Origin of the sequence: Agrobacterium rubi TR3 = NBRC 13261, assembly GCF_000739935.1 — a bacterium.
Lineage (GTDB): Bacteria > Pseudomonadota > Alphaproteobacteria > Rhizobiales > Rhizobiaceae > Agrobacterium > Agrobacterium rubi.
The window spans coordinates 112,204-164,118 of record NZ_BBJU01000025.1 but is presented as its reverse complement, the minus strand read 5'-3'; the positions used below and the strand labels follow the sequence as shown (position 1 = coordinate 164,118).

The following is a 51,915-nucleotide window of genomic DNA, read 5'->3' as shown; positions in this document are numbered from 1 at the left end:
ATGTGAATTGCTTCCTGTGAACGTGAAGTAGTTTCCCCGGCGAACCGGTTTGGTGTCGCCGTTTAAGGCTTTGCAAGCCAATGCGCAAGACTTAATTGCGAGCGCACCTTTTGCGCTACCAAAAGCGACATGATGGGCTGCATATGGTGCGCAGAACTGAAACAGTCAACGTCATCCTTATATACGGATGCTTGTATGATCGAACACGAACTCTTTACGACGATGTGATTCCTGTCATATTGACATGACGGTCGCGCTGTGGGGACAGGCGACCGGCGGCATTATCGCCGCACGTGCATGTCCGCCCTCAAAGCCGTCTTCTCCCGCGGCACCAATTCTCATCCGCTTCGGGATCTAAAATGGAAATTTTTACGGCCGCCGGTTTTACGGCGTTTCTTCAGGTCATCGCCATCGACCTCGTTCTAGCAGGTGACAACGCCATCGTCATCGGTCTTGCAGCGGCGGGCCTGCCCGCACATATGCGCCGCAAAGCGATCCTCGTCGGCATCATCGCTGCAACGGTTCTGCGCATAGCCTTTGCAGCACTGACGGTACAGCTTCTCGCCATCGTTGGCCTTCAGCTTTTCGGCGGCCTGCTTCTGGCCTGGGTCTGCTGGAAGATGTGGAGCGAACTGCGCGAACAGGGCGACACGTCAGGCGAAGTCGAAAACGACGAGGCTGATCTGACGAAGGGTCACAAGACCTTCTTTCAAGCTGCGACACAGATCGTCATCGCCGACGTCTCCATGTCGCTCGACAATGTTCTTGCCGTCGCCGGTGCGGCGCAAGACCACGTCACGGTGTTGATCATCGGGCTTGTCGTCTCTATCGCGCTAATGGGTCTTGCTGCAAACTTTGTCGCCAAGCTCCTGCACCGCTACCGCTGGATCTCATATGTCGGCCTTCTGGTCATCGTCTATGTGGCGCTCAATATGCTTTACCACGGCGTAGTCGAAGTCTGGCCTTATGTTCAACCCTATTTGGGCTGAGCAACAAAGACATTGGAGAGCCCGGATTTTCGGGCTCTTTTGATTCGAGCATCCGCACTCGATCTGTGCGATTTGCACCAACCAAAGGAACGGCGATCACAAGCCGCAAAAATTGCCCGTGGATTTTTATGGTTGCCGCCAGCTTAAGGCAAGCATAGACAGCCATGACTTTGGACAGAATAATAACGATAAAGGTTGTCTGAACAATGGCTTATGATTGGTCTGGCGGACGTGTCCGCCGCTTTCGCCTCTTGAAGCTTTGCCTTACCGCAGGCGCTGTTGTCGCAGCAATCTTTGTCCTGGGAATGCTTTACGGGGTATAAACTGAATATCCGGCCCAATTCGTCGCACTACACCGCGGCGGTCGGCATGTTTCCGTTGGATGCATCGACATCGGTTGGATATGAACTTTCGAACACGACACCGCTAAACAGCGTCGCGACGCCGTCCACATAACGATAGCATTTCCCGATCTCCGTAATTTTTGCAAAAGCATCGCCGCGTCGGATGCGATAGACCATTTCGAACGGCTCGCCGGACAGAACGGAATTCTTTATACCGCGCACGACGTGTGGCTGATCATCTTCATGGATGAGCGGCATCATCGATTCCACTGGTAGACCGCCGTCCAACTCCTCGGGAACGAAACCCATGATCTTTGCAAAGGTCTCGTCTGCCCAAAACAGGTTTTGCGCGAGATCCCAAACGTAAAATCCACCGAGGTTCATCGAGACATAACGTTGCAAGGGGGCGCTTTCTGTCATCTTCAATCCTTGGTTTATTTTTTAGCAAATATGCATGGTTTTGTGGTATCTGGGAACCACTAATTAAGGCAAAACCATGTTTTTTTAACCAAACAAGGCAAGCGTCAATTGGTTCCGTCCCTCGCCTATTTTTTACAAATTAAAAAACGCCTGGAAGGCATGCTCATGGCATACTGAAAGCTGGAAAAAGACTCATTCCGAGTATTTTTACAATCATCGCGGATTAATAATAATTCTGCAACGCTAAGATGAAAAAATCGGAAGTAACATGTATTAGCGACCAAACGTGCCAATTCTAAGCGAATGAACGGTTATGGGGTATTGAGATGGAGCGGGTAGCGGGAATCGAACCCGCGTATTCAGCTTGGAAGGCTGCTGCTCTACCATTGAGCTATACCCGCGGTGGTGAGTTCGATCCGTGCAGAATGGTGGAGGAAGTTGGATTTGAACCAACGTAGGCTGAGCCAACGGATTTACAGTCCGTCCCCTTTAACCACTCGGGCATTCCTCCAGTATTCTGCGAGGATCAAGCGACCAAGCTTAACCAGATTTCTGGTTCGGCGCATTGCCGTTCCGTCGTCTGTGGCCGCGTATATGACTGCCCTCGCCGCGTCTGTCAACACGATGTGTGACGAAAATTTGCGAAAAATGCGAACAGAGTCATAGGCCTGTGGATTACCGAAGAGTGTCGCATGACGGTGCCCGGCGGATTTGCACCAAGCCTCTGCCGAAACGGCTGAAACTGCGGCGTGATGGACGCGCGAAGCATCGTGAGGGACTGGTGCTTGCGCATTGCTGACGATATAAGACGGCATGAGCAAAGACGATCCCAACGAAAAATCCACCCGCGACACTCACTACGCAACGCTGCGCCGTCAGGTTCGCGATGCCAAGAGAGAGCGTGGCGAAATTCCCACCCCTGCATTTCCAAAGCGCAAGCCGCGCGGCGGCGAAGACTGGAAGGCACCGCAACTGGCGCCCGATCAGGTTCATCTTTATGGCCTGCATACGGTGCGGGCCGCGATTGCCAACAAGGAACGCCAGATCGTCAAACTGTCGGTGACCATGAATGCGCTTGCGCGTCTGGAAATCGGCACGGCGGAAGAACAGTCTTTCCCGGTGGAAATGGTTTCGCCGCAGGATATCGACAAGGTTCTCGGCCCCGATGCCATCCACCAAGGTGTCATGCTGGAGACGAAGCCTCTGCCCGTGCGCAAGCTTTCAGCGCTAAAAGACAGCCCCCTCATTCTGGTGCTGGATCAGGTGACCGATCCCCACAATGTCGGCGCGATCATGCGTTCGGCTGTTGCCTTCAATGCCGGTGCACTGATTACCACCATGCGTCACAGCCCGACCGAGTCAGGCGTATTGGCAAAGTCCGCTTCCGGCGCACTGGAGATGATCCCCTATATCCAGATCACCAACCTGTCCGACGCGCTGGGTGAGTTGCACAAGCTCGGCTTCACATCAATCGGACTGGATTCGGACGGCCCTGCCCCCATCGAGCAGACCTTCAGTGGTGACAAGATCGCGCTGGTTCTGGGTGCCGAGGGCAAGGGCCTGCGTCAGAAGACACGCGAAACCGTATCTGCATTGGCGCGGCTGGATATGCCCGGCGAAATCAAATCGCTCAACGTATCGAATGCAGCCGCGATTGCCCTTTATGCGACCGGCCAGTTTTTGGCCAAGAGATAAACACACCCGACCAACCCTTCTATTGGAGAAACAATGCCAGACATGATCAAACCCACCGGCGAACTCACCCTTCGCACACTTGCCATGCCAGCGGACGCAAATCCGGCAGGCGATATTTTCGGTGGTTGGGTCATGTCGCAGATGGACTTGGCGAGCGGCATTCGTGCCGCCGAACGGGCGCGCTGTCGTGTGGTGACGGCAGCGGTCAAGGAAATGGCATTCGAGCTACCCGTGAAGATTGGCGATACGCTATCCATCTACACGGAAATCGCCCGCGTCGGCCGCACCTCGATCACCCTCACCGTCGAAGCTTGGGCACAGCGGTCGCGCTATGATGCTCTGGAGAAAGTGACGGCCGGTACGTTCATCATGGTGGCGATGGACGAGCACGGAAAGCCAACCCCGATTGCGAAGCTCTAACCGGCTGGATAAAGGCTCAAAGTCTTGTCCGGTCAAACCTTGAGATAGGCGGACGACCTGTCGAAACTGAGGCCCGGAAAGACGCCATTGGTGAGCGCTTCGCTGCCCACATCGAATTGTCGATAGAGCATCGCGGCTGCGAGCTCACGCACATCGCCGGTCGGCATCAGATCGCGGTTGTCTAACAGCTTGCCTTCGGCAAGCCCCGGCCAGTTGCCCAGCACGCGACCGCCATCTATGCCGCCTCCGGCCAGGATGGCCACACCGCCGGTACCATGGTCCGTTCCCTCGGTGCCGTTTTCACGCACTGTGCGTCCGAACTCCGTCATGGCCAGCACCACCGTCTTTTTCCAGACATCTGGTCCCAACGCATCTTTCAGCGTCGTCAGTGCGATGGTGAGGTCCTTGACCGTGCGCGCGAACTGGCCTTTCTGACCCGCATGCGTGTCCCAACCATCGACGGAAAAGGCAGCGATCCGGTAGTCTTCGCGCAGCAGGCCACCGGCAAGCTTGGCAACATCGCGAATGCCCTCCCCGCGCTTCTGATCCTGAAACAATTGCTCGGCGGACATATCCGTGCGCAAGGCTTCCACCAGCACCCGGTTGAAATCCGGATCATTGGCATAGAGACGTTTGAAGAAGGCAACGTCATCCGCTCCCATCGTCATATCGGACGTGGAGGCCCAGACATCGGCTTCGTTTGGCCCTGCAAGAATGAGTTCCATCGAGGTGTTGATGTCGATCGCCTTGCGGTCATTGGAGCGTGGAATGGTGGACAGGGCCCTGTTCAGCCAACCGGTCCGTTCGCCATGCACGTGGTTGGCGCCGCTTTCGAGAATATCCTGCCCATCGAAGTGGCTGCGCTCGTCTCTGTAAGGCGTGGAGACGGCGTGAACAAAGGCAAGCTCCTTGCTTTGCCACAAAGGCATCAAGGGTTGGGCCGCCGGGTTTAACCCGAAATGGCCGTCGAGATCGATAAGCCCCGTGTCCGGCGTCAAAGCCAGCGTCGGACGGAAGCCGGCAAATGCCGCGTCGCCGTAGGGCTGAACAAGATCGAGCCCGTCCATCGCGCCGCGCAGAATGATCGTCACAAAGCGATTGTCGCCGGGCATAGCCGCAAAGCTGACCGGAGAAAAGGCCGGTAGCGCTGCCGCGCAACAGGCGGTCGCCAGAAAACTGCGGCGGCTGATCAACATATCCTGAGACAACGCCATCGTCTTATCTCCTGTTGAATTCTGGCGAAGACAGCGCAAGCGTCATGCCGCTGACGCGGCTCGGTGCCTGGCTTACGACGCGGATGGTATCGTCACGCGCCATGTCGGCCATCGCCACCTCCAGAAGCCGCTTCGGCTCCATGTCTCCACCCAGTGAATCGGAGGCTTTTCGCGCCCATAGAATGCGCTCGCTCATCTGACTGGGGGACAACCAAGATGCGACACCTTCCTCAAACCCGGCCGGACTTGGCGGCTGCCACACGGGCTGCCCCATGCGCCGCAGCGATGCCAGCGTCAGGGTACGGGCCAAGCTCTGCTTGGGTTTCGGCTTCTGCGGCGGCGGCTCTGCGTTTGCCTTCATGCCAGGGTCAGGCGATTGCGCTGTCATTTGATCGCCGCCCGACTTAATGGCGCTCATATCGCCTGTCATCGCTTGCGGCACGGCGTTAGCAGCCAGCACAACGTCTTCGTCACCGACTGGAGACAATCTTTCCTGCCAGTTCTTTTGCGTGATGCCGAAAGCCCGTAGCCCGGAAACGACATAGTCGAAAGGCAGCTTCATTTTGCGTCCTGGATCAGACCATGCGCGGGGGTGGTTGAGCATGGCGGCATAGACTTTAACGAGATTGCCCTTGCTCACCTTCCACTCATCCACCATCGCCGAGAGCACATCGGGTGGGACCTCGTCGGCTATGAAATGCGCGCACAGTTTGCGACAGACATGCACCGCCGTCTCTGGCCGCGTCGCCAGATCGTCCAGCATATCGATACAATCATCCGCCGTACGCTTATCGCCGCCATAGGACATACCAAGGACCTTGATCTGACCGGGTTCTGCCATGTTGGGGCGAAACAGCATCTCGTTGCGGTCATCGACAGTCATGCCGGTCAGAACAAGCGCTGCGGACCGTACATCGGACTGCGTGTAACCGCTACCAGCGCCCATGGTGTGAAGTTCGAGCAATTCCCGACCAAGATTTTCATTGAGGCCGCGCTTGCTCTTGGCAGCCGCAGCCGATTCAGGACCTGTCGAGCGGTTCTGATCCAGATAAATCAACATGGCGGGATGCAGCACCGCTGCCTGCAAGAGATCGCGGAACGGACCCGCTAGATGCGGTCTGATGGCCTCGACCTCGTAAAGCGGGGTGATGAGGCGCATCGGCACCGCCTTGCGGGCATTGACGGAGAAGTGGTCGACCCAAAAGGAAGCAAGCCGCTCGTGGAAGCCATAGGGCGAAAACACGGCCTGCATGACCCGCGCCATGCTGTCGCGCTGAAAACTCTGTTCGGCTTTCTGCTGGATCAGTTTACGGCCGTCACGATCCAACTCACCGCCGTTCTTACCGGCGCTGGTCGCGATAAGCCTGTCTGCGAGTTCGTCTGAACGCTGCCGCGCTTCGAACGCACCGCCAACAGGGAAAAACGGTTCCTTCAACGGCGCATCAGCAAGCTGCACCAACAGGTCGTCCAGATTTCGGTTCAGTACCTGGCCGGGTGAGAGCCCATAGCCATAGCGGATCGCCGCCATCGTTGGAGAAAAAGGAGCCATTTCAGCCACTCCAGCCAACAATAAGATGGCACGAAAAATCCTCCCCAATTCCGGCAAAAAAGCTGCAAAAGAATGGTGTTTTTCCGACATGGACAATTTGTAATTCATCGGCATGCACAGAATGCCGCGGTGACATCGCAAAAGAACTGTGGCAGTGAATTGTGCCATGAAGTTCGTTCGCAAAATCATGCAGGACCGCAGTTCGGCTGGCGCTGTCGCCATGCTGGCGCTTTTGCTGTTTTTGCTGCAAGGGCTTGCGAACGGTGTTGCCAATGGCAGCATGGCTGCGATGGCGCTTTCGGCGGATGAGGTCATCTGTTCCAGCCACACGCCTGCGGGCGCAACCGGCAAACAGGACACCGGCACCAAGCTCGCCGACAATTGCTGCGGCACGCTTTGCCGTCTGGCCTCCGCTTCTGCCGTCGCGCTGCTGGTCACGCCCACGGAAATCACAGCCGGCATCGTCCCGAAGGTGGACGTCGCATTTCTTCACCACGCTGCGCATCTGCCGCCTGCGCCGCCCAATCGCGAATCGCAGCCGCGCGCGCCTCCTCTCGTTCCGCAGTCCTGAGATTACCAAACCGGCTTGAGACACGCACCGCTATGCCGTGCGCCCGCTTCAGCCAGCCATCTCATCGTCTTGCGGAGACATCTCATGTCCGTGACAACCTCTTACCAAGTGGAGCGCGCAACTGCGCAATCCTCTTCCATCGACCTCTACCGTGCCGTCTGGCGCTGGCATTTTTACGCTGGCCTGTTCGTTTTGCCCTTCCTGATATCTCTCGCCATCACCGGCGGGCTTTATCTGTTCAAGGATGAGATCGACAACGTCATCCATGCCGATCTGAAGCGCATCGAAGCGGTGCAAAACGTAAGCCCGGCAAAACCGTCTGCCGTCATTGCGTCGGCACTGGCCTCGGTTCCGGGAACCGCGGTGAAATACACAACGCCCTCCGATCCTCGCGCATCAACGGAAATCACCGTCAATACTTCAGAGGGGAAACGGGCTGTCTACGTCAATACCTATACGGGCCAGACACTCGGCTCGCTGCCGGATCGCGGCACCGTCATGTGGACCATCCGTTATATCCACAGCCTCAAATATTTTGGTACCTTCGCCCGCTACTTCATCGAGATCGCGGCTGGCTGGTCCATCCTTCTCGTGGCGACGGGCATTTATCTCTGGTGGCCCCGCAGGCAGACCGGCGGCGTCATCACCGTGCGCGGCACGCCGAAAAAGCGCGTCTTCTGGCGCGACACACATGCCGTGACGGGCATCTTCGTCGGGGTCTTCATTGTCTTCCTCGCCATCACCGGCATGCCATGGTCCGGCGTGTGGGGCGCCAAGGTCAATGAATGGGCCAATGGCAGCAATTTGGGATATCCGGCGGGTGTGCGTACCGATGTGCCCATGTCCGGGCAGCATCTGAACGACGTGGCCAAAACGTCATGGTCGCTTGAACAGGCGCAAATTCCAGAATCCAGCACCCATGACCACGGCCAGCATATGGACATGGCGAACGATATGGCACCGATGGACGACCAACCGTCCATGCCACCGATCGGCATCGACAAGGCCGTCGCACGCTTCAATGAACTCGGCCTCCAGCCCGGCTACACCATCGCCCTGCCCACCACGCCCACCGGCGTCTATAGCGGCTCCGTCTACCCGGACGATCTCTCGAAACAGCGCGTCGTCCATCTCGATCAATATAGCGGCGAACCGCTGATCGATATGAGCTATGCCGATTACGGCCCACTTGGCAAAGGTCTGGAATGGGGCATCAACGTCCATATGGGCCAGCAATATGGCTTGGCCAACCAGATCATCCTCGCCCTCGCCTGTCTCGGCATCGTCCTCCTCGCCGTCTCCGGCGGCATCATGTGGTGGAAACGCCGCCCGAAGGGTTCGATGGGCGTACCGCCACTGCCACAGGAAAAACGCGTGCTGCGCGCACTGATCGCACTGCTTGCCATTGGCGGCGTGATCTTTCCGTTGGTGGGCGTGAGTTTGCTGGTGATGCTGGTGCTTGATCTGGCGGCGCAAAAAGTGAGTAAGCAGAGAGCAGTTTGAAAACGGAAGCCGGGAGCGATCCCGGCCATTCCAACCATGCGATGTAATGCTCAATCCTGTTCGTAGACGACCCATGCCTTCTCGAAGCGACGGTGTTTCAGATCGTCCTTTTTCATCAGCACATAGATGGCTCCGGGCAACTCGTTTCCTGCGGCTTTATCGCTTCCAATTTGAAGAACCAGTTGCCAGTCGCCTGCGTGTTTGAGGAGGGCCTTGGCGGCATCGCTCGCGTAAGCGTCGGACGTTCCGGCATAGATACCATTCGACGCCAGTTGGCCTTGGGATTGCATGCTGGATTGAATGGCGCGCGGCCAGCCGCCAAGTTGATGATTACCGCCACCATCCTCGGTCGGCCACCCCAGAGAATAAAGCCACTCATGATAGGTTTGTTCGTCATGACCTGTTGCCGGTTGCAGAACGTCCCATTAGGTACTGGCAATCGGAATGGTGCTGACGATCGCCCGGCTCGTCACGGACATGGGACGAAGAGCCGCTATGGCCGGGAAATCGATCAGCGCGGATGGAATATCGACCCGTTTGAGCTTTTCGCGCTGCGTTTCATCGTAAATGATCTGCCATCCGGCCCGAGACTGTGGCTTAAAGCCCGCCGGTATCTGCGGCAGGTCGTAGAAAAACAACAACCTGCCTTGTCCCGGCAGATCGGAATCAAACCCCGGCTTCTGCGCCATGACTTCAAGATCGATCTGCGCGATGAAATATCCTGTTTAGATCGGTCCCTTTCAGATCAACGTCTGCTTCCTTGAAGAGTGCCAAGGTCCGTGCATTCACCTCCGCATTGAATTTCTTCCGCGCGTCGAGAAACGCTTGCCCCTCTTTACCCATCCATGGCGGCACCATACCGGCATCGGCATAAAGATTAGCAGCCTCTGTTTCCAGCTCACCTGCCATCTCCGCACCGTCTTCATACGCAGGTCGCACCGGCCATGGCATAGTGTCCGGCAAGTCGGGCCGCCCACCGAATTTGCTCGCACCATCGCAATTCGGCCCTCATCTTCTGATGTCGTATCCAGAACCCGCGCGTCTCTCGCCAGCGTCAAGATGCTTTTGGTGCCAGTGGCAGAAATCCCTGCCTGCTTCAATCGACTGGCAAGGTCGTCGCGTGATTGCGGAAGCTGGATCGTTTCCATCGTTTTGGCGAAACTTCCATTAATTGGGAGAGCAGTCGCAATGGCACTCAGCAAGATGAGTCCAAACCTCATTGTTCTCCCTCAAAAAACACATATCAAAGCTGTTGAAACGTCAATGGAAACCTAGTTCGATAAGAGCTGTCGGTAAAGTTGTTTCAAGAAGGAGATTGGCTTGTTCTTAGGAGCTGGCATAGGCGGCGTCTTGATTTTGATGCTTATTGGCATGTGGACGCTCCACATCTTACTCGCTGCCCACATCTTCTGGATCGTAAAATTTTCAATGGAGACTTGGAAATCTGACGATGCGACGTGGAACAAGATCGCCCGGATATTCTCTGTCGTCGTCACTCCCGTTGTCGGGTTTTACGCGGTCGAAGCCACACGCCACTATCACACACCACCCTCGGAAAGAGCCGTGGTAAAGAAGAGCAGTTTAATCTTGCCCTCGGTCGTCTCGATTTTGCTCGTCCTTGGCACTGTCATCGCAATGATGCGGCCTGAGATGGAGGGCCATAGGCTCGTCGAAGGTGTAACCGTGTTGCTCACGATATCGGCTTACTATCTGGCCCTTTACCTACCGCATCATATGCTCGCAAAGCTTTTGACAATCAGCACCCATGGCCCAATTGTCAGCCGAGTCCACGTGCTTCCCTTGGCGATGATAGCTGCCCTGATCTTACTACCTTAAATCTGATCGACCCTATAAACCTTACACACTAGACCCTCCGGCGTCCGATACGTCCGAAAGCCCATCGCCTCATAGTAAGCTTGGCCCAGCAGATTATCCGCGCCGATGCTCGCATCGATGTTCTCTAGCCCGGCAGCTTTGGCAGCCGCCAAGGTCGCACGAAACAATGCTGAACCGACGCCCTGGCGGGCAGCAGCCGGGCTGACATGAGTGCCGATGATGCCCCAACCTTCCGCGACGCCGTAAGGATTGCCGGGTCTGGCGTGGGTCAGAGACTGAAAGCCGAGAATTCGGCCTTCAGCGTTTTCGGCGACTGTGCATTCGATGCTGTCTTCGCGCTGGAGATAGACTTTAAGGATTGTCTCTATATCCCGCGGCGTCTTGCGCAGACCGGCCGCGAATATCTCGTTCTGCACCGCGGTCATCGCCGCGGCGTCTTCCAGTGTCGCCGTCCGGATTTTCAACATGGATCAAGACTTGAACAGGAACGACGCGCCGAATGCGATCAGGGCGAAGCCGATCACGTGGTTGATCGTCAGGCTTTCCTTCAGCCAAAACACCGAGAACAGCGCGAAGACCGTCAGCGTAATGACTTCCTGCATCGTCTTCAACTGCGCGGTGGAGTAAACCTCGGAGCCCATGCGGTTGGCTGGAACAGCAAGGCAGTATTCGAAGAAAGCGATCCCCCAACTCGTCATGATCGCGAAGAACAGCACGCTGCCCTTGTGCTTGAGATGTCCATACCATGCGAAGGTCATGAAGACATTCGAGGCAATCAACATAATAACCGGCCAGATGTGCGCAGGGGTTATGGAAAAAGGCATGACAGACCTTTGAAATTGGGAGGGAAAACTGACTGCAAGGGGGAACCAGTTCCGGCTTGCGGCGTATTGCTTAGCGCAGGACGCAGCAAACGGGAACAGGATTTTTGACGCGCGCTTCACCAGATTGTGAGAGCGCGTGAAGAACGCAAAACTTCGCAACAGGTTCCCGAACGTCCAACGTTTCCTGTTTGTACTCATTTTTTCGACCCCGCCCCTTTCCTTTCAATCGGACTCTCTCCATATTCCGACCATGGCCAGATCACCCAAAAAATCTCCCGATAAGACCTCCCGCTCCGATGGCTTCGCAGAAATGCCGCAGGCACCGTTCGAAGGCGCGCCGCTGTCCGGCAGCGTTTCCGATTGGGTGAAGCAGTTGGAGGCAGACGCCGAGGCGTCTTCTGTCGAGACCCAGCGTGAGGTCGCGTCGAAAGCGGGCAAGCACCGCAAGAAGATCGAGATCGAGGCACGCAAACAGGCGATCGATGAGGCCGAGAAGGCCAAGAGCGGCGGGAGCGTCAACAAGAAGGCCACCGCGCAGAAGACATCGCGCGGCGTGTCCATTGGGGCTTCCAACGATCCGAAAACCCGTGCCGCCGCTGGCTTGAACCCTGTCGCGGGCATGGATGTTAGCCTTGAGGACGCCGAAAACCTCGCCACCGGCGCGGTCACTGCCACTGTGGAAGCCTTGTCTGCCCTGATTGAAAGCGGCAATCCGCTGTTCAAGGACGGCAAGATGTGGACGCCGCACCGCCCTGCCCGTCCGGCCAAATCCGAAGGCGGCATCACCATCCGCATGCAGTCGGATTTCGAACCGGCGGGCGATCAGCCCACGGCGATTGCCGATCTTGTCGAGGGCATCAATTCCGGCGAGCGCTCCCAGGTGCTGCTCGGCGTTACCGGCTCCGGCAAGACCTTCACCATGGCCAAAGTCATCGAGGCCACCCAGCGCCCCGCCGTCATTCTCGCGCCCAACAAGACGCTGGCGGCGCAGCTCTATTCGGAATTCAAGAACTTCTTCCCCGACAATGCGGTGGAATATTTCGTCTCCTACTACGATTATTACCAGCCGGAAGCCTATGTGCCGCGCTCGGATACCTTCATCGAAAAAGAATCTTCGATCAACGAACAGATCGACCGCATGCGCCACTCCGCCACCCGCTCGCTGCTGGAGCGGGATGATTGCATCATCGTCGCCTCGGTGTCCTGCATCTACGGTATCGGCTCGGTGGAAACCTATACCGCCATGACCTTCCAGATGGCGATTGGTGACAGGCTGGACCAGCGGCAGTTGCTGGCCGATCTCGTGGCCCAGCAATATAAACGCCGCGATATGGATTTCCAGCGCGGCTCGTTTCGCGTGCGTGGCGATACCATCGAAATCTTCCCCGCCCACTTGGAAGATGCCGCGTGGCGCATCTCCATGTTCGGCGATGAGATCGATAGCATCACTGAATTCGATCCGCTCACCGGCCAGAAGACCGGCGATCTGCAATCGGTCAAGATTTACGCGAACTCGCACTATGTCACGCCACGCCCCACGCTGAACGGCGCCATTCGCTCCATCAAGGAAGAGCTGAAAGGCCGCCTTGCCGAGCTGGAAAAGGCCGGACGCCTGCTGGAAGCGCAGCGGCTGGAACAGCGCACCCGCTACGACATCGAAATGCTGGAGGCCACCGGCTCCTGCGCTGGTATCGAGAACTATTCGCGCTATCTCACCGGCCGCAATCCCGGCGAACCGCCGCCGACTTTGTTCGAATACATCCCCGACAACGCCCTTCTGTTCATCGATGAGAGCCACGTCTCCGTCAGCCAGATCGGCGGCATGTACCGGGGCGACTTCAGGCGCAAGGCGACGCTGGCCGAATATGGCTTCCGCCTGCCGTCCTGCATGGACAACCGCCCGCTGCGCTTCGAGGAGTGGGACGCCATGCGCCCACCGACGGTCGCCGTTTCGGCCACCCCCGGCAATTGGGAAATGGAACAGTCCGGCGGCGTCTTTGCCGAACAGGTCATCCGCCCCACGGGCCTCATTGATCCGCCGGTCGAAATCCGCTCGGCCCGCAGTCAGGTGGATGACGTGCTCGGCGAAATCCGCGAAACCGCGGCCAAGGGATACCGCACCCTCGTCACCGTGCTAACGAAACGCATGGCCGAAGACCTCACCGAATATCTGCATGAACAGGGCGTGCGCGTGCGCTACATGCACTCGGACATCGACACGCTGGAACGCATCGAAATCATCCGTGACCTGCGCCTGGGCGCGTTCGACGTGCTTGTCGGCATCAACCTGCTGCGCGAAGGCCTCGACATTCCCGAATGCGGCTTCGTTGCCATTCTCGATGCCGACAAGGAAGGTTTTCTGCGTTCTGAAACCTCGCTCATCCAGACCATCGGTCGTGCTGCGCGAAACGTCGATGGCAAGGTCATTCTTTATGCGGATAACATCACCGGCTCCATGAAGCGGGCGATGGAAGAAACCAGCCGCCGCCGCGAAAAGCAGGTGGCCTACAACACCGAACACGGCATCACGCCTGAGTCCGTCAAGGCCCGCATTTCAGATATTCTCGACAGCGTTTACGAGCGCGACCACGTCCGTGCCGATATCTCCGGCGCATCCGGCAAGGGCTTTGCCGATGGCGGCCACATGGTCGGCAACAATCTGCAGGCCCACCTCAACGCGCTGGAAAAATCCATGCGCGACGCCGCCGCCGACCTCGACTTCGAAAAAGCCGCCCGACTGCGCGACGAAATCAAACGCCTCAAAGCCGCCGAACTCGCCGCCATGGACGACCCCATCGCCAAGGAAGAGGCGAAGTCGCTGGAGAGTGGCGGCAAGAAGGGCACAAAGAAGGATCCTTCGAGGCTCCGCTCTTCGGGCTCCGCGCCTCAGGATGAGGACCGTGGTGCCGGTAGTCTTTATGGTGAAGACGGCGCAACAATGAGCCCTCATGGTGAGGAGGTCCAAGGGGCCGTCTCGAACCACGAGGGTGGCACCTCCAAATCGCTCTTCGCCAAACCCAGCCTCGACGACATGGGCCCCGGTACCGACACAGCCAAGCCGCTGTTCCGCAAAAACAGCCTCGATGAAATGACCGTTGGCCGCACGGAAAAACCGGTCAAAGGAGCCACACCGGCAAAGCCGAAGAGTGAAGACGGCAAGCGCTTCTCGCCTCTTCTGGAAGGCCAGCCGGAGCGCGCCGCGGGAAGCAAGGACGACCCCCGCCCAATCGCGCGTGGCAAGGTGGGCGTCGGCTCTTACGAAGACCCCGGCGAGCAGAAACGCAAGGGACGCACGAAGGGAAAGACCGGCAGGCCGGGGCGGTAAGTACCCGGCTTGTCGTGGCTGTTTTCAGGTCTGGGCTTCCCGGTGAAACGGCATGGACGCGAACTGAAGGTGAAAGGTAGAGGTGAGCATGCACGCTGTAATGTTGGCATTGTCCGTCATGGCCTTCCTATCTGCAGCCTCTGCCAGCATCGCCGGTACCCTCGCAGATGCCACCTTCCACAGCAAAGCTCTGAACGCCGATCTGCCGGTCAATATTTACCGCCCGGATGGCGATCCGCCGGACAATGGCTGGCCGGTGATCTACGTGCTGCATGGCCATGATGGCGACCAGAACAGTTGGCGTGATCTGGGCAATATCCAGAAGACGCTGGATGGCATGATCGCGTCAGGCACGATCCGTCCCGTTGTCGTCGTCATGCCGGGTGTGAAAAACAGCTGGTATGTGGATTCTGCCGATGTCGGCGGCCCCGGCAATTACGAGACGGCGCTGACCGGCGATCTGCGGGTGCATGTGGAAAAGACCCTGCCGGTGCGCAAGGACAGACAGGGCCGCGCCATCATCGGCCTGTCCATGGGCGGCTTCGGCGCGCTGCATCTGGCCTATGCCCATGAAGACCTTTACGCCGCCGTCGCCAGCCTCTCGGGCGCGATCTGGCAGAACGTGCCCGCGACCGATCTTGACAAGACGCCCGCCGAACTGAAACTCATCCAGGACAGCGCCTTCTTCCACCGCGTCGATCGCACCACCATCACCAGCGGCATCGTGCTTCCCTCCACCGGCGATCACTTCTCCGGCTCCTTCGGCACACCCTTCGATGCCCGACGCTTCAACGAACAAAACATCTTCACGACCGTCGCCCAGCACGTCGTCAAAAAACAAGACCTCCCCGCCACCTACCTCACCGTCGGCGACGACGACGGCTTCTCCCTATGGCGCGGCGCCGTCGCCCTCCACGAAACCCTGCAAGCCGACAACCGCAAATCCGAACTGCGGATCACGGACGGGGATCATGTGTGGGATGTTTGGAAGGTGTCGATTATTGATGCGTTGAAGTTTGTGGATGGGGAGCTTGGTTCAAATTAGCACGGGAATCAAAACAGAAAGTGTGTGCGGCCTGAAAAGCATTCGCCTCTACTCAACATACAACTTCGCTGTGGCCCTCAATCTCTCGGCGTATTCGTAGATCTTATCCAGACTATCGACAATAAGCCGTTCCTCGACCTCGCCGTCGAACAACCCAATATACTTGACAGACCGATTAAACCATAAACGAGCGAGCGGCTTTCGGTTATTGTTATCAATAAGAATACCACAGTAAGATTTCTGATCGCGCATCACCACCCGCTTCGCGCTAATGGTGTCTCTTACAATAGCTTTCACGATCATATACCCTTCCCGCTCCTCTTCTGTCGTAACGACTTCGGGTTCATCTTCGATAGGGTCGTCAATCTTTTCAATAACTTGTTCGGTGTCAGCGAGCGCGCTGGAAAGCCGGTTCTTCACCGTGTCCATGATAACCTCGCGAAAAGCTGTACGAACTATGCCCGTAAACATCTCTTTCACTTGAGAAGTCATCCGCCCCTCATAAACGCCCGATGAAACGATTTTAACAAAGTCTTCGGACGGTTCTTCGATAAGCCTAGCTATAACTTGCTTGACGCCTGATGTGTATTTGAGGCGCTCCGCAGTCGCCAAAATCGCAGTAACATCAAAGGCACCTTTTTCGAACTTCCTCAATTCGGAAAGGATACTCGCATTGAAGTCCGTTACATCGAACACAAAAAAGGGACGGGTATCAAGTTTATTGGTCGCTTCGAGGTCTGTGTAAAAATTGAAAGTTCGACCGTTCGTCAAGATCGCAAACTTTGCATTCGTAACGCTGAAATATCGGTAAAGCTGGTCAAGATGCTTTTTTTCTAAAGCAACTGAAATAGGCTTACATTCTACAAGTATGCGAATTTCACCATCAACCTTGATAGCGTAGTCAACTTTTTCACCCTTCTTTCCAACAGCGTCTGCAGTGAATTCTGGAACAACTTCCGATGGATCAAAGACGTCGTAACCAAGGGCGCGTAAAAATGGTAAAACAACAGCAGTTTTGACCGCCTCCTCAGTTGCCATTGTACTAGAGTGAGACTTCACGCGCTCCGCAATACCACGAAGACTTTCATCAATACTGCTCATAAACGCCCCTGCCATTTTATATGAGGTTGGCGAAAAACGGGCCGCACGTCAAGATCGCAAAATACTATTTAAAAAAGAAATATTACGCATACGTTTCAACCTTTGAACTAATTAAGCGATGCTAATAAAGATAAAAAATATTGCGATGTCATATGGCCGAGGAACCAAACCCACCCCGACCCGTTCTTCCCCCGAACAGCATGTTCAGCATATACAAGGGAAGAAACATCATGAAAAACAAGATCTTCGCACTGGCTGCCGTTGCAGCTCTGACCTCTTCTGTTGCCTTCGCACAGACAGCGACCACAGCTCCTTCGGCGGCACCGGCTGCTGGCGCTGATGCGACGATGGCTGGTCCTGGGATCACAATGGGCACCAAGGCAATTGGTCCTTTGAAGTTCGTCAATGTGCAGAAGACCGACCTCACCGCTTCGCAGCTGGATGGCATGGACATCTACAATGCGAAGAACGAGGAAATCGGTGAGATCGAAGACGTCGTGATCGGCGATGGCAAGTCTGTCATCGGTCTGGTTGCCAGCGTCGGTGGCTTCCTCGGTATCGACAAGAGCTACGTCGTTCTCGACCCGGCCTCCGTTGCCATCAACAACGATAATGGCACATGGAAGGCTTACGTAGACACGACCAAGGAAGCGCTCGAAGCTGCTCCGAAGCTCGACTACGACAAGATGGACGACTAATCCTACGCGACGTGCGGTAACGTTCCGCTTGTCTTCAAGCCCACCGACAGTTGGTTCAGTCCAATCGTCGGTGGGCTTTTTCGTTCGAGCCTATCAAGATATAACCAACCCGGATTTGTCCTCAGGGTTTTTACACGTAACCTTCTTCTGTCATTCCGGCCCTGAGCCGGAATCCAGTCAGCCCAAGTCCTTGGGCTGGAAGACCATTTCCCAACACACAGACGCGCGTCGGCTGGGCCCCGCAGCATGTGCGGGGTAACAAAGGTAGATGTGTTTCCGCCAAACCACCCCGCCGCTCCAACCGGAAAGTGGAGGCGAGAGGGTTGGAGAGCCCTGCCCTTACCCGCCAAACTTGCCGCTGCGGGGGAAGCCCTTCGGCACGGTGCGGCCTGCGGTGGCGCGGTCGGCCATCCATTCCAGCAGTTCGTCGCCCACCTTGGAGAAGGAGCGCCCAGCGCTGTCTTCCCATGTGAGGCCGGTCGCCAGCGCGAAGCACTTCACGTCCGAAATGCCGCCATCCTTGTAGCGTTGCAGGCGCACGCCCTTGCCGCGCGACATCTCTGGCACTTGCGAGAGCGGGAAGGTCAGCATCTTGCGGTTTTCGCCAACGACGGCAACGTGGTCGCCCGTGACAGGTACCAGTAGCTTCATTTCGTCCGGCATGGAGACGTTCATGATCTGCTTGCCCTTGCGGGTATTGGCCACCATTTCCGTTTCCGCGATGACGAAACCGTTGCCGGCGGTGGAGGCCAGCAGCAGCTTGCGCGATGGGTCATGCACGAAGGCGCTCAGAATGTCCTGATCGTTTTCCATATCGACCATGATGCGCACTGGCTCGCCATGGCCACGCCCGCCCGGCAGCTTGTCCGCGCCCAGCGTATAGGCCTTGCCGCCTGTCGTCACCAGCAGCAGCTTGTCCGTGGTCTGTGCCGGGAAAGCCAGCTTCGGGCCGTCGCCTTCCTTGAAGGTCAGGGCAGAGGTATCGGCCATATGGCCCTTCAGCGCCCTGATCCAGCCCTTCTGGGAAATGACGATGGTCACGGGTTCTTTTTCGATCATCGACTGCTGGATGGCATCGACATCGGCGGTCGGCGCCATGGCAAACAGAGTGCGACGGGCGCCAAGCTTGGTGGCCTTGGCGTATTTCTTTTTGACCTCTTCGATTTCCCAGGCAACGGTCTTCCACTGCTTGTCCGGCGATGCCAGCAGCGACTCGATCTCGGCCTTCTCGCTGCTCAGGCCTTCGAATTCCGTGCGGATTTCGAATTCTTCCAGCTTGCGCAGAGAGCGCAGGCGCATGTTGAGAATGGCTTCGGCCTGAATATCGGTCAGGTTGAAGCGTGCAACCATGACCGGCTTCGGCTCATCTTCCTCACGGATGATGGCGATGATCTCATCGATGTTGAGGTAAGCAATGAGGAAGCCGCCAAGAATTTCAAGGCGACGGTCGATGGCGGCCAGACGGAAGCGCGAGCGGCGCAGCAGCACGTCGCGGCGGTGGTCCAGCCATTCCTTCAGCACTTCGTTCAGCGCCATGACCTTGGGCACACGCCCCATGGACAGGACGTTCATGTTGAGCGGAATACGGTTTTCCAGATCGGACAGACGGAACAGCGATTCCATCAGCAACGTGGCATCGACGGTGCGGTTCTTCGGCACCAGCACCACGCGCACGTCTTCAGCGGATTCGTCGCGCACGTCTTCCAGCAGCGGCAGGCGCCGCGCCAGCAACAGTTCGGCGATCTTCTCGATCAGTCGGGATTTCTGGACCTGATAGGGAATTTCGGTGATGACGATCTGGTAGCCGCCGCGGCCAAGATCTTCGATTTCCCACTTCGCCCGAACGCGGAAGCCACCGCGACCCGTGCGGTAGGCCTCGATCATGCTTTCGCGGCTCTCGATGATGATGCCGCCCGTGGGTAAATCCGGCCCCTCGATGCCGCCCTTTTCCGGGTGAGCGGGATCGAACATCAAATCCTCGACGCTCGCTTCTGGGTTCTTGATCAGCCGAAGTGCTGCATCGCAAAGCTCATGGGCGTTGTGCGGCGGAATGGAGGTCGCCATACCAACCGCGATGCCGGAGGAACCGTTGGCGAGAAGGTTTGGAAACGCGCCCGGCATCACGACAGGCTCGTCGTCTTCCTCGTTATAGGTCGGGCGAAAATCGACGGCGTCCTGCTCGATGCCTTCCAGCAGCAGCGCCGCGACATCGGTCATGCGCGCTTCTGTGTAACGATAGGCGGCAGCGCCATCGCCATCGATGTTGCCGAAGTTGCCCTGCCCGTCGACGATCGGGTAGCGCTGGGAAAAGTCCTGCGCCAGACGCACCAGCGCATCATAGACCGACTGGTCGCCATGCGGGTGGAACTTACCGATGACGTCACCGACGATACGGGCGCATTTCTTGAACGCGGAGTTGGGGCGGATGCCCATCTCGCTCATGGCGTGAATGATGCGGCGATGGACCGGCTTCAGGCCATCGCGAACATCCGGCAGCGCACGGTGCATGATGGTCGACAGCGCATAGGCCAGATAGCGCTCTTCGAGCGCGGCCTTGAGGTCGATCGGGAGTACGTTGTCGTCGTCTCCGCCGGACGGAGGAACAATATTTTTTGCCATGGCGCTTGACTAGCCGAAATGCCGATTCCCGGCAAGGAATCGCGCCTTTTCCGCTGTGGATGACGGTGGTCAAACGTATATTTTTCGTTAATCTTGTTTTTATGCCGCAATTCGGCCATTCGTTGGAAAGTACGAATGCAGTAGACCGTCGCTATGCCTCGGATATAAATGCATGATTCCGGCTTTCGATAATCCTATCTCCAATATCCACGAGGGAAGAGACAGAATGAGACTTCAATCTACACGGCATATTTTGCTCGCAGGCGTTGCGGCCGTCGCCTTTGCGTCGCCAGCCTTTGCACTCGACGGCGCAGACGTGCTCAAGAAGATCAATGATGCCTATCGCGTTCAGGGTGCTGAAATTGCAGCGAAGTCGATTGCAGTCGATGGTTCTACCGTCACACTGAGCGGTGTCACCTTCAGCGCGACCACGCCCAAGGATCAGGTCATCCCGCTCGGCAACGTCAGACTTGATGGTGTGGAAGAGGATAATGGCGGCTACACCATCGAAAAGATGAGCTTCGACGACGTCAAATACGCGAAGGAAAATGTCGCGGTCGACGTCAGCGATATCTACGTGTCCGGCATCGTGGTGCCAGCAGACTCAACCACCGGCAAAGTGGATTCGATGATGCTGTATGACGAGGCCCATAGCGGACCCGTATCGGTCAAGATCGATGGCAAGGAAACCTTCGCGCTTGAAGAAACAAAGACGACGATGACCAAGAGCGAAGATGACAGCACCATCAGCTTCGATCTGAACGCCACCGGCTTCAAGGCCGATCTCAGCAATATCCAGGACCCGAAATCTAAGGAAGCCATCGACAAGCTTCAGGTTCAGTCGCTGAGTGGCGAGATGAACATGAGCGGCTCGTGGGAAATCGCACCGGGCACGCTGACGGTCGATGAATATGCCATCGATCTCAAGGATGTCGGTCGTCTCAACATGGCCTTCAGTTTCTCGGGCTACACGCTGAACTTCATCAAGTCGATGCAGGATGCCGTCAAGGCGCAGGCCGCCAACCCCAACAAGGAGCAGGCCGACCAGGCCGCTGGTCTTGCGATGCTGGGTCTGATGCAGCAGTTGAGCTTCAACAGCGCCGAAATGAGCTTCGATGATGCCAGCATCACCAAGCGCGCCATCGATTATGCGGCTGGCGAACAGGGCATGACCGGCGAGCAGCTGTCGCAGACCATCAAGGGCATGGTTCCGATCATGATGGCGCAGCTCAACGTGCCGGAATTGCAGAACGCGGTGTCTGCCGCCGTCAACACCTATATCGACGACCCCAAGAACTTTACCATCTCGGCAGCACCGGCAAAGCCAGTGCCGTTCCCCATGATCATGGGCGCGGCCATGGGTGCACCGAACACCATCCCGCAGGTGCTGGGCCTGACGGTTTCGGCTAACGAATAGTCTGACCGAATTGACAAAAAGAAAGCCCCGGATCGCTCCGGGGCTTTTTGCTTTCAGTGAAGACGACGTTTTTAATGCAGCGCCTGCGGGGCCGCATCCGGCTTGTCGTGCACGGCGAAGCGGTCGATCATATGGGCGCTGGCTTCATTGGCGCCGATGACCTGGACATGCTTGCCCGCCTTGCGGAATTTCAGAACGACCTTGTCGAGCGCACCGATGGCGGAAATGTCCCACAGATGCGCCTGTGTCACGTCGATGATGACGCGCTCCACCGGCTCGGCAAAATCGAAGGCGGCAACGAAGCTCTCCGTCGAGGCAAAGAAGATTTGCCCGTCCACGCGATAGATGCGCTCGCTGCCATCCACACCCGCCTCTGAGCGAACGTGGAACAGCTTGGAGACCTTTCCGGCAAAGAACACGCCGGAGAGGAGCACGCCAGCCAGCACGCCCTTGGCAAGATCGTGCGTGGCAATCACCGTCACGACGGTGACCAGCATCACGATGCTGGATGATGGCGGATTGCGGCGCAAATCGAGAATGGAGCGCCATGAGAACGTTCCAATCGACACCATGATCATGACAGCAACGAGCGCGGCCATGGGTATGATGCGCACGATGTCATCCAAAACGAGGATGAGGAACAGCAGGAAGGCACCGGCAACAAAGGTCGATAGCCGCCCTCGCCCGCCCGACGTCACGTTGATGACGGACTGGCCGATCATCGCGCAACCACCCATGCCGCCGATCATCGCAGCGGCGATATTGCCTGCACCCTGGCCGATGCATTCCTGGCTCTTGTTGCTGGGCGTGTCCGTCATGTCATCGACAATCTGGGCCGTCAGTAGCGATTCTAGGAGGCCGACAGCGGCTAGAGCTGCCGAATATGGGAAGATGATCTGCAACGTTTCCCATGTCAGCGGGATCTGCGGCAAGGCAAGGATCGGGAATGACGAGGGCAGTTCGCCGAGGTCACCGACGGTGCGCAAATCCATACCGGAATAAAACGCCACAAGCGTCAGCACCGCAATGGCCACCAGCGGGGACGGAATGGCTTTCGTCAGCAGCGGAAACAGGTAGATGATGGCAAGACCGGCCGCGATCATCACATAGGTTTCGACGGGAACACCGATCAACTCCGGCAATTGCGCCATGAAGATGAGGATGGCCAGTGCATTGACGAATCCGGTGATGACGGAACGGGACACGAACCGCATGACGCGGCCGAGCCTGACGAGACCTGCGAGGATTTGCAGGATGCCCATCAATAGAGTGGCTGCAAGCAGATATTGAATGCCATGCTCTTTTACGAGCGTGACGATCAAAACCGCCGTTGCAGCCGTGGCAGCCGATACCATGCCTGGCCTGCCGCCAGTAAAGGCAGAAACGCAGGCGATGGCGAAGGAGGCAAACAGCCCCACTTTCGGATCGACCCCTGCAATGACGGAAAAGCCGATAGCTTCGGGAATGAGTGCGAGAGCCACGACAATGCCGGAGAGAACATCTCCGCGAATGTTCGAAAACCACTCACGTTTGTAAGTTTGAAGTCTGTTCATAAGGATTTTTTTCGCAAATAAATGCGCACCGGCTCGCAAGAGCTTGCTCTGTAAAACGAAAAGACGAAACGGTGCTTTGCGTTGTCTGGCGGATCGGCGGCCAGAAGAGCCACCCGGGGTTACACCGGGTCCGTGGTGAATGACGCCTGTATAAGGCTTTGATGTCTTCGATGCAAGGCGTTGGGGTACGGAAGCTCAGAATGTCATCTTCTGTCTAACCGATGAGGATCACGATCCTTCAAAATAAAAGGGCTGCCCGCACGAAGCAAGCAGCCCTTTTGCATGGGCTTTAGTCCTTCTTCGGCGTCGGCACCACACGCAGGGCCAATTCGCGAAGCTGCGTTGGCGAAGCGGGTGCAGGCGCGTTCATCAGCAAATCCTGTGCCTGCTGGTTCATAGGGAACAGCGTGATTTCGCGCAGGTTCTTGGTGCCGGTCAGCAACATCACCACGCGGTCCACACCGGCAGCCATGCCGCCATGCGGAGGCGCGCCGTACTGGAAGGCGCGGTAGAGGCCGCCGAAGCGATCTTCCACGTCCTGCTGGCTCAAGCCCACCTTTTCGAAGGCCTTGACCATCAGTTCCGGCGACTGGTTACGGATGGAGCCGGAAGCGATTTCGTAGCCGTTGCAGACCATGTCGTACTGGTAGGCCTTGATCGTCAGCGGGTCCTGATTTTCCAGCGCATCCATTCCGCCCTGCGGCATGGAGAACGGGTTGTGCGCGAAGTCGATCTTCTTTTCTTCTTCGTTGTATTCGAAGAACGGGAAGTCGACGATCCAGCACAACTCGAAACGGTCGCGGTCAACAAGGTTCAGCTCTTCGCCAGCACGGGTGCGGGCTTCGCCTGCGAACTTGTAGAACTTGGCAGGATCACCGGCCACGAAGAAGGACGCATCGCCCGCTTCGAGACCCAGCTGAACGCGCAGCGCCTCGGTGCGTTCTTCGCCAATGTTCTTGGCAAGCGGACCGGAACCAACGACCTTGCCGTCCTCTTCCTTCCAGAAGATGTAGCCGAGGCCGGGCTGACCCTGTCCCTGCGCCCATGCATTCATGCGGTCGCAGAACGCTCTGGAGCCGCCGGTCTTGGCTGGGATGGCCCAGACTTCGACCTTCGGGTTGGACGCGATCATGTTCGCGAAGACCTTGAAGCCGGAACCGGCGAAATGGTCCGTCACGGCCTGCATTTCAATCGGGTTACGCAGGTCCGGCTTGTCGGAACCATAGGTGCGGATCGAATCGTCATAGGCGATACGGCGGAAGTTCTGGGTGACAGGCTTGCCTTCGGCAAACTGCTCGAACACGCCGCGAATGACCGGCTCCATCGTTTCCCAGACATCTTCCTGCGTCACGAAGCTCATTTCGAGGTCGAGCTGGTAGAATTCGCCGGGCAGACGGTCTGCACGCGGGTCTTCATCACGGAAGCAGGGTGCGATCTGGAAGTAGCGGTCGAAACCGGCCACCATCAGAAGCTGCTTGTACTGCTGCGGCGCCTGCGGCAGCGCGAAGAACTTTCCTTCATGGATACGGCTTGGCACGAGGAAGTCGCGCGCGCCTTCGGGCGACGAGGCCGTCAGGATCGGCGTGGAATATTCGGCAAAGCCGATATCGCCCATGCGGCGGCGCATATCGGAAATGATCTGCGTGCGCTTGACGATGTTCTTGTGCAGCGTATCGCGGCGAAGATCGAGGAAGCGGTACTTCAGGCGGACGTCTTCAGGATAGTCAGGCTCACCAAACACCGGCAGCGGCAGTTCCTTGGACGCGGCCAGCACTTCGATTTCCTGGGCGTAAAGCTCGATTTCGCCGGTCGCCATGGTCTTGTTGACCGTGTCTTCCGAGCGCGCCTTGACGAGACCATCGATGCGGATGACCCACTCGCCGCGAACGACTTCAGCCGTCTTGAAGGCCGGGCTATCCGGGTCTGCCACCACCTGCGTGATGCCGTAGTGGTCGCGAAGGTCTATGAAGAGAACGCCGCCATGATCTCGCACACGGTGAACCCAGCCGGAAAGACGAACGGTTTCGCCGACATGCGATTTGCGAAGAGCGGCACAGGTGTGGCTGCGGTAACGATGCATTTTGTTATCCTGAAACAGTGCGGCGATCACCAAGCGGATCGCATATCTAAATCGGGCGGAAAAGCGCATGACAGACCTGATTTGTCAAGGCAAAGCGCAATATTGTCCCGTATAGCGCTGCCTTTAGGCGTATTTGACCGGCACGAATCGGTTATCTCTGGCACGACCTCTCAATCCTCTCCAGACACGCGATGTGTGACGCATGAGCCAGATCAGACCCCTTATTCCGCTGCTGCTGACGGCAGGCATTCTGATTGGCGGAAACGGCTTGCAGGGTACATTCATTGCGCTGCGTGGATTGTCCGAAGGATTTTCCGCCAGCACCATCGGCCTCATCAGCGCCGGTTACAGCCTTGGCTTTGCCGTGGGTTGCGTCAACGTTACCCGACTGCTGCGCAAGATCGGCCACATCAGGGCGTTTTCGACCATGGCGGCCGTCGCATCTGCCGCCTCCATCACCATGATCCTGATCACCGATCCGTTCTTCTGGTTTGCGATGCGCTTCGTCATCGGCATCGCCGTTGCCTGCCTGTTCGCTACCATCGAAAGCTGGATCAATGCGCAGGTGACGAACTCCAACCGCGCACGCACGCTCTCCATCTATCGTTTCGTCGATCTCGGTTCGGTGACGCTGGCGCAATATGTCATCCCAGCTGTCGGCATTGAGGGTCCCGCGATCTTCTCGCTGATCGCCATGGCCTTGACGCTGTCGCTGGTACCCATCTCGCTGGCCGATAAATCAAACCCAGCGCCTCCCAAGCAGGTTCCGTTCGATCTCTTCGCCGTGTGGCGCATTTCCCCGCTGGCGGTTATCGGCTGTATCGCGGTTGGCCTCAGCATGTCGGCCTTCCGCAATATCGGCCCCATCTATGCCGAACAGATCGGAATGTCCGTCACCTCGATTGCCACCTTCATGAGCGCAGGCATTATCGGCGGCGTCGTTTTGCAGTATCCGCTGGGAGCCTATTCCGACCGTTACGACCGGCGCATCGTTATCGTCGCGACCACCGCATGCTCCGTCGTTACAGGCCTGTTTCTGTCATTCTTTGCCGGCAGCGATGAGGTGCGAAACGTGATCGGCGTCTTCGTCTTCGGCGCCTTTGCACTGCCGCTCTATTCGCTGAGCTCCGCGCATGGCAACGACCACGCCAAGGAGGGTGAGCACGCTATGATGTCAGCGGGGTTGCTGTTCTTCTGGTCGCTGGGCGCAACCGTCGGCCCGTTCCTGGCATCCCTTCTCATGGATCACTTCGGCCCCAAGGCGCTGTTTGCCTATACGGCTGCGATCCAGGTCGTCTTCATGATCTATGCTCTTTACCGGCTGACGGTGCGGGCCGGTGTGCCGCCAGAGCAGCGAAACTGGCGCTTCCGCTCGCTTCTTCGCACCTCGGCCTATTTCAGCAAGCTTGCCGCACCATCTGCCCAAGATCAGGACAAAAAAGACCTCTGACAGTAATCTACACCCCATAAAGATGGGACAGAGAGACAAGAACGGCTGCCTTTGTATTGACATGGGCGCTTCAAAGGGAAAGTAAGTTTGATACTTTCCATGAGCGGCAAAAAGATAATGATTGAGACGACAACAGCACTCGCCGAAGCCTGCAAGGAACTGGCGAAATCCGATTTCATCACCATCGATACGGAATTTCTGCGCGAAACGACTTTCTGGCCTCAGCTGTGTCTCGTTCAAATGGCAAGCTCGACGCTGGAAGTGCTGGTCGACCCTCTTGCCAAAGACCTCGATCTGACGCCGCTCTTCGAACTCATGGCCGACGCCAGTGTCATCAAGGTTTTTCACGCCGCCCGCCAGGATATCGAAATCATCCACCACCTCGGTGGTCTCATTCCGCATCCGATCTTCGACACGCAGGTCGCGGCGATGGTCTGCGGTTTCGGTGATTCCATTTCCTACGATCAGCTCGTCCAGCGGATCAAGAACGTCCAAATCGACAAGTCGTCGCGCTTCACCGACTGGAGCCGGCGTCCGCTGACCGAAAAGCAGCTGGATTATGCGCTGGCCGATGTCACACACCTGCGCGACGTTTATCTGGCGCTGCAAGCGCAGCTGGAACGTGAAGGCCGCTCTTCCTGGCTGAAGGAAGAGATGGACATTCTCGAATCGGTCGAGACTTACGACATGCATCCCGACGATGCGTGGCTGCGGTTGAAATCCCGCCTTCGCAAGCCGACGGAACTGGCCATCCTGAAATTCATCGCCGCATGGCGTGAACGTGAGGCACGGTCGCGCAACGTGCCGCGCTCGCGGGTGTTGAAGGACGATGCGATCTTCGAGATCGCTCAGCAGCAGCCCAAGGATACCGAAGCACTGTCGCGCCTGCGCACCATTCCAAAGGGGTGGGAGCGCTCCTCATCCGGTGCCGCCATTATCGAGACGGTGAATGCAGCGCTTGCCTTGCCCAAAGCCGATATGCCGCATCCGCCGCGCCAGAGCCATTCACCCGAAGGCAACGGTGCTGCGGTCGAACTTCTCAAGGTTTTGCTGAAGCTGACGGCTGACAAGCATGGCGTCGCCGCCAAGGTCATCGCCAACAGCGAAGATCTCGATAGAATCGCATCAGAAGGCGAAGAGGCGGTCGTCCCTGCTTTGTCTGGCTGGCGGCGCGATCTGTTCGGCGAACCGGCGTTGAAGCTCATTCGTGGCGAAGTTGCGCTTCGTTTTGCCGGCAAGAAAGTCGAAGCACTGGAACTGCCGCAGCAGATTTGATGTGTTTGTGGCTTTGCGCTCAATCCACACTGTCTTGATTTTGATCTTCAGAGCGTATTTCGACACGTGACCGATGCAAGTCGGTCACAGCCTTCAACCATACGCAGCACATTACCAAAACATCACTTTTTGACCTGCGGCTTTCACAATATGGTCGCAACCTTCGGGAATGGGATGCCTGTTCCCTGCAAGTCCAGGGCCGCTTCGACGCCCAAAACAAAGAGCCACAATGAGAAAAATTCTAGCGATGCTGGACTATGTCGTGCTGTTTCTGGCAGTTGCCGGCAGCGGTGTGGCCTATGCATTTCTGGAATATGGCGGCGGTGCGCTGATTGGCGCAACCTATGCCCTGTTTGCCTGCGCGCCCATTCTGGCGTTCGAGCGCGGCTACATCATGCCGGAGCTGTCGCGCCGAATCAGCATGTTGCCGACGCCCGCTTACATCCTTTCCGCGTTCTTGGCCTATTCCGTTCTGGTGTTCTGTGGCTTTGGCCTTGGCGGCACAATTCTATGGGCGACGGGCGTGCTGCCCGTCAGCTGGCGTCGCGCCGTGCATGCGGAAATGCAGACGCTTCTGTTCACGCTCGGCGTCTGCGCCATCATCGTTTTCGTCATGCGGGTGCGGGAATTGCTCGGCCGCGATATCTTCATCGACCTCATTCTGGGCCGTTACCGCCGCCCCGTCAGCGAAGAGCGTGTCTTTCTGTTCGTCGATCTCGTGGGCTCGACATCCTTTGCCGAAACGCATGGGGATTTGCGCGCCCAGGAATATCTGGGCGAATTGTTCTCCGTCTATGCGGGGCCCGTCAGGCGACATGGCGGGGTGATCGATGATTATATCGGCGATGCCGCCATCATCACATGGCCGTATCATCTGGCGATCCGCCGTGCGGCCTGTATCAACTGCGTTTTTGACATTCTCTCGACCATCGAAGAGAAGCGCGCCGATTGGCTGTTGCGATTCGGCACCGTGCCGAGGCTGCGTTTTGCCATTCATGGCGGGCCCGTCATCACAGCCGAAATCGGCGTCGACCACCACAAGATCACCTATTTCGGCGACACGGTGAACACGACGGCGCGGCTGGAATCACTGAGTAAAATGCTCGGCCACCCGGTTCTCATCTCATCCGATCTGGCGCACCAATTGCTGCTGCCAAAGGGCGTGAAGAGCGAGTATCTCGGAGAGCACGCCGTCAAAGGGCGTGGGCAGACTTTGGGTGTCTGTGCGCTCAGCCGTCAGGCGGTTATGAGCTGACGCTCATACTTTCCATAAGCGTCATCAAATCTTCAAAGACGTATCAACCAGATGTCATGAAGCGTGCCTAACGGTCCCTGCATTGCAGATGTAAACCCGAAGGTAATTCCATGAAAAAGACCCTCCTCGCCTCCGTCGCCCTTCTGGCGCTCGGCACAATGTCCGCGTTTGCAGCGGAGAAGGAGTTTCCGGCAAAGCTCGTATCGCAGACCGTTTTGCCGGCAAACACTGTTATCGCAGCTCCCGCCGATGCGCCTGAGCATCTGAAGACATCTGCCAAGTTTACCACGGCGGATCGCAAACGCGCCGAAGGCCTCGGCACCGTCCCGGGCAAGGATGGTGTTCGCACGACGGGTCTTTCCATGCCGTTTGCAGGCCAAGCCATGCAGGGCTTTTCCGGCATCAAGACGATGAGCGACGGTACATTTTGGAGCCTGTCCGACAACGGTTTTGGCTCCAAGACCAACTCCAGCGACTCGATGCTGATGCTGCATCACCTGAAGCTCGACTGGGATGCGGGCAAGGTCAACGCGCTCGAAACGGTGTTCCTCTCCGATCCAGACAAGAAGGCACCGTTCCCCATCGTCATGGAAGGCTCTGACAAGCGCTATCTGACCGGCGCAGATTTCGACGTCGAATCGATCCAGCCTACCAATGACGGCTTCTGGGTCGGCGAAGAATTCGGTCCTTACATCCTGAAGTTCACCCGCGACGGCAAACTGACGGATGTCATCGCAACGAAGGCTGGAGACATCGAGGTCAAATCGCCCGACCATCTAACTCTCACGCTGCCTGGCAACCCGACGCAGAAGCTGCCTGCGTTCAACCTAAAGCGCTCCGGTGGTTTCGAGGGCATGGCAATGTCCAAGGACGGCACGAAGATTTACGGTCTTCTGGAAGGTCCCCTCTACAATGCAGAGGGACAGGTCGAGAAAACAGAAGACGGCGCAACCGGCCTTCGCATCATCGAACTCGACGTCGCCTCCAAAAGCTGGACGGGCCGCACATGGCTTTACCCGCTGGCCGACGGCGGCGAAGCAATTGGCGACTTCAACATGCTGGATGACAGCACAGCCCTGGTGATCGAGCGCGACAATGGCGCTGGTACCGCCGACAAGACTTGCGCCGATCCGAAGAAGCCGGAAGCCAATTGCTTTGCCGTTCCAGCCAAGCTGAAGCGCATCTACAAGATCGAATTCAACGATGCCAATGTCGGCAAGGCCGCCCGCAAGATCGGCTATATCGACCTGATGAAGATTGCCGATCCCGACAAAAAGGCCATTCAGGGCAGTGAGAACGGCACCTACACCATGCCTTTCGTGACCATCGAAAACGTCGATCGCGTCGATGCAACGCACATCGTCGTCGGCAACGACAACAACCTGCCCTTCTCAGCCGGTCGCGCACTGGACAAGGCTGACGACAACGAGTTCGTTCTGCTGGACGTGAAAGACCTGCTGGACGCGAAGTAAGGTTGAGATGTCGTGGTGCGGCCGTGGCGCGCTGCACCACTTTCTTTCTTGTAGCATCACAGAACGTCAAATATGATTTTCGTAAACAGGATTGACGATCATGACGTCGATAACAGTGCTCTATGATGCCGTAAAAGAAAGTTGGTCAAGAGAGACAAGTAGCTTGTGGTCGAAAGAAAATCCTGCGCTAGGACAATGCGGTGTCACTGCCTTAGTGTTTCAGGATCATATGGGCGGAGAAATATTTAAAACCTCAGTTGCCGGAGCCCTGCACTTTTATAACTCTATCAACGGTGTCAGGTGGGATTTTACATTCTCCCAATTTCTCGTGCCAATCGGATATGAAGATCGCCTCGCTACCCGCGGGGAGGCATTCTCAGACACCACAGCTGAACAGTACAGTCGCCTTAGCACTGACGTCAAAAATCGCCTCGCTGCAAAAGAAAGTGGTCCAGAGATCGACGAGCGCTAAGGCCGACAAAGCTGTTACTTTATACTCGGCCTATTCGAAGACGAATGCGAGCTTCTTGCCGGTCAGTTTGGACAATTGCTGCAAACGACCTTCCAGCCGCTCACCGGCGAAATCGCAATATTCATGCGGCACGACGAATTCGAGGTCGATATCGTTTCGCTCGGAACGCCTGAACTTCAGGTGATCGACGACGCCTGGCATGGACGCCGAAAACAGATAGACAACACGCAGCAAGCCGCCCAGCAGCTTGGCAAGCTCCTGCATTCTGTCGCCTGCAATGGACGTCAGATGCTGCGTCGTGCCGTTGTCGTTCAGTCCCTCGAAGCGGTAATAATTGGCCAGCGCGATATAGGCGCGACCTGGATGGGTGATCGCGATGAAGGACGAGTGGGCGATGATGTTGAGCGCCTGCAAGCCACGATAATCCGGATGCGCGCGCCAACTGATATCGGCCAGCAGGCAGGCGGCCTGCCGGTAGCGTGCCTCATCTTCCGTTTCGGTAATGCCGAAGACCGGCACGGTACGTCCGCTCCAATCGGCAAGCTCGCGCGCATGTTCAGGCGAACGGGCGCGAAGAATGGCAAGCTCGTCGGCCACCACCAGCAGCGGGTCGGCTTTCTGCTCGGCTTCCGGCAGCAACGAATAGAGATAACCTTCGCGAACGCCCTGTGCGGAAAACGCGATCTTGGAGGGCTTCATGACTTCCAGCACTTCGCGCATGGCGACGGCACCAAACGGTAGAAGCGTACGGCGGTTCTTGGAAACCGCCTGCCATGCAGGGTCCTTGCTGTCCTTGGAGGCGATCACCTCATCGAGAAAGCTCAGCATATCGGAGAGCGGCATCTCGTAACCCTGCATCATGTGCAGTGGGTAACCGCTGATTTCCATGTGCAGCTTGGCAATGTTGCGCCACGTGCCGCCAACCGCATAAAATGTACGCCCCTCGCCCTTGGTGAGCAGCTTTGCGGTCTTCACCTGCTTTTTTGTGAATGCCGCGGCTTTTTCGATGGAGCCGCCCGAATGTTCCGACAGCCGCAGCCCGCCCAGCGGCAAGGTGATGCCTTCACCACAGGTCTTGCCTTTGATATCGATCAGTTCCAACGAACCGCCACCGAGATCACCGGCAATGCCATCGGCATCGTGGAAGCCACTGATGACGCCATAGGCAGAATAGAGCGCTTCTTTCTCGCCGGAAAGAACTTCGATCTCGCAGCCGAGAATGGCTTCCGCATCGCGGATGAAATCTGGACCGTTGCTTGCCTCACGGGCAGCAGCGGTTGCCAGCACATAAAGCTTTTGCGCCTGCGCCTGTTGTGACAGTGCATGGAAGCGGCGCAAAGCGGCAAGCGCGCGGGTTACGCCTTCCTCATCCATGCGACCGGTGAGGGCAAGGCCCTTACCGAGGCCGCACAGGACCTTTTCATTGAACAGCACCGCAGGGGCGCGCGAGAGACCTTCATAAACAACGAGACGAACAGAGTTCGAACCAATATCTATGACGGAAACGGGGGCGAGACCGGTGAGCCGCCCCTGTGCTTCTGATCGTGTCATTCAGCCTGTTTCTTGCGGGATGATATCAGCCCTGCAATCAGTTTAGGCGCACTGGATTTCAGAGCTTCACCACGGCCTGAAAGGCTAGGATTGGTCATGAAATAGTGCTGCGCGTTGAACGGTTCCTCGCCTTTGCGCACCTCGATGCGCCTCGACGTTCCGTCCGGAAGTATCTCGTAGCTCTGCTGGTTGTCAATGAGATTGCCCAGCATGATCTGTGAAAGAACCTGCTCGTGCACCGTGGGATTGACAAGAGGCACCATTGTTTCAACGCGTCTATCGAGATTTCGCGGCATCATATCGGCAGAGCCGATGTAAACCAGTGCCTTGTCGGATGGCAGGCCGTAACCATTGCCGAAGCAGAAGATACGGCTGTGTTCCAGGAAGCGCCCGACGATGGATTTGACGCGAATATTGTCGGACAGGCCCGCCACCTGTGGACGAAGGCAGCAGATGCCGCGAATGACCAGATCGATCTCCACACCAGCTGCACTTGCGTGATACAGCGCATCGATGATCTCGGGATCGACCAGCGAGTTCATCTTCATCCAGATGGCCGCTGGCGCGCCATTTCTGGCGTGTTCCGCCTCATCATTGATATGCTTGAGAATGCGCGAGCGCATAGTATAAGGCGAAACGGCAAGCTTCATACCCTCTTCCGGTTCGCCATAACCCGTGATGAAGTTGAAGATGTTTGCCATGTCGTGGGCAATCTTCGGATTACAGGTGAAGAAGGACAGGTCAGTATAAATCTTGGCTGTCACGGGATGGTAATTGCCAGTACCGAGATGGCAATAGGTGCGCAGCTTTCCGTCTTCACGGCGCACGACCATCGACATCTTGGAGTGGGTCTTCAGCTCGATAAAGCCGAACACGACCTGAACGCCTGCGCGCTCCAGGTCTCGCGCCCAGCGAATATTCGCCTCTTCATCGAAGCGTGCTTTCAGCTCTACCAGGGCCGTCACGGACTTGCCGGCATCGGCCGCATCGATCAACGCGCGAACGATCGGGCTGTCGTTGGAGGTGCGGTACAAGGTCTGCTTGATGGCGAGAACATTTGGGTCGCGGGCGGCCTGCAACAGGAACTGCACCACCACATCGAAACTCTCATAGGGATGGTGAACCACCATGTCCTTTTCGCGGATGGCGGCAAGGCAGTCGCCTGCGTGCTCACGCACTCGCTCCGGGAAGCGGGCATTGTAAGGTTCGAACTTCAGGTCGTCGCGGGGCGCCTTGACGAGTTCGGAAATGGTGTTGAGTGCCAGAAGACCCGGAAGAACCGCCACGCGGTTGTCGGGCACGTTGAGCTCATGCACCACGAACTGGCGCAGAGACGCAGGCATTTCGCTGTCGGTTTCGATGCGGATCACCGAGCCGCGACGACGGCGCTTCAGGGCGCTTTCGAAATACCGCACCAGATCTTCGGCTTCTTCTTCAAGCTCGATATCGCTGTCTCTGATAATGCGGAACGTGCCGAGGCCACGAACCGTATAGCCCGGATAAAGCCTATGGATGAACAGACCAACAGCGTCTTCCAGCGTGATGTAGCGGATCGTCGTCTTGTCATCGGGCAAGCGAATGAAGCGGTCGAGCGCAGGCGGCAAACGTAAAAGCGCTGTCATCGGCTCGCGACCGTTGACGCTATCCAGCTGCAGGCCCATGGAAAAGCCGAGGTTCGGAATGAACGGGAATGGATGCGCCGGATCGATGGAGAGCGGCGTCAGAACCGGGAAGATCAATTCCTCGAATTCATTCTCCAGCCAGACGCGGTCCTCATCCGAGAGCGACGCCGGGCGGACGATATAGATGTCTTCCTTGGCAAGATATTGCTGAAGGACGGCCAGCGAAGCCTGCTGCTCCATCTGGAGATTGTCGATTTCCTTGAGGATGTCTTCGAGCTGTTCGGCGGGCGTTTTGCCATCCGGCGTGCGAACGGTCACGTTCTGGCGAACCTGGCCTTCGAGACCCGCCACGCGCACCATGAAGAACTCATCGAGGTTGGCGGCGGAAATCGACAGGAAGCGCAGACGCTCCAGCAGAGGATGAGCAGTGTTCAGCGTCTCTTCGAGAACACGGCGGTTGAATTGCAGCCATGAAAACTCTCGATTGATAAAGCGCTCCGGGCTATCCCACAGGCTCTTTTCCTCAGGTGCCGTTTTGCCGTTTTCATCCAGATTGTCCTGCACGACCGAATCCATCGAATTTTCCGCCCTTTATCTCTAGACTGGCAAGCAAAACACAGGGTTCCGCGCCGCGACAGTCACTTGTTCAGGTATCCCTAGCGACCTGAAATCGCTTTGCACTTTCGGCCAGATACCCCATTGCCCGTATAACAGTTTGACGACGGAACTGTGACAGTCAATCCTCGTCAGGCTTGCTGCCCAGCTCCGTCAGCACCTCTGCGGCCAGTGCCCGACTGATGCGAGTGCCTCTCGACAGGCCCAAACGATCCAGTCTCTCAACGATCATCTGCGCCGCGTTCAGCGACCGCTCCATGCGTGCCACGATATAGCTGACAAGTTTGTCATCCATATAAAGCTGACGATCGGCAAACAGCTTCATCAGCACCTGCGCGAGCAAATCCTCGTCCGGCTCGCCGATTTCCACCACCGTCGCCGCCTTGAGGCGAGAGCGCAAATCTGGCAGCGCGACCGGCCATGCAGCGGGCCATTCCCGTGTGGTGATCAACAGCGATGTGCCGTTTTCGCGAACGCTGTTGATGACGTGGAACAGTTCGGTGTCATCAAAACCGTTTCTATCCGCATCTTCAAACATAACCGGGCTGTGTTCCGCCACCCGCGCTGCTTCCGCACCTGGCTTTGGTTTGATATCCACAGCACCGCTGGTGTTTCTCCAGATGCTGGCGAGATGCGATTTCCCCGAACCCTGCGGCCCGACCAGAATGACGACAGGAGATGGCCAGCGTGGCCACTCGTCCACGATGCTGACAGCAGCATCCAGAGGTGCGGCCACCAGCAAATCGTCACGGCCAGTCGCCGTCTGGTGGGAGAAAGCAAGCGGTAGCTGCTCGGCCTTCGACCTGCTGGCACCGGGTTTGGTGTTATCGTTCATCTTTCAGCTCTGAGAATCGATCTTCTTCGGCGGCAACGCCTGGATTTGCGTTTCTTCCGTATCCCACGGCAGATTGGCCGCGCGACCGTGGTACAGATCGCTTTCGAGATAGCGCGACAGTGCAAAGCGAACGAGCACGCCAACGGCTGCTGCGGCTGGCACCGCGACCAACAGGCCAACAAAGCCAAACAGAACGCCGAATGCAAACAGCGCAAACATCAACCACACGGGGTGAAGGCCAACGCTGCTGCCGACAAGCTTCGGCTGCAAAATGTTGCCTTCGATGAACTGGCCAGAGAAGAAAACCGCCAGCACCAGAATGATGTTAACGTAATCCGGCAAGAACTGGACCAGCGCCACGCCCACAGCCAGCACGAGGCCAATCATGGAGCCGACATAGGGAATGAAGCTGATTGCGCCCGCAAAAAAGCCGATCAACAGTCCGAAATTCAGACCGACGAGCGAGAGGCCGACGGCATAATAGACGCCGAGAATGAGGCACAGCGAGCCCTGTCCACGAATAAAGCCAGCGATGGTGCTGTCCATATCACGGGCAATCTGGCGCACGGTGGCCACATGGTCACGCGGTATCCAGCTATCGACCTTTTCGATCATGCGGTCCCAGTCCAACAGCAGATAAAATGCCACTACCGGCGTCACCACCAGTAGCGAGATGACATCCACCAGCGACTTTCCGGAATTCCAGATTTGCGTGAGCAGGGTGCCGATGAAGCCTGCACCTTCGCTCAGCAGTTTGGAAAAGTTCTCTTTCACGGAATCGATCTGCGAACTGACCCAGCCCGGAAGCAGATTGGTGTCGGCACCGGCAATCAGTTGCTGCAACGACGATATATATTGCGGAATGCGGGCGATGAATTCCGATGCCTGCGCAACGATCAACGGTATGATGATGATCAAAGAGAGGGCAAACAGCAGAACGAAGGACACAAGGATCATGACGCTCGCCATCATGCGGCTCAAGCCACGCCTTTCCAGCCAATCCGCGATCGGATCAAGGAAATAGGCCAGCGCCATACCCGCCACGAAGGGCAGAAGGATGGAGCTGAAAACCATCAGGAACACGACGAAAACGACGAAGGCACCGAGCCAGAAAAAGGCCTGGCGTCTCAGATTCATGCCTCTGATATGTGGTTGCATCGTCTGCTCCTTTGAGCGCCTGCGCTCATAACTCTTGGGTTAGGAGATAGGATGCGTGGACCGGACTGGTCAAGTGTGGCACCCTTGCCAAATTCGTCACAATAGGGCTTTCCCATAACAATACAGCTAAAACGCCCGAAAGGCGTGAAAAACATGCCTTTCGACGCGCTCATACTTGCATCGTCACCCGTCTCATGCGAATGGCACGCCAAATGGAACCAGTGGAGACGACAGCCATGAGCGAGCCAGGCAAGAACGGTCTTACCTACAGCGATGCAGGTGTGGATATCGACGCCGGAAACCTGATGGTCGAAAAGATCAAGCCAGCCGTTCGCTCGACCCGCCGCCCCGGCGCGGATGGCGAAATCGGCGGCTTCGGCGGTCTGTTCGATTTGAAGGCCGCTGGTTTCAAGGACCCGGTTCTGGTCGCCGCCAATGATGGCGTCGGCACCAAGCTCAAGATCGCCATCGACGCCAACTATCATGAAACTGTCGGCATCGACCTCGTAGCCATGTGCGTCAACGACCTCGTGGTACAGGGCGCCGAACCGCTGTTCTTCCTCGACTATTTCGCGACCGGCAAGCTTGATCCCGACCAGGGCGCTGCCATCGTCAACGGCATTGCGGCGGGCTGCCTTGAATCCGGTTGTGCGTTGATCGGTGGCGAGACGGCGGAGATGCCGGGCATGTATTCTGAAGGGGACTACGACCTCGCGGGCTTTGCCGTCGGTGCTGCCGAACGCGGCCAGCTGCTGCCCGCAGGCGACATTGCCGAAGGCGACGTCATTCTCGGTCTCGCATCCTCCGGCGTTCACTCCAACGGCTTCTCGCTCGTTCGCAAAATCGTCTCGCTCTCCGGCCTCGGCTGGGATGCGCCTGCGCCCTTCGCTGAAGGCAAAAAGTTGGGTGAAGCGCTACTGACACCAACACGTATCTATGTAAAGCCGCTTCTGAAGGCGATCCGCGAAACGAGCGCCCTGAAAGCGCTCGCACACATCACTGGCGGCGGTTTCCCTGAGAATATTCCACGCGTTCTGCCAAAGCATCTGGCAGCCGAGATTGATCTCGACGCTATCAAGGTTCCCTCAGTCTTCTCATGGCTGGCAAAGACTGGCGGCGTTGCGCCCAATGAAATGCTGCGCACCTTCAACTGCGGCGTCGGCATGATCGTCGTGGTTTCCGCAGAAAACGCCCAGACGGTTACGGATGCCCTGACCGCCGAAGGCGAAATAGTCTTTGCACTCGGCCGCATGGTTGCGCGTGCAGAAGACGGGCACGGCACGATCTACAAAGGCACGCTCGGCCTATGAGCAACGCCCCTGCCCGCAAACGCGTCGTCGTTTTCATCTCCGGCAGCGGCTCCAACATGATGGCGCTGGCGCAGGCGTGTCAGGCACCGGATTTTCCGGCAGAGATTGCCTGCGTGATCTCCGACAAGGCGTTGGCGGGCGGACTTGCCAAGGCACAGAGCCTTGGCATTCCGACACTCGTTTTCGAGCGCAAGACCTATGCGAGCAAGGCCGAACACGAGCAGTCCATTTTGGCAGCGATCAGCGAAATCGCACCCGACATCATCTGCCTTGCCGGTTACATGCGGCTGATCTCCGCAGAGTTTATCGCGCCCTATGCGGGTCGCATCATCAATATCCACCCTTCCCTGCTGCCGCTTTTTCCGGGCCTGCACACGCATGAGCGCGCAATCGAAAGCGGTATGAAGATCACGGGCTGCACGGTCCATTTCGTGACCGAAGGCATGGACGAAGGTCCGGTCGTTGGACAGGCTGCTGTCCCTGTTCTTCTGGATGATACGCCGGACACCCTTGCCGAACGCGTACTAACCGTTGAACATCAACTCTATCCGGTGGCACTCAAGCTTCTAGCTGAAGGTGTGGTGCGGATGGAGGGCGGCAGGGTCATGCGGACGCAGGATGCCTGTGATGCAGGACAGCAGCTGATTTCTGCTTAAATACCGACTTGGCCAACCACTTGACCAAATGATACTGCGTTTGATACTTTCATGCCAAACGGAGCCTGTCATCATGACGCTTACAGTCAAAGTCGGTGAAGCAAAAACACATCTTTCGGAGCTTCTGGTAAAAGTCGAAGCAGGAGAAGACGTGGTCATTTCACGCGGTAATGAACCCGTTGCACGCCTGATCAGAGCGTCTGACAAAGGCGACAGACGCCGCATGCTGGACACCTTGCGGGCCGAGAGAGCGCAGCGGGCTATCGTTAAGGCTGACGAAATTCAGTCATGGAAAAACGAAGGCAGAGCTTGATGCCGTTCGTTGTCGATGCGTCTGTGGTCGCAGCGTGGTTTCTGCCCAACGAAACATCTGGTATCGCCGATGCGGCCATGGCACGACTGGAGCATGAGGATTGCATTGCACCGGATCTTCTTTCGCACGAGTTTCGAAACATACTGCTCTCCGCAGAGCGACGAAAACGTATCGATCAAGAGGCGGTGTTCTCCATCCTTTTGCGCTTCACCGGTCTGCCACTGATTTTGGTTAGCGGCGGAGATCACGTGACCATCATGCGATTGGCTCAGAAGCACTCACTGTCCGCCTACGACGCGGCATATCTCGCCCTCGCCACGTCTCGCTCTCTTCCCCTGGCAACCAACGACAAGAAACTGGCGACGGCTGCCGCATCAGAGGGGCTGGCATTCAGCTGATCTCACAGGAGTTTGCGATTCAGCATTGCCCATTGCAGCAAAATGATTGTCTTGGCGTCGGTAATTTCGCCGGTGGCGATCATAGAGAAGGCCTTATCGAGCGGCACCGAGATGACTTCGATATCTTCACCTTCCGTCTCAAGGCCGCCGCCTTCGCCCGCTTTTTCGTCCAGATCGATCCGCGCGTAAAAGAGACCGATCTTCTCCGTCAATGTGCCGGGGCTGGCATAGATGTCGAAAAGATATTGCACCTCTTGGACGGCGTAGCCGGTTTCTTCCATCGCTTCGCGGCGGATCGCTTCGTCGGGATGGTCTCCATCGGTCAGACCTGCCGGGACCTCAATCATGAAACTCGGATCACCGTTGACGAAGGCTCCAGGCCGAAATTGGCGGACCAGAACGACGGCATCCTTATCGGCATCGAACAGCAAAATTGCTGCGGCACTTCCGTGGTCGTGCACTTCGCGGTTCAGACGGACGACCCGCCCGTCCGCCATCGTCTGGTCGAAGACGAGTGTTTGCAGATGAACGAAACGCTTCCAGACTGTTTCCTTCGTAATGAGCCGCACGCGGCCCTCATCCTCAGTCACTGACAATTTCGGCTGATCGTTCATCTGAAACTCCATTTTCAGGCTGTGAGAGCGGCCTTGTTCAGGGCAGCCCATTGCAGCAGCATGATGGTCTTGCCGTCGCAAATGTCACCGTCCTCAATCATCTTCATGGCGTCCGACAGCGGAAGCACAACGACCTCGATGTCTTCGTCTTCATGCACCGCACCGCCGCCCTCCTCCACCTTGTCAGAGGCGTCGACAATCGCCGCGAAGAAGTGCAGCACTTCCGTGACCGAACCCGGCGACATGAAGGACTTGAACAGGAAGCGCGTGTCGCGCAGCTTATAGCCCGTTTCTTCCATCACCTCGCGGGCGATGGCGTCTGCCGGGTTGTCTCCGTCCAGCAGGCCTGCGGGCGTTTCCAGCAACCAGCCGTGATAGCCGTTGACATAGGTCGGCACGCGAAATTGGCGAACCAGAATCACGCTATCGATTTTCGGATCGTAGAGCAGAATGGTTGCGCCGTTGCCGCGATCATAAGCTTCGCGCTTCAGCGTTTTGGTTTCACCCTTGGAGTTGGTGTAATTGTAGGTGATGTTGCGAAGGTGGTACCAGTTTTTTGAAAGTGTTTCGTCGTTAAGAATTTCAATTTTTACGTCGTCAAATTTCTGCATTCCAAATCCTGCTATTGCCCTTGAAGCCAAACCTTGTTGTCGTGAAAAGCTGCGCCTCCATACGGGGCAACCGCGTCGCCACCCGTCAGCACATTAATGCCTTCGCCATCCAGATGCGCTTTGTTGGGCCACAATCCCTCAGCGATGAGAACACCTGCCCTCGCACCCTCGACGATCTTCACATGTATGCGGAGCGCGCCCCGCTGATTTCCGATGCGCACGATATCTCCGTCGCCGATACCAAGACGCGTGGCATCGGCGGGACAGATCATCAGCTCCGGGCGTCCTTCTTTCTGAACCGATGTCTTCGTCTCTGCGAAGGTGGAGTTCAGGAAGTTGCGGGCGGGCGATGTCGCCAGCCGGAATGGATACTCGGCATCGGCCACTTCGATGACATCGACCTGATCCGGGAATTTCGGTAGCTCCGCCACCGGCCCCATCACAGGCACATTCTTCGGCGGTTTGTTGGGTGACGGGCCGCTCTGCCAATCCGGGCTAAAGCGGAATTTACCGTCCGCATATCCGAAGCCTTCGAGATAATGCGCGACCTCGAACGGCGGCTGCGCATCGATCCATTTTTCTTCGGCAAGGCTGTCGAAATCACCCCAACCGCCGGGGCCGAGAATGAGATCGATATGCTCGCGCTCCGTCATGCCGAAGCCCGGCATGTCAGCCACACCGAGGCGCTTGGCCAGTTCCTCGATAACGAAGAGGTTGGTGCGAACGGTGTCCGGCGGCTCCACCAGTTTTGGGCCGAGCAGAATGTGGTTCTGACCACCGGCGCGGTAGATATCGTCATGTTCGAGGAACATGGTGGCGGGCAACACGATATCGGCAACTTCAGCCGTCTCCGTCATGAACTGCTCATGCACGGCAACGAACAGGTCATCGCGCAGGAAACCCTGCTTCACAAGCCGCTGCTCCGGGCAAACATTGACCGGGTTGGTGTTCTGGATCAGCAGTGCCGTTACCGGCCCTCCGTAACGCAGAGCCTCGGCGTCGCCGGTCAGCACACGACCGATCTGCGATTGGTCGAGCTGGCGCACATTTGGGTCGGCATAGGCCGTGCCCATCAGCTCCGCCTTGTTGAGCCGGAAGATGTCGCCATTGTTGTGAAACGCACCGCCGCCCTCATATTGCCATGAGCCCAGCACGGTGGAGATAGACAGCGCCGCATGCATGGCAACCGCCCCGTTGCGCTGGCGGGCGAAACCGTAGCCGAGACGGAAAAAGCTCTTGTTTGTGGTGCCGACCAGCTGAGCGAAGGCCTCGATCTCTTCCACCGACAGACCGGTGATATCCGAGGCCCATTGCGGTGTCTTTGGCGCAAGATGCGCTTCGAGACCAGCAGGATCATCCGCGAATTTCGCCATATAGGCGCGGTCGGCATAACCATCGCGGAAAGCGATGTGCATGACGGCGCAGGCAAGGGCTGCATCCGTGCCGGGCCGCACGATCAGCTTCATATCCGCCTGCTTCATCGTCGGGTTGTCGTAGATATCCACGACCACGATTTTTGCACCGCGCTCTTTTCGGGCGCGGATCGCGTGGGTCATGACATTGACTTGGGTGGCAACGGCATTGGTGCCCCAGATCACCACCACATCCGCCCTCGCCATCTCCCGCGGGTCGGGTCCGCGCAGAGCGCCCGTGCCCATGACGTAACCCGTCCAGGCCATGTTGGTGCAGATGGAGCCGAAGAAGCCGGAATATTTCTTGGCGTGGCGAAGTCGTTCGATGCTGTCGCGCTGCACTTGCCCCATGGTCCCGGCGTAGAAATAGGGCCAGATGGCCTCGGCACCATGCTTGGCTTCAACCTTGACGAAGGCATTGGCGACTTCATCGAGAGCGGCATCCCAGTCGATCTCTTGCCAGTCGCCCGCCCCTTTGGCACCCTTGCGACGCTTCGGCGTCAGCAACCGGCCCGGATGATAAATACGCTCGGCGTAGCGCGCCACCTTGGCGCAGATGACACCAGCCGTGTAGGTGTTGGCATTGGCTCCGCGCACACGGCCAATCCGGCCATCCGCGTTGATGTCGACTTCCAGCGCGCAGGCGCTTGGACAGTCGTGGGGACAGACGGTGTGGCCGATGCTGACAGCACCAGTCACGGCTTTGGCGGAAATCGGGGTCGCATCATTCATGACTTTTGTATATTGCAAAGGCAATGCGGCCAAAAGGGCCAAGTGACGACCATCAAGAATATTCATAAAAGGCATCGGCGCGCATGAACTATCGGCATATTTATCACGCAGGCAACTTTGCCGATGTTCTCAAACACGCCGTCATGGCGCGTCTCGTTCGCTATCTTCAGAACAAGGACAAAGCCTTCCGGGTGCTGGACACGCATGCCGGCATCGGTCTCTACGACCTGTCGTCCGACGAGGCGCAAAAGACCGGCGAATGGCAGACCGGCATCGGCAAGCTTCTGGAGGCAGACCTGCCGCCTGCGGTCGCTGATCTCCTGGAGCCCTATCTGACAGCGGTGCGGGAGCTGAACCCGGAGGGGGGCCTTCAATATTATCCTGGCTCACCTAAGCTCGCACGCATGCTGTTTCGGCCGCAGGATCGGCTTTCCGCCATGGAGCTTCACCCGGATGATTATCGGGCGCTGGCACGCCTTTTCGAGGGTGATTATCAGGCCCGCGTGACGGAACTGGATGGCTGGCTTTCGCTGGGCGCGCATTTGCCGCCAAAGGAGAAGCGTGGCCTTGTGCTGGTCGATCCACCGTTTGAACAAGAGAATGAATATCAGCGCATGGCAGAAGGCTTTCACAAGGCCTATCGCCGCTTTTCAACGGGCACCTATTGTCTGTGGTATCCGCTGAAAAAGGGCGCGCCGATCAAGGATTTTCACGAGCTGCTGCAATCCTATGACATACCGAAAATGCTCTGCGCGGAATTGTCGGTGCGCAGCGATCGGCTGGAAGGCCTCAGCGGCTCCGGCCTCATCATCGTCAACCCGCCCTTTACGCTGAAGGATGAGCTGCACACGATCATGCCGGTGCTGAAAACCATTATGGCGCAAGATCGTTATGCGTCGCAGCGGGCATTCTGGTTGCGCGGAGAGTAGCTATCTCCCCTCCGCGCGACGCTCGTTTCGTTCGGCCACAGCCAGTTGTGATCTCTCGAAAAAGAGAATGATGAAAAGGCCAAAGATGAAGGGAATGATGAGGTAGAACAGGCGGAAGACCAGAAGGGCAGCAATGACATCTGCCGGGTTCATATCCGGCAGGCCGGTAACGAAGACCAATTCCAGCACACCCAGCCCGCCAGGGGCGTGGGAAATCAGGGCTGCTGAAAACGACACCAGAAAAATGCCGAGGATGACCATGAAGCCGGGATTTCCCGCCTCCGGCAGTGCAAAGTAGATGATGCCCGCAGCGCCCAGCAGTTCGATGGGGCCGATCACCAATTGCTGAATGACGAGGCGCGGCACTGGGTAAAACAGCGTAAAAGAGCCGATTTTCAAAGGCCGCAGCTTCATCAGGCTGCCGATGACGTACAATCCGACGATGGCGAGCAGAATGAAGCCAGTCGTTCTGGATGCTTCCACCGGCAAAATATCGACGAAGCGCTCGGTAATATCGGGCTCATAGACCAGTACAAGGCCAATGAGCATGATGGTGCCGATGGCGAAAGTGAAGGAGCACAGCGCCACGAGCACGCCGATTTCCGAAACGCTCAAGCCTTTCGACGTATAGGCCCGGTAGCGCACAACCGCCCCTGAAAACACCGAGGCGCCGACATTGTGCGATAGGGCATAGGTTGTGAACGACGTCAGCGTGATGAAAACCCAGCCGACCTTGCGCTTGAGATGTTGAAGCGCGATGCGGTCATATCCAGCCAGGGCGGCGTAGGCGATGAGTGTGCAAAGCCCGGACATGAGCCAGTGATGCGGATTGATGGCGACAAGACTGCCCCAGACGTCATCCAGCGAAAGATGTCGCAGTTCCTTGTAAAGAAGCCATACGGAAAAACCGATGGTTGCCACCCCGACGACAGGCCAGATGTATTTCTTCCATTTCATGCGTACATGCCCGGATATTCTCCCTTTCCGGCAGCGTGGCGTCTGACGGATTCGTAGAGCTTAGTCGTTATGCAAGCATTGTGACAACTAAGACTGTGGCTTTGTTTCATTTTTTGCTGGCCTGTTTGCCACGCGGGCGAGATGGTATAAAACCCCTTACCGATCAAGACTTCGTCATTGCTGCGCAGAAAGACAGTTCGCCCGATGAAACAATATGCCGGTTTTATCGCGCTGGCCGCACTTTCGCTTGCCGCAGCGGGCTGGATGACGTTTGGCCAGCCGTTACAAAATGCACCTGAACGACCGGAAACCACACAAACCGGCTCGCCGACGACCACGCCTGCTGGCACCGCGCCCCGCCGGCTAGGCTCAGGATTTGATTTTTACGTCTTGTCGCTGTCGTGGTCTCCAGCGTTTTGCGCCAGCGATGCCGGACGCAACAGCCGCCAGCAGTGCGGGACCGATCGCAAATATGGGTTCGTCGTCCACGGCCTGTGGCCGCAGAACGACAACGACTATCCGGAATTTTGTGGCAAGGATCGCAACGAACGGGTGCTGGATGCGCTTGGTCGAGGCATGTTCGACATCATGCCGTCGATGGGCCTTATCGGCCACCAATGGCGCAAACATGGAACCTGCAGTGGGCTGTCACAGGCCGAATATCTCGACACCACCCGCGCGGCCTATCAACGTGTGACCTTGCCTAAGGACATTGCTTCGGGTTCTGCACCCCGTACACTGTCCGCCGACGCCATCGAAAGCGCCTTCATTTCCGTCAATCCTGCCCTCACAAAGCAGGGCATCGCCATCAGCTGTGATGGGCCGAAGCTGGAGGAGGTGCGCATCTGCATGAACAAGGATCTCAGCTTCCGCACCTGCCCACAGGTCGACCGCAGAGGTTGCCGGTCAACCGCCGCAGACATCATTCCCATCCGTTAAACATCAGAGGTCAATATTATGGAATTGCTTTATTCACCCGCCTCCCCCTATTCCGCGAAAGTCCGCATGGCATCTCGCTATCTCGGCCTCGACGTCAAGGCGATCCGCGTCGACACGAATGCCGAACCGGCCTCGCTGATGGACAACAACCCACTCGGCAAAATCCCGGTTCTGCTGCTGGACGACGGCGGTTCGGTCTATGACAGCGTTGCCATCATGCATTATCTGAACAGGGTATCCGGCCATAAGCTTTATCCGAAAAAGGATCAAAAGCGCACGGATGCCGAGGTGCTGGAGGCGCTGTGTGACGGAATCACGGATTGCCTTCTCGCCATCGTTTACGAACGCCGCTCGCGCCCGGACGAAAAGGTCCACCAGCCGTGGATCGACAAGCAATGGTCCAAGGTCGTCAGAGGGCTGGATTACCTGAACGCCAACCTGCCAAAGACCGGCAAGAAGCTGCATGGCGGTCACTTCGCGCTCGCAGCCTTGATCAGCTATCTCGATCTACGGTTCGCAGGCGAGTGGGCCGACGGTCGAAAAACCTTGGCAGAGTGGCCCGAGACATTCGGAAAACACTTCAAGGATTACGCCGAGATGAAAGCTTCAGCCTGATCCACCCCAATCGGACACGCGGCGAAAGTTGCGTGTCTTTCGATAACGGACACAAAAAAGCCGGGGCAAAACCCCGGCTTTTTCGATTCAATCCGTTTAAGGATTAGAACTTTACGCCGATACCGGCCTTCACGCTATGATCGTCGAAGCCGCGAGATACGGTTCCTGTGTCGAGTGCGAAGTCCTTGTTCTGGTAATCGCTGTAGCGATATTCGACGCGAGCTGTGATGTTGTTGGTCACCATGGCTTCAACGCCAGCACCAACTGTGTAGCCGAGTGCTGTTGCGCTGTCGCTGGATGTAGAGTTGCTGACCTTGTTGTCAGAGATCGCAAGACCACCTGTACCGTAGAGCAGGAACGGGTTCATGTCGTAACCGACGCGGGCACGGATGGAGCCATTGACGCCCTGCTTGCCGCGAAGATCTTCGCCCAGAGGACCTGTACCAGCAGAACCCTTCTCGTCGCCGAGGTTAACGTCAGCTTCTGCACCGTAGACCAGCTGGCCGCTCTGGAAGTTGTAACCGCCGTAGAGACCGCCGCCGAAGCCGTCGGCATCACGATCGCCGCCATTGCCGGTGAAACGACCCCAGTCGTAGTTGGCAGTCGCACCGAGGTATGCGCCAGACCAGTTGCTGATCGGTGCTGGCTGCTCGTAAGCGACGGGTGCCTGCGGCACTTCGTTTACAGCGTCGGCTGCCTTTGCTGCCGAAAATGCCGCAGCTGCCATTGTGGTCGCCATTAGTGTTGCAACGATAGTACGCATGCTATTCTCCTTTTCAAACCCGCGGGGTGCTCAAACACTCGTTCCCAAACGCGGTGTAAATCAGTTGGTTCCCTGCCCGTCTGACAATCAAAATGATGGGTGATTGAGGAGATCACACAGCCAAAATGTGAATTGATTGGGGCAGCGCCGTGACGGAAATTGGACGTTGCTAAAATGACACAAAAATCTATTAAGGATAATGAGCCGTTAACTGAAGAACATCCAAACTTTACATGTATTTAAATAAAATTACTTCAACTGCATCGCCAGGGCATAAGTCTGTATAATTTGGTGCCGCTATGGGCAAACTTGGAATTTTCGCATTATATCGACTGCCAAAATCCATGTAAGCAGCACGCAGGTCAGCTTTGAACGAGAATATACCCAAAACCGTCTTGATTACCGGTGCTGCCCGTCGCATGGGCCGTGCCATAGCCGAATATCTTGCTGCAGAAGGCTTTGCGGTTGCTCTGCATGCCCGCTCCTCGCTGGACGAAGCAGAGGCATTCGCTAATACAATACGGCAAAACGGTGGAAAAGCGGCTGTCGTGCAGGCGGACCTCGAAAACACGGAATCAACGGAAAAACTGATGGAGAGCGCAAATTCTGCGCTCGGACCCATCGGAATCCTCGTCAATAACGCATCCGTGTTCCGTCATGACAGTTTGGAAGAGTTCGATTCTGCGGCATTCGATGCCCATTTTGCTGTTCACGTCCGCGCGCCCTCCATTTTGGGCGCGGCTCTCGTAAAACAGTTGCCCGACACTGCTTGCGGGCTCATCGTCAATGTCATCGATCAGCGCGTGCTGAAACTCACGCCGCGCTTCTATTCCTATACGCTGTCGAAATCCGCCATGTGGACGGCGACGAAAACCATGGCACAGGCCTTTGCGCCGCGGGTGCGGGTGAATGCCATTGGCCCCGGTCCTTCCTTCAAAAGTGCAAGACAGGCGCCGGAGGACTTTCAGGCACAGATCGACGCCCTTATATTAAAGCGTGGGCCGACCCCGGATGAGTTCGGGCGGACCGTTCGATTTTTATATGACACACCGTCGATGACCGGCCAAATGATCGCACTCGATGGTGGCCAGCACTTGGGCTGGGAAACCCCTGATGTGGCGGAGATAACTGAATGAACGGAAAGAAGCTGCCAGACGGCGGTATTCTCTTCGATGATAACGACGATGACGATGACGACGTAACCTCCACCACTTCTGTCGTGGCGGCGGATGGCGTTGTCGTGCCCGTGGACTGGAATGCGGGCTGGCAGAACGAATCCGGCCTCAAGGGCATGGATCTGATCGCGGAGTTCGTCAAACATCTGCCCAACAGCCCCGGCGTCTATCGCATGTTCAACGAGGCGGGCGACGTGATGTATGTGGGCAAGGCGCGCTCGCTGAAGAAGCGCGTCGGCAACTATGCTCAGGGACGTTTCCATTCCAACCGCATTGGCCAGATGGTGCGGTTGACGACGCATATGGAATTCGTGACGACGCGTACGGAGATCGAAGCGCTGTTGCTGGAAGCGAATCTGATCAAGCGCTTGCGTCCGCGCTTTAACGTTCTGCTTCGTGACGACAAATCCTTCCCCTATATCCTGATCACCTCAGACAACCGCGCGCCCGCCATTTTCAAGCATCGTGGCGCCCGTGCTCGCAAGGGTGATTATTTCGGACCCTTCGCCTCCGCCGGTGCCGTTGGTCGCACAATCAATTCGCTGCAACGCGCCTTCCTTATTCGCACCTGTACAGACAGCGTGTTCGAAAGCCGCACTCGGCCCTGTCTTCTTCACCAGATCAAGCGCTGTTCCGCCCCCTGCACCCACGAAGTGAGTGACGAGGGCTATGCAGAACTGGTCAAGGAGGCCAAGGACTTTCTGTCCGGCAAAAGCCAGAGCGTGAAGGCGACGATTGCGTCCCAAATGAACGAAGCGTCCGACGACTTGGATTTCGAGCGGGCAGCCGTCTATCGTGACCGGCTGGCGGCCCTGTCGCATGTGCAAAGCCATCAGGGCATCAACCCCGCCGGCATCGAAGAGGCTGACGTTTTCGCCATTCACCATGAAGGTGGCATCTCCTGTATCCAGGTGTTCTTTTTCCGCACCGGGCAGAACTGGGGCAACCGGGCCTATTTCCCCAAGGCTGATCCATCGCTTCCCGGCTCTGAAATCCTCACGGCCTTTCTCGCGCAGTTTTACGACGACAAGCCCGTGCCGAAGCAAATCCTGCTGTCGGAAGTGGTGGACGAGCAGGAACTTCTCGCCGCCGCTCTCTCAGAAAAGGCAAACCACAAGGTCAGCGTCTCTGTGCCGCAGCGCGGAGAGAAGAAAGATGTTGTCGACCACGTGCTTGGCAATGCGCGTGAGGCGCATGGCCGCAAGCTCGCCGAAACATCGTCACAGGCCAGACTGCTGAAGGGTTTTGCCGAGACCTTCGCCCTGCCCTACGTGCCGCGCCGGATCGAAGTGTACGACAACTCGCACATGATGGGCACCAATGCCGTTGGCGGCATGGTGGTCGCCGGGCCGGATGGTTTTACCAAGAGCCATTACCGCAAGTTCAACATCAAATCGACCGAGATCACTCCCGGTGATGACTTCGGCATGATGCGGGAAGTGATGACCCGCCGATTTTCGCGCCTGCTGAAGGAAGATGGCAGACCGGACCGCAGCCAAGCGGTGTCACCCGAAGACGCCGCCGACATCCCGTTCCCCTCATGGCCGGACGTGATCCTTATCGACGGTGGTCAGGGACAGATGACGGCAGTGCGCGCCATTCTGGACGAACTCGGCATTCGTGACTGCGTGACGGCCATCGGCGTGGCGAAGGGTGTTGACCGAGATGCCGGTCGCGAACGCTTCTTTACCGATAGCCGCAGTGATTTTTCGCTGCCGCCGCGTGATCCCGTTCTGTATTTCGTGCAGCGTCTGCGGGATGAGGCCCACCGCTTCGCCATCGGCTCACACCGTGCTCGCCGCAAGAAGGAGTTGATCAAGAACCCGCTGGATGAAATCAGCGGCATCGGTCCCGGCCGCAAGCGGGCGTTGCTGCAGCATTTCGGCACCGCAAAAGCCGTATCGCGCGCGGCGCTGAGTGACCTGATGGCGGTCGGTGGTATTTCCGAGGCCGTGGCCAAACAGGTTTACAATCACTTCCACGAGAGCGGCAAAGACTGACACATTGCTTTCGCGCAGCACCCGCAAAAAAACATAATAGGGTGTTGACGCTTGCGTCCAAGGGCTGCCACAACGCTTTGACATCGAATGACAGGTTCCCAATGGCTTCGCGCACCTACAATATCCCGAATCTTCTGACCTACGCCCGCATTCTGGCGGTACCGGTCATCGTTTTGTGCTTCTACATCGAAGGGAAGCTCGAAAGTTCGGATTTCGCGCGCTGGACGGCCCTCTGGCTGTTCGTCGTCGCCTCCATCACCGATTTTCTCGATGGTTATCTCGCCCGCATCTGGAACCAGACGTCCAATATTGGCCGCATGCTGGACCCCATCGCCGACAAGCTGCTGATCGCCTCGATCCTGCTGCTACTGGCCGCAGACGGCACGATTGCCGGGTGGTCTCTGTGGGCCGCAATCACGATTCTGTGCCGTGAAATTCTGGTGTCCGGTCTGCGCGAATATCTGGCCGCGTTGAAGGTCTCGGTGCCGGTCACGCAGATCGCCAAATGGAAAACCACAATCCAGATGGTCGCCATCGCTTTTCTTCTCGCCGGTCCGGCTGGCGATAAGGTCATTCCCTATACGACCGAAATGGGTATCGGCCTGCTCTGGATTGCAGCCGCGCTCACCATCTACACCGGTTATGATTATTTCAAAGCGGGCCTCAAGCATATCGTGGATGAGGAATGATGGTCAATATCGTCTATTTCGCCTGGGTGCGCGAGCGGATCGGCCGGTCCGAAGACGACCTCAATCTGCCCGCAGAGGTTACGACCGCGCGCCAGCTGATTGCGCATCTGACGACGCTTGGCGAAGAATATGAAGCGGCATTCGCGTTTCCCGATGTGATCCGCGTCGCCGTCAATCAGGAACATATCGATCACGATGAAAGCATTGTCGGCGCTCGCGAAATCGGTATTTTCCCGCCGATGACCGGCGGCTGAGCCATGGGCATCGAGCCGACCATCCGCGTGCAGGCGCAGGATTTCGACGCAGCGACTGAGACGCGGCTGCTGACGAGCACGGATAAGACCATCGGCGCTGTCGTCACTTTTACCGGCCTTTGCCGCGACGACGGCGGCACATTGTCCGCTCTCGAGCTGGAACACTATCCCGGTATGGCGGAAGCAGAAATGCTGCGCATCGCCAAGCTCGCCATCGACCGTTTCCAACTCCTCGGCCTCACTGCCATCCACCGCTACGGAAAGATCGCAACCGGCGACACCATCGTCCTCGTCATCGCCGCTTCCCGCCACCGGCAGGCTGCTTTCGACGGCGCAAACTTCGTGATGGATTATCTGAAGACCGCCGCGCCCTTCTGGAAGAAAGAGCATGGCAAAGACGGCACGGCTGGAGAATGGATATCGGCCAAGGATGCCGATGATACGGCTAAGGATAAGTGGCTTTAAGGGGCTTCACGCTCGCTTCGCGTAATAATCAGCCACAGAACCAACAGCGCAAGCACAGCCGCATCCCGCCATGCGACAGGGCCGTAAGCGGCCCAAAATGTCTCGGCAAAACCAATGGCGGCGGCCCCGGCTGCGCATTTGAGCGGACTGGTATAGCCGCCCGCAGCCGAAATCA

49 protein-coding genes, 2 tRNA genes and 1 other annotated feature (1 of these 52 only partly in view) are annotated in these 51,915 nt (G+C 57.3%); of the genes, 27 read left to right on the top strand and 24 right to left on the bottom strand.

Features of this window, described 5'->3' with window-relative positions; genetic code table 11:
• Positions 1–359: 359 nt before the first annotated feature.
• Entirely contained in the window at positions 360–989 is a 630-nt protein-coding gene (locus RRU01S_RS19640; RefSeq protein WP_045231891.1) for a TerC family protein, read from the top strand.
• Positions 990–1,339: 350 nt separating this feature from the next.
• Here RRU01S_RS19640 and RRU01S_RS19635 read toward each other — a convergent pair whose 3' ends face one another.
• The 3 genes from RRU01S_RS19635 to RRU01S_RS19625 all read right to left on the bottom strand — a co-directional run bounded on the left by RRU01S_RS19635 (position 1,340) and on the right by RRU01S_RS19625 (position 2,264).
• Complete coding sequence (locus RRU01S_RS19635; protein ID WP_045231890.1) at positions 1,340–1,753, bottom strand: PAS domain-containing protein; 414 nt, start codon at positions 1,751–1,753, stop codon at positions 1,340–1,342.
• A gap of 327 nt (positions 1,754–2,080) precedes the next feature.
• Positions 2,081–2,154 (bottom strand) — tRNA-Gly (locus tag RRU01S_RS19630).
• A 25-nt stretch (positions 2,155–2,179) separates the two neighbouring features.
• Positions 2,180–2,264 (bottom strand) — tRNA-Tyr (locus RRU01S_RS19625).
• A gap of 302 nt (positions 2,265–2,566) precedes the next feature.
• Between RRU01S_RS19625 and rlmB the strand changes: the two genes are divergently transcribed.
• Positions 2,567–3,448 carry a 23S rRNA (guanosine(2251)-2'-O)-methyltransferase RlmB gene (rlmB, locus tag RRU01S_RS19620; RefSeq protein WP_045231889.1) on the top strand — a complete coding sequence of 294 codons (882 nt, stop codon included), beginning with the start codon at positions 2,567–2,569 and terminating at the stop codon, positions 3,446–3,448.
• A 33-nt stretch (positions 3,449–3,481) separates the two neighbouring features.
• The gene (locus RRU01S_RS19615; protein ID WP_045231888.1) at positions 3,482–3,868 is read left to right on the top strand and encodes an acyl-CoA thioesterase; all 387 of its coding nucleotides are present in this window, start codon (positions 3,482–3,484) and stop codon (positions 3,866–3,868) included.
• Between the two features lie 32 nt (positions 3,869–3,900).
• Here the strand turns inward: RRU01S_RS19615 and RRU01S_RS19610 are convergent, their stop codons facing one another.
• Together RRU01S_RS19610 and RRU01S_RS19605 are read right to left on the bottom strand one after the other, a co-directional pair.
• On the bottom strand, positions 3,901–5,082 hold the full coding sequence (locus RRU01S_RS19610) for a DUF1501 domain-containing protein (RefSeq protein ID WP_045231887.1): 1,182 nt from the start codon (positions 5,080–5,082) through the stop codon (positions 3,901–3,903).
• 4 nt (positions 5,083–5,086) lie between these two features.
• Positions 5,087–6,631 carry a DUF1800 domain-containing protein gene (locus RRU01S_RS19605; RefSeq protein ID WP_045231921.1) on the bottom strand — a complete coding sequence of 515 codons (1,545 nt, stop codon included), beginning with the start codon at positions 6,629–6,631 and terminating at the stop codon, positions 5,087–5,089.
• A 166-nt stretch (positions 6,632–6,797) separates the two neighbouring features.
• Between RRU01S_RS19605 and RRU01S_RS19600 the strand changes: the two genes are divergently transcribed.
• Together RRU01S_RS19600 and RRU01S_RS19595 are read left to right on the top strand one after the other, a co-directional pair.
• Positions 6,798–7,202 carry a DUF2946 family protein gene (locus RRU01S_RS19600; RefSeq protein ID WP_045231886.1) on the top strand — a complete coding sequence of 135 codons (405 nt, stop codon included), beginning with the start codon at positions 6,798–6,800 and terminating at the stop codon, positions 7,200–7,202.
• A gap of 84 nt (positions 7,203–7,286) precedes the next feature.
• Positions 7,287–8,705 (top strand): PepSY-associated TM helix domain-containing protein, encoded by a 1,419-nt coding sequence (locus RRU01S_RS19595; protein ID WP_045231885.1) that lies wholly within the window; start codon positions 7,287–7,289, stop codon positions 8,703–8,705.
• Between the two features lie 50 nt (positions 8,706–8,755).
• Here the strand turns inward: RRU01S_RS19595 and RRU01S_RS19590 are convergent, their stop codons facing one another.
• From RRU01S_RS19590 to RRU01S_RS19580, 3 genes are all read right to left on the bottom strand, one after another.
• Complete coding sequence (locus tag RRU01S_RS19590; protein ID WP_268822456.1) at positions 8,756–9,067, bottom strand: DUF1963 domain-containing protein; 312 nt, start codon at positions 9,065–9,067, stop codon at positions 8,756–8,758.
• Between the two features lie 63 nt (positions 9,068–9,130).
• Entirely contained in the window at positions 9,131–9,394 is a 264-nt protein-coding gene (locus RRU01S_RS19585; protein WP_045231883.1) for a YwqG family protein, read from the bottom strand.
• 4 nt (positions 9,395–9,398) lie between these two features.
• Positions 9,399–9,614 (bottom strand): hypothetical protein, encoded by a 216-nt coding sequence (locus RRU01S_RS19580; protein WP_131367808.1) that lies wholly within the window; start codon positions 9,612–9,614, stop codon positions 9,399–9,401.
• Positions 9,615–10,025: 411 nt separating this feature from the next.
• Here RRU01S_RS19580 and RRU01S_RS19575 point away from each other — a divergent pair, with 411 nt between their 5' ends.
• A complete protein-coding gene (locus RRU01S_RS19575) occupies positions 10,026–10,541 on the top strand; it encodes a hypothetical protein (RefSeq protein WP_045231881.1) in 516 nt (171 codons plus the stop codon).
• Here RRU01S_RS19575 and RRU01S_RS19570 read toward each other — a convergent pair.
• Positions 10,538–11,008: a GNAT family N-acetyltransferase gene (locus RRU01S_RS19570; protein ID WP_081880127.1), complete on the bottom strand. Its 471-nt coding sequence runs from the start codon at positions 11,006–11,008 to the stop codon at positions 10,538–10,540. The genes RRU01S_RS19575 and RRU01S_RS19570 overlap by 4 nt on opposite strands.
• Positions 11,009–11,011: 3 nt before the next feature.
• On the bottom strand, positions 11,012–11,365 hold the full coding sequence (locus RRU01S_RS19565) for a DMT family protein (protein ID WP_045231880.1): 354 nt from the start codon (positions 11,363–11,365) through the stop codon (positions 11,012–11,014).
• Between the two features lie 250 nt (positions 11,366–11,615).
• Between RRU01S_RS19565 and uvrB the strand changes: the two genes are divergently transcribed.
• Both uvrB and RRU01S_RS19555 read left to right on the top strand, forming a co-directional pair.
• Positions 11,616–14,690, top strand: a complete 3,075-nt coding sequence (gene uvrB, locus RRU01S_RS19560; RefSeq protein WP_045231879.1) for an excinuclease ABC subunit UvrB — start codon at positions 11,616–11,618, stop codon at positions 14,688–14,690.
• Between the two features lie 88 nt (positions 14,691–14,778).
• Complete coding sequence (locus tag RRU01S_RS19555; RefSeq protein WP_045231878.1) at positions 14,779–15,735, top strand: alpha/beta hydrolase; 957 nt, start codon at positions 14,779–14,781, stop codon at positions 15,733–15,735.
• A 48-nt stretch (positions 15,736–15,783) separates the two neighbouring features.
• Here RRU01S_RS19555 and RRU01S_RS19550 read toward each other — a convergent pair whose 3' ends face one another.
• Positions 15,784–16,836, bottom strand: coding sequence for a type I restriction endonuclease (locus RRU01S_RS19550; RefSeq protein ID WP_045231919.1), 1,053 nt, complete (start codon positions 16,834–16,836; stop codon positions 15,784–15,786).
• A gap of 230 nt (positions 16,837–17,066) precedes the next feature.
• On the opposite strand from RRU01S_RS19550, the gene RRU01S_RS19545 reads away from it, so the two are divergent.
• Positions 17,067–17,534, top strand: a complete 468-nt coding sequence (locus RRU01S_RS19545; protein ID WP_045231918.1) for a PRC-barrel domain-containing protein — start codon at positions 17,067–17,069, stop codon at positions 17,532–17,534.
• Between the two features lie 339 nt (positions 17,535–17,873).
• On the opposite strand, the gene parC is transcribed toward RRU01S_RS19545, so the two are convergent.
• Positions 17,874–20,153, bottom strand: a complete 2,280-nt coding sequence (gene parC, locus RRU01S_RS19540) for a DNA topoisomerase IV subunit A (protein ID WP_045231877.1) — start codon at positions 20,151–20,153, stop codon at positions 17,874–17,876.
• Positions 20,154–20,379: 226 nt separating this feature from the next.
• Between parC and RRU01S_RS19535 the strand changes: the two genes are divergently transcribed.
• Positions 20,380–21,570: an aq_1923 C-terminal domain gene (locus RRU01S_RS19535; protein ID WP_045231876.1), complete on the top strand. Its 1,191-nt coding sequence runs from the start codon at positions 20,380–20,382 to the stop codon at positions 21,568–21,570.
• Positions 21,571–21,641: 71 nt separating this feature from the next.
• On the opposite strand, the gene RRU01S_RS19530 is transcribed toward RRU01S_RS19535, so the two are convergent.
• A complete protein-coding gene (locus RRU01S_RS19530; protein ID WP_045231875.1) occupies positions 21,642–23,123 on the bottom strand; it encodes a SulP family inorganic anion transporter in 1,482 nt (493 codons plus the stop codon).
• Positions 23,124–23,202: 79 nt separating this feature from the next.
• Positions 23,203–23,258, bottom strand: a sequence feature (sul1 is cis-regulatory element that is thought to sense ions involved in sulfur or methionine metabolism; They are found in Alphaproteobacteria).
• Positions 23,259–23,412: 154 nt separating this feature from the next.
• Positions 23,413–25,203, bottom strand: coding sequence for an aspartate--tRNA ligase (gene aspS / locus RRU01S_RS19525; protein ID WP_045231917.1), 1,791 nt, complete (start codon positions 25,201–25,203; stop codon positions 23,413–23,415).
• A 202-nt stretch (positions 25,204–25,405) separates the two neighbouring features.
• Here aspS and RRU01S_RS19520 point away from each other — a divergent pair, with 202 nt between their 5' ends.
• The 5 genes from RRU01S_RS19520 (at position 25,406) to RRU01S_RS19500 (ending at position 31,127) form a co-directional block, all read left to right on the top strand.
• Positions 25,406–26,653 carry an MFS transporter gene (locus tag RRU01S_RS19520; protein ID WP_045231874.1) on the top strand — a complete coding sequence of 416 codons (1,248 nt, stop codon included), beginning with the start codon at positions 25,406–25,408 and terminating at the stop codon, positions 26,651–26,653.
• A 117-nt stretch (positions 26,654–26,770) separates the two neighbouring features.
• On the top strand, positions 26,771–27,928 hold the full coding sequence (rnd, locus tag RRU01S_RS19515; RefSeq protein WP_045231916.1) for a ribonuclease D: 1,158 nt from the start codon (positions 26,771–26,773) through the stop codon (positions 27,926–27,928).
• Positions 27,929–28,157: 229 nt separating this feature from the next.
• Complete coding sequence (locus RRU01S_RS19510) at positions 28,158–29,183, top strand: adenylate/guanylate cyclase domain-containing protein (RefSeq protein WP_045231873.1); 1,026 nt, start codon at positions 28,158–28,160, stop codon at positions 29,181–29,183.
• Between the two features lie 110 nt (positions 29,184–29,293).
• Positions 29,294–30,655, top strand: coding sequence for an esterase-like activity of phytase family protein (locus tag RRU01S_RS19505; protein WP_045231872.1), 1,362 nt, complete (start codon positions 29,294–29,296; stop codon positions 30,653–30,655).
• 100 nt (positions 30,656–30,755) lie between these two features.
• Positions 30,756–31,127, top strand: coding sequence for a YunG family protein (locus RRU01S_RS19500; protein ID WP_045231871.1), 372 nt, complete (start codon positions 30,756–30,758; stop codon positions 31,125–31,127).
• A gap of 30 nt (positions 31,128–31,157) precedes the next feature.
• Here the strand turns inward: RRU01S_RS19500 and ppx are convergent, their stop codons facing one another.
• The 4 genes from ppx to RRU01S_RS19480 form a co-directional block, all read right to left on the bottom strand.
• On the bottom strand, positions 31,158–32,678 hold the full coding sequence (gene ppx, locus RRU01S_RS19495; protein ID WP_045231870.1) for an exopolyphosphatase: 1,521 nt from the start codon (positions 32,676–32,678) through the stop codon (positions 31,158–31,160).
• The gene (locus tag RRU01S_RS19490) at positions 32,675–34,876 is read right to left on the bottom strand and encodes an RNA degradosome polyphosphate kinase (RefSeq protein ID WP_045231869.1); all 2,202 of its coding nucleotides are present in this window, start codon (positions 34,874–34,876) and stop codon (positions 32,675–32,677) included. The genes ppx and RRU01S_RS19490 overlap by 4 nt, the downstream gene beginning before the upstream one ends.
• 160 nt (positions 34,877–35,036) lie before the next feature.
• Positions 35,037–35,750 carry a DnaA regulatory inactivator HdaA gene (gene hdaA, locus RRU01S_RS19485; RefSeq protein WP_045231868.1) on the bottom strand — a complete coding sequence of 238 codons (714 nt, stop codon included), beginning with the start codon at positions 35,748–35,750 and terminating at the stop codon, positions 35,037–35,039.
• 3 nt (positions 35,751–35,753) lie between these two features.
• Positions 35,754–36,908, bottom strand: a complete 1,155-nt coding sequence (locus tag RRU01S_RS19480; RefSeq protein WP_045231867.1) for an AI-2E family transporter — start codon at positions 36,906–36,908, stop codon at positions 35,754–35,756.
• A gap of 236 nt (positions 36,909–37,144) precedes the next feature.
• Between RRU01S_RS19480 and purM the strand changes: the two genes are divergently transcribed.
• The 4 genes from purM to RRU01S_RS19460 all read left to right on the top strand — a co-directional run bounded on the left by purM (position 37,145) and on the right by RRU01S_RS19460 (position 39,585).
• Positions 37,145–38,218, top strand: coding sequence for a phosphoribosylformylglycinamidine cyclo-ligase (gene purM / locus RRU01S_RS19475; protein ID WP_045231915.1), 1,074 nt, complete (start codon positions 37,145–37,147; stop codon positions 38,216–38,218).
• On the top strand, positions 38,215–38,874 hold the full coding sequence (gene purN / locus RRU01S_RS19470) for a phosphoribosylglycinamide formyltransferase (RefSeq protein WP_045231866.1): 660 nt from the start codon (positions 38,215–38,217) through the stop codon (positions 38,872–38,874). The genes purM and purN overlap by 4 nt, the downstream gene beginning before the upstream one ends.
• A gap of 73 nt (positions 38,875–38,947) precedes the next feature.
• Complete coding sequence (locus tag RRU01S_RS19465) at positions 38,948–39,187, top strand: type II toxin-antitoxin system Phd/YefM family antitoxin (protein WP_045231865.1); 240 nt, start codon at positions 38,948–38,950, stop codon at positions 39,185–39,187.
• Positions 39,163–39,585 (top strand): type II toxin-antitoxin system VapC family toxin, encoded by a 423-nt coding sequence (locus RRU01S_RS19460; RefSeq protein ID WP_234936076.1) that lies wholly within the window; start codon positions 39,163–39,165, stop codon positions 39,583–39,585. Before RRU01S_RS19465 ends, RRU01S_RS19460 begins: the two co-directional genes overlap by 25 nt.
• A 2-nt stretch (positions 39,586–39,587) precedes the next feature.
• On the opposite strand, the gene RRU01S_RS19455 is transcribed toward RRU01S_RS19460, so the two are convergent.
• From RRU01S_RS19455 to RRU01S_RS19445, 3 genes are read right to left on the bottom strand one after another with little or no spacing between them, the layout of a single operon-like run.
• Positions 39,588–40,199: an NUDIX domain-containing protein gene (locus tag RRU01S_RS19455; RefSeq protein ID WP_045231914.1), complete on the bottom strand. Its 612-nt coding sequence runs from the start codon at positions 40,197–40,199 to the stop codon at positions 39,588–39,590.
• A gap of 14 nt (positions 40,200–40,213) precedes the next feature.
• Positions 40,214–40,810 carry an NUDIX domain-containing protein gene (locus RRU01S_RS19450; RefSeq protein ID WP_045231863.1) on the bottom strand — a complete coding sequence of 199 codons (597 nt, stop codon included), beginning with the start codon at positions 40,808–40,810 and terminating at the stop codon, positions 40,214–40,216.
• Positions 40,811–40,821: 11 nt separating this feature from the next.
• Entirely contained in the window at positions 40,822–43,020 is a 2,199-nt protein-coding gene (locus RRU01S_RS19445) for a molybdopterin-containing oxidoreductase family protein (RefSeq protein WP_045231862.1), read from the bottom strand.
• Between the two features lie 17 nt (positions 43,021–43,037).
• Here RRU01S_RS19445 and RRU01S_RS19440 point away from each other — a divergent pair, with 17 nt between their 5' ends.
• Positions 43,038–43,883 carry a 23S rRNA (adenine(2030)-N(6))-methyltransferase RlmJ gene (locus tag RRU01S_RS19440; protein WP_045231861.1) on the top strand — a complete coding sequence of 282 codons (846 nt, stop codon included), beginning with the start codon at positions 43,038–43,040 and terminating at the stop codon, positions 43,881–43,883.
• Here RRU01S_RS19440 and RRU01S_RS19435 read toward each other — a convergent pair whose 3' ends face one another.
• Positions 43,884–44,840 carry a lysylphosphatidylglycerol synthase domain-containing protein gene (locus RRU01S_RS19435; RefSeq protein WP_045231860.1) on the bottom strand — a complete coding sequence of 319 codons (957 nt, stop codon included), beginning with the start codon at positions 44,838–44,840 and terminating at the stop codon, positions 43,884–43,886.
• A 204-nt stretch (positions 44,841–45,044) separates the two neighbouring features.
• Here RRU01S_RS19435 and RRU01S_RS19430 point away from each other — a divergent pair, with 204 nt between their 5' ends.
• Positions 45,045–45,779 (top strand): ribonuclease T2 family protein, encoded by a 735-nt coding sequence (locus RRU01S_RS19430; protein WP_045231859.1) that lies wholly within the window; start codon positions 45,045–45,047, stop codon positions 45,777–45,779.
• 18 nt (positions 45,780–45,797) lie between these two features.
• Complete coding sequence (locus RRU01S_RS19425; protein ID WP_045231858.1) at positions 45,798–46,394, top strand: glutathione S-transferase; 597 nt, start codon at positions 45,798–45,800, stop codon at positions 46,392–46,394.
• Positions 46,395–46,497: 103 nt separating this feature from the next.
• On the opposite strand, the gene RRU01S_RS19420 is transcribed toward RRU01S_RS19425, so the two are convergent.
• Positions 46,498–47,157, bottom strand: a complete 660-nt coding sequence (locus tag RRU01S_RS19420; RefSeq protein WP_045231857.1) for an outer membrane protein — start codon at positions 47,155–47,157, stop codon at positions 46,498–46,500.
• A 368-nt stretch (positions 47,158–47,525) separates the two neighbouring features.
• Here RRU01S_RS19420 and RRU01S_RS19415 point away from each other — a divergent pair, with 368 nt between their 5' ends.
• The 5 genes from RRU01S_RS19415 to RRU01S_RS19395 all read left to right on the top strand — a co-directional run bounded on the left by RRU01S_RS19415 (position 47,526) and on the right by RRU01S_RS19395 (position 51,740).
• On the top strand, positions 47,526–48,293 hold the full coding sequence (locus RRU01S_RS19415) for an SDR family oxidoreductase (protein WP_045231856.1): 768 nt from the start codon (positions 47,526–47,528) through the stop codon (positions 48,291–48,293).
• Positions 48,290–50,332: an excinuclease ABC subunit UvrC gene (gene uvrC, locus RRU01S_RS19410; protein ID WP_045231855.1), complete on the top strand. Its 2,043-nt coding sequence runs from the start codon at positions 48,290–48,292 to the stop codon at positions 50,330–50,332. The genes RRU01S_RS19415 and uvrC overlap by 4 nt, the downstream gene beginning before the upstream one ends.
• A gap of 101 nt (positions 50,333–50,433) precedes the next feature.
• Positions 50,434–51,021 (top strand): CDP-diacylglycerol--glycerol-3-phosphate 3-phosphatidyltransferase, encoded by a 588-nt coding sequence (pgsA, locus tag RRU01S_RS19405; protein WP_045231854.1) that lies wholly within the window; start codon positions 50,434–50,436, stop codon positions 51,019–51,021.
• Positions 51,021–51,275: a molybdopterin converting factor subunit 1 gene (gene moaD, locus RRU01S_RS19400; RefSeq protein WP_045231913.1), complete on the top strand. Its 255-nt coding sequence runs from the start codon at positions 51,021–51,023 to the stop codon at positions 51,273–51,275. The genes pgsA and moaD overlap by 1 nt, the downstream gene beginning before the upstream one ends.
• A gap of 3 nt (positions 51,276–51,278) precedes the next feature.
• Positions 51,279–51,740, top strand: a complete 462-nt coding sequence (locus RRU01S_RS19395) for a molybdenum cofactor biosynthesis protein MoaE (protein ID WP_045231853.1) — start codon at positions 51,279–51,281, stop codon at positions 51,738–51,740.
• Here the strand turns inward: RRU01S_RS19395 and RRU01S_RS19390 are convergent.
• On the bottom strand, positions 51,737–51,915 hold the end of the coding sequence (locus tag RRU01S_RS19390; RefSeq protein ID WP_045231852.1) for a branched-chain amino acid ABC transporter permease. The gene runs 718 nt beyond the window's last position; 179 of the gene's 897 nt are visible here — the last part of the coding sequence; the start codon falls outside the window, past its right edge; it ends in the stop codon at positions 51,737–51,739. The genes RRU01S_RS19395 and RRU01S_RS19390 overlap by 4 nt on opposite strands.

What these genes read in the sequence shown, in the direction of transcription:
- RRU01S_RS19640 (WP_045231891.1), top strand. Translation starts at nt 360, where the DNA reads ATGGAAATTTTTACGGCCGCCGGTTTTACGGCGTTTCTTCAGGTCATC.
- RRU01S_RS19635 (WP_045231890.1), bottom strand. Translation starts at nt 1,753, where the DNA reads ATGACAGAAAGCGCCCCCTTGCAACGTTATGTCTCGATGAACCTCGGT.
- rlmB (WP_045231889.1), top strand. Translation starts at nt 2,567, where the DNA reads ATGAGCAAAGACGATCCCAACGAAAAATCCACCCGCGACACTCACTAC.
- RRU01S_RS19615 (WP_045231888.1), top strand. Translation starts at nt 3,482, where the DNA reads ATGCCAGACATGATCAAACCCACCGGCGAACTCACCCTTCGCACACTT.
- RRU01S_RS19610 (WP_045231887.1), bottom strand. Translation starts at nt 5,082, where the DNA reads ATGGCGTTGTCTCAGGATATGTTGATCAGCCGCCGCAGTTTTCTGGCG.
- RRU01S_RS19605 (WP_045231921.1), bottom strand. Translation starts at nt 6,631, where the DNA reads ATGGCTCCTTTTTCTCCAACGATGGCGGCGATCCGCTATGGCTATGGG.
- RRU01S_RS19600 (WP_045231886.1), top strand. Translation starts at nt 6,798, where the DNA reads ATGAAGTTCGTTCGCAAAATCATGCAGGACCGCAGTTCGGCTGGCGCT.
- RRU01S_RS19595 (WP_045231885.1), top strand. Translation starts at nt 7,287, where the DNA reads ATGTCCGTGACAACCTCTTACCAAGTGGAGCGCGCAACTGCGCAATCC.
- RRU01S_RS19585 (WP_045231883.1), bottom strand. Translation starts at nt 9,394, where the DNA reads ATGGCGCAGAAGCCGGGGTTTGATTCCGATCTGCCGGGACAAGGCAGG.
- RRU01S_RS19580 (WP_131367808.1), bottom strand. Translation starts at nt 9,614, where the DNA reads ATGGCAGGTGAGCTGGAAACAGAGGCTGCTAATCTTTATGCCGATGCC.
- RRU01S_RS19570 (WP_081880127.1), bottom strand. Translation starts at nt 11,008, where the DNA reads ATGTTGAAAATCCGGACGGCGACACTGGAAGACGCCGCGGCGATGACC.
- RRU01S_RS19565 (WP_045231880.1), bottom strand. Translation starts at nt 11,365, where the DNA reads ATGCCTTTTTCCATAACCCCTGCGCACATCTGGCCGGTTATTATGTTG.
- uvrB (WP_045231879.1), top strand. Translation starts at nt 11,616, where the DNA reads ATGGCCAGATCACCCAAAAAATCTCCCGATAAGACCTCCCGCTCCGAT.
- RRU01S_RS19555 (WP_045231878.1), top strand. Translation starts at nt 14,779, where the DNA reads ATGCACGCTGTAATGTTGGCATTGTCCGTCATGGCCTTCCTATCTGCA.
- RRU01S_RS19550 (WP_045231919.1), bottom strand. Translation starts at nt 16,836, where the DNA reads ATGAGCAGTATTGATGAAAGTCTTCGTGGTATTGCGGAGCGCGTGAAG.
- RRU01S_RS19545 (WP_045231918.1), top strand. Translation starts at nt 17,067, where the DNA reads ATGAAAAACAAGATCTTCGCACTGGCTGCCGTTGCAGCTCTGACCTCT.
- parC (WP_045231877.1), bottom strand. Translation starts at nt 20,153, where the DNA reads ATGGCAAAAAATATTGTTCCTCCGTCCGGCGGAGACGACGACAACGTA.
- RRU01S_RS19535 (WP_045231876.1), top strand. Translation starts at nt 20,380, where the DNA reads ATGAGACTTCAATCTACACGGCATATTTTGCTCGCAGGCGTTGCGGCC.
- RRU01S_RS19530 (WP_045231875.1), bottom strand. Translation starts at nt 23,123, where the DNA reads ATGAACAGACTTCAAACTTACAAACGTGAGTGGTTTTCGAACATTCGC.
- aspS (WP_045231917.1), bottom strand. Translation starts at nt 25,203, where the DNA reads ATGCATCGTTACCGCAGCCACACCTGTGCCGCTCTTCGCAAATCGCAT.
- RRU01S_RS19520 (WP_045231874.1), top strand. Translation starts at nt 25,406, where the DNA reads ATGAGCCAGATCAGACCCCTTATTCCGCTGCTGCTGACGGCAGGCATT.
- rnd (WP_045231916.1), top strand. Translation starts at nt 26,771, where the DNA reads ATGATTGAGACGACAACAGCACTCGCCGAAGCCTGCAAGGAACTGGCG.
- RRU01S_RS19510 (WP_045231873.1), top strand. Translation starts at nt 28,158, where the DNA reads ATGAGAAAAATTCTAGCGATGCTGGACTATGTCGTGCTGTTTCTGGCA.
- RRU01S_RS19505 (WP_045231872.1), top strand. Translation starts at nt 29,294, where the DNA reads ATGAAAAAGACCCTCCTCGCCTCCGTCGCCCTTCTGGCGCTCGGCACA.
- RRU01S_RS19500 (WP_045231871.1), top strand. Translation starts at nt 30,756, where the DNA reads ATGACGTCGATAACAGTGCTCTATGATGCCGTAAAAGAAAGTTGGTCA.
- ppx (WP_045231870.1), bottom strand. Translation starts at nt 32,678, where the DNA reads ATGACACGATCAGAAGCACAGGGGCGGCTCACCGGTCTCGCCCCCGTT.
- RRU01S_RS19490 (WP_045231869.1), bottom strand. Translation starts at nt 34,876, where the DNA reads ATGGATTCGGTCGTGCAGGACAATCTGGATGAAAACGGCAAAACGGCA.
- hdaA (WP_045231868.1), bottom strand. Translation starts at nt 35,750, where the DNA reads ATGAACGATAACACCAAACCCGGTGCCAGCAGGTCGAAGGCCGAGCAG.
- RRU01S_RS19480 (WP_045231867.1), bottom strand. Translation starts at nt 36,908, where the DNA reads ATGCAACCACATATCAGAGGCATGAATCTGAGACGCCAGGCCTTTTTC.
- purM (WP_045231915.1), top strand. Translation starts at nt 37,145, where the DNA reads ATGAGCGAGCCAGGCAAGAACGGTCTTACCTACAGCGATGCAGGTGTG.
- purN (WP_045231866.1), top strand. Translation starts at nt 38,215, where the DNA reads ATGAGCAACGCCCCTGCCCGCAAACGCGTCGTCGTTTTCATCTCCGGC.
- RRU01S_RS19465 (WP_045231865.1), top strand. Translation starts at nt 38,948, where the DNA reads ATGACGCTTACAGTCAAAGTCGGTGAAGCAAAAACACATCTTTCGGAG.
- RRU01S_RS19460 (WP_234936076.1), top strand. Translation starts at nt 39,163, where the DNA reads ATGGAAAAACGAAGGCAGAGCTTGATGCCGTTCGTTGTCGATGCGTCT.
- RRU01S_RS19455 (WP_045231914.1), bottom strand. Translation starts at nt 40,199, where the DNA reads ATGAACGATCAGCCGAAATTGTCAGTGACTGAGGATGAGGGCCGCGTG.
- RRU01S_RS19450 (WP_045231863.1), bottom strand. Translation starts at nt 40,810, where the DNA reads ATGCAGAAATTTGACGACGTAAAAATTGAAATTCTTAACGACGAAACA.
- RRU01S_RS19445 (WP_045231862.1), bottom strand. Translation starts at nt 43,020, where the DNA reads ATGAATATTCTTGATGGTCGTCACTTGGCCCTTTTGGCCGCATTGCCT.
- RRU01S_RS19440 (WP_045231861.1), top strand. Translation starts at nt 43,038, where the DNA reads ATGAACTATCGGCATATTTATCACGCAGGCAACTTTGCCGATGTTCTC.
- RRU01S_RS19435 (WP_045231860.1), bottom strand. Translation starts at nt 44,840, where the DNA reads ATGAAATGGAAGAAATACATCTGGCCTGTCGTCGGGGTGGCAACCATC.
- RRU01S_RS19430 (WP_045231859.1), top strand. Translation starts at nt 45,045, where the DNA reads ATGAAACAATATGCCGGTTTTATCGCGCTGGCCGCACTTTCGCTTGCC.
- RRU01S_RS19425 (WP_045231858.1), top strand. Translation starts at nt 45,798, where the DNA reads ATGGAATTGCTTTATTCACCCGCCTCCCCCTATTCCGCGAAAGTCCGC.
- RRU01S_RS19420 (WP_045231857.1), bottom strand. Translation starts at nt 47,157, where the DNA reads ATGCGTACTATCGTTGCAACACTAATGGCGACCACAATGGCAGCTGCG.
- uvrC (WP_045231855.1), top strand. Translation starts at nt 48,290, where the DNA reads ATGAACGGAAAGAAGCTGCCAGACGGCGGTATTCTCTTCGATGATAAC.
- pgsA (WP_045231854.1), top strand. Translation starts at nt 50,434, where the DNA reads ATGGCTTCGCGCACCTACAATATCCCGAATCTTCTGACCTACGCCCGC.
- moaD (WP_045231913.1), top strand. Translation starts at nt 51,021, where the DNA reads ATGGTCAATATCGTCTATTTCGCCTGGGTGCGCGAGCGGATCGGCCGG.
- RRU01S_RS19395 (WP_045231853.1), top strand. Translation starts at nt 51,279, where the DNA reads ATGGGCATCGAGCCGACCATCCGCGTGCAGGCGCAGGATTTCGACGCA.